Source organism: Amycolatopsis suaedae (genome assembly GCF_004214935.1).
Classification (GTDB): Bacteria; Actinomycetota; Actinomycetes; order Mycobacteriales; family Pseudonocardiaceae; genus Amycolatopsis; species Amycolatopsis suaedae.
In genome coordinates this window covers 1-56,556 of sequence record NZ_SFCC01000003.1, presented here as the reverse complement: position 1 = coordinate 56,556, position 56,556 = coordinate 1, and the positions used below count along the sequence as shown (strand labels likewise).

General features: G+C 71.3%; 55 protein-coding genes and 1 pseudogene (1 of these 56 only partly in view). 18 read left to right on the top strand and 38 right to left on the bottom strand.

Features of this window, described 5'->3' with window-relative positions:
* Nucleotides 1-104, bottom strand: partial view of a 2-hydroxyacid dehydrogenase gene (locus EWH70_RS06310; protein ID WP_165436174.1) — the start only. It extends 805 nt beyond the left edge of the window; 104 of the gene's 909 nt are visible here — the first part of the coding sequence; the start codon lies at nt 102-104; the stop codon falls past the left edge of the window.
* 64 nt (nt 105-168) lie between these two features.
* On the opposite strand from EWH70_RS06310, the gene EWH70_RS06305 reads away from it, so the two are divergent.
* The gene (locus tag EWH70_RS06305) at nt 169-1,323 is read left to right on the top strand and encodes a PQQ-dependent sugar dehydrogenase (protein WP_130474328.1); all 1,155 of its coding nucleotides are present in this window, start codon (nt 169-171) and stop codon (nt 1,321-1,323) included.
* Nucleotides 1,324-1,913: 590 nt separating this feature from the next.
* On the opposite strand, the gene EWH70_RS06300 is transcribed toward EWH70_RS06305, so the two are convergent.
* From EWH70_RS06300 to gatC, 5 genes are read right to left on the bottom strand one after another with little or no spacing between them, the layout of a single operon-like run.
* Nucleotides 1,914-2,384 carry a hypothetical protein gene (locus EWH70_RS06300; protein WP_130474327.1) on the bottom strand — a complete coding sequence of 157 codons (471 nt, stop codon included), beginning with the start codon at nt 2,382-2,384 and terminating at the stop codon, nt 1,914-1,916.
* A 17-nt stretch (nt 2,385-2,401) separates the two neighbouring features.
* Entirely contained in the window at nt 2,402-3,907 is a 1,506-nt protein-coding gene (gene gatB, locus EWH70_RS06295; protein WP_130474326.1) for an Asp-tRNA(Asn)/Glu-tRNA(Gln) amidotransferase subunit GatB, read from the bottom strand.
* On the bottom strand, nt 3,904-4,101 hold the full coding sequence (locus EWH70_RS06290; protein WP_240686832.1) for a hypothetical protein: 198 nt from the start codon (nt 4,099-4,101) through the stop codon (nt 3,904-3,906). Before EWH70_RS06290 ends, gatB begins: the two co-directional genes overlap by 4 nt.
* Nucleotides 4,098-5,615 (bottom strand): Asp-tRNA(Asn)/Glu-tRNA(Gln) amidotransferase subunit GatA, encoded by a 1,518-nt coding sequence (gene gatA / locus EWH70_RS06285; protein WP_130474325.1) that lies wholly within the window; start codon nt 5,613-5,615, stop codon nt 4,098-4,100. Before gatA ends, EWH70_RS06290 begins: the two co-directional genes overlap by 4 nt.
* Nucleotide 5,616: 1 nt before the next feature.
* The gene (gene gatC, locus EWH70_RS06280; protein WP_130474324.1) at nt 5,617-5,913 is read right to left on the bottom strand and encodes an Asp-tRNA(Asn)/Glu-tRNA(Gln) amidotransferase subunit GatC; all 297 of its coding nucleotides are present in this window, start codon (nt 5,911-5,913) and stop codon (nt 5,617-5,619) included.
* Between the two features lie 174 nt (nt 5,914-6,087).
* Between gatC and EWH70_RS06275 the strand changes: the two genes are divergently transcribed.
* On the top strand, nt 6,088-6,741 hold the full coding sequence (locus EWH70_RS06275) for an ACT domain-containing protein (RefSeq protein ID WP_130474323.1): 654 nt from the start codon (nt 6,088-6,090) through the stop codon (nt 6,739-6,741).
* 92 nt (nt 6,742-6,833) lie between these two features.
* On the opposite strand, the gene EWH70_RS06270 is transcribed toward EWH70_RS06275, so the two are convergent.
* The 6 genes from EWH70_RS06270 to EWH70_RS06245 are packed head-to-tail and all read right to left on the bottom strand — an operon-like array spanning nt 6,834 to nt 12,696.
* Nucleotides 6,834-7,757, bottom strand: a complete 924-nt coding sequence (locus tag EWH70_RS06270) for a TIGR03621 family F420-dependent LLM class oxidoreductase (protein ID WP_130474322.1) — start codon at nt 7,755-7,757, stop codon at nt 6,834-6,836.
* A gap of 55 nt (nt 7,758-7,812) precedes the next feature.
* The gene (locus tag EWH70_RS06265) at nt 7,813-8,382 is read right to left on the bottom strand and encodes a cadmium resistance transporter (RefSeq protein WP_130474321.1); all 570 of its coding nucleotides are present in this window, start codon (nt 8,380-8,382) and stop codon (nt 7,813-7,815) included.
* Nucleotides 8,383-8,386: 4 nt separating this feature from the next.
* On the bottom strand, nt 8,387-8,881 hold the full coding sequence (locus EWH70_RS06260; protein WP_130474320.1) for a GNAT family N-acetyltransferase: 495 nt from the start codon (nt 8,879-8,881) through the stop codon (nt 8,387-8,389).
* Nucleotides 8,874-11,003 (bottom strand): NAD-dependent DNA ligase LigA, encoded by a 2,130-nt coding sequence (gene ligA, locus EWH70_RS06255; protein ID WP_130474319.1) that lies wholly within the window; start codon nt 11,001-11,003, stop codon nt 8,874-8,876. The genes EWH70_RS06260 and ligA overlap by 8 nt, the downstream gene beginning before the upstream one ends.
* 11 nt (nt 11,004-11,014) lie before the next feature.
* Nucleotides 11,015-11,710 (bottom strand): hypothetical protein, encoded by a 696-nt coding sequence (locus EWH70_RS06250; protein ID WP_130474318.1) that lies wholly within the window; start codon nt 11,708-11,710, stop codon nt 11,015-11,017.
* Between the two features lie 2 nt (nt 11,711-11,712).
* Nucleotides 11,713-12,696: a uroporphyrinogen decarboxylase/cobalamine-independent methonine synthase family protein gene (locus EWH70_RS06245; protein WP_420809041.1), complete on the bottom strand. Its 984-nt coding sequence runs from the start codon at nt 12,694-12,696 to the stop codon at nt 11,713-11,715.
* A gap of 165 nt (nt 12,697-12,861) precedes the next feature.
* Here EWH70_RS06245 and EWH70_RS06240 point away from each other — a divergent pair, with 165 nt between their 5' ends.
* On the top strand, nt 12,862-13,695 hold the full coding sequence (locus EWH70_RS06240; protein ID WP_130474316.1) for a nitrilase-related carbon-nitrogen hydrolase: 834 nt from the start codon (nt 12,862-12,864) through the stop codon (nt 13,693-13,695).
* Nucleotides 13,696-14,641: 946 nt separating this feature from the next.
* Nucleotides 14,642-15,295, top strand: a complete 654-nt coding sequence (locus EWH70_RS06235) for a DUF2510 domain-containing protein (protein WP_130474315.1) — start codon at nt 14,642-14,644, stop codon at nt 15,293-15,295.
* Here EWH70_RS06235 and EWH70_RS06230 read toward each other — a convergent pair.
* From EWH70_RS06230 to EWH70_RS06195, 8 genes are all read right to left on the bottom strand, one after another.
* On the bottom strand, nt 15,264-16,757 hold the full coding sequence (locus EWH70_RS06230; protein WP_130474314.1) for an acyl-CoA synthetase: 1,494 nt from the start codon (nt 16,755-16,757) through the stop codon (nt 15,264-15,266). The genes EWH70_RS06235 and EWH70_RS06230 overlap by 32 nt on opposite strands.
* 11 nt (nt 16,758-16,768) lie before the next feature.
* On the bottom strand, nt 16,769-17,863 hold the full coding sequence (gene mnmA / locus EWH70_RS06225) for a tRNA 2-thiouridine(34) synthase MnmA (RefSeq protein WP_130474313.1): 1,095 nt from the start codon (nt 17,861-17,863) through the stop codon (nt 16,769-16,771).
* A complete protein-coding gene (locus tag EWH70_RS06220) occupies nt 17,863-19,047 on the bottom strand; it encodes a cysteine desulfurase family protein (protein ID WP_130474312.1) in 1,185 nt (394 codons plus the stop codon). The genes mnmA and EWH70_RS06220 overlap by 1 nt, the downstream gene beginning before the upstream one ends.
* Nucleotides 19,048-19,053: 6 nt before the next feature.
* Nucleotides 19,054-20,415: an MFS transporter gene (locus EWH70_RS06215; protein ID WP_130474311.1), complete on the bottom strand. Its 1,362-nt coding sequence runs from the start codon at nt 20,413-20,415 to the stop codon at nt 19,054-19,056.
* A 4-nt stretch (nt 20,416-20,419) separates the two neighbouring features.
* Nucleotides 20,420-21,295, bottom strand: coding sequence for a lysophospholipid acyltransferase family protein (locus EWH70_RS06210; protein WP_130474310.1), 876 nt, complete (start codon nt 21,293-21,295; stop codon nt 20,420-20,422).
* A complete protein-coding gene (locus EWH70_RS06205) occupies nt 21,292-22,074 on the bottom strand; it encodes a GNAT family N-acetyltransferase (protein WP_130474309.1) in 783 nt (260 codons plus the stop codon). Before EWH70_RS06205 ends, EWH70_RS06210 begins: the two co-directional genes overlap by 4 nt.
* A 230-nt stretch (nt 22,075-22,304) precedes the next feature.
* A complete protein-coding gene (locus EWH70_RS06200; protein WP_130474308.1) occupies nt 22,305-23,264 on the bottom strand; it encodes an electron transfer flavoprotein subunit alpha/FixB family protein in 960 nt (319 codons plus the stop codon).
* 27 nt (nt 23,265-23,291) lie between these two features.
* Nucleotides 23,292-24,080, bottom strand: coding sequence for an electron transfer flavoprotein subunit beta/FixA family protein (locus EWH70_RS06195; RefSeq protein WP_130474307.1), 789 nt, complete (start codon nt 24,078-24,080; stop codon nt 23,292-23,294).
* Between the two features lie 186 nt (nt 24,081-24,266).
* Here EWH70_RS06195 and EWH70_RS06190 point away from each other — a divergent pair, with 186 nt between their 5' ends.
* Nucleotides 24,267-25,112, top strand: coding sequence for a DegV family protein (locus EWH70_RS06190; protein WP_130474306.1), 846 nt, complete (start codon nt 24,267-24,269; stop codon nt 25,110-25,112).
* A gap of 393 nt (nt 25,113-25,505) precedes the next feature.
* Nucleotides 25,506-25,670, top strand: coding sequence for a hypothetical protein (locus tag EWH70_RS35405; protein ID WP_165436173.1), 165 nt, complete (start codon nt 25,506-25,508; stop codon nt 25,668-25,670).
* Here EWH70_RS35405 and EWH70_RS06185 read toward each other — a convergent pair.
* The 5 genes from EWH70_RS06185 to EWH70_RS06165 all read right to left on the bottom strand — a co-directional run bounded on the left by EWH70_RS06185 (nt 25,664) and on the right by EWH70_RS06165 (nt 30,842).
* Complete coding sequence (locus EWH70_RS06185) at nt 25,664-26,062, bottom strand: hypothetical protein (protein WP_338078563.1); 399 nt, start codon at nt 26,060-26,062, stop codon at nt 25,664-25,666. The genes EWH70_RS35405 and EWH70_RS06185 overlap by 7 nt on opposite strands.
* 62 nt (nt 26,063-26,124) lie before the next feature.
* On the bottom strand, nt 26,125-28,299 hold the full coding sequence (locus EWH70_RS06180) for a glycosyl hydrolase family 18 protein (protein WP_420809040.1): 2,175 nt from the start codon (nt 28,297-28,299) through the stop codon (nt 26,125-26,127).
* Nucleotides 28,300-28,484: 185 nt separating this feature from the next.
* Complete coding sequence (locus EWH70_RS06175; protein WP_130474303.1) at nt 28,485-28,964, bottom strand: hypothetical protein; 480 nt, start codon at nt 28,962-28,964, stop codon at nt 28,485-28,487.
* A gap of 30 nt (nt 28,965-28,994) precedes the next feature.
* Nucleotides 28,995-30,542, bottom strand: a complete 1,548-nt coding sequence (locus EWH70_RS06170; RefSeq protein WP_130474302.1) for a putative T7SS-secreted protein — start codon at nt 30,540-30,542, stop codon at nt 28,995-28,997.
* A 3-nt stretch (nt 30,543-30,545) separates the two neighbouring features.
* The gene (locus tag EWH70_RS06165) at nt 30,546-30,842 is read right to left on the bottom strand and encodes a hypothetical protein (RefSeq protein WP_130474301.1); all 297 of its coding nucleotides are present in this window, start codon (nt 30,840-30,842) and stop codon (nt 30,546-30,548) included.
* A gap of 123 nt (nt 30,843-30,965) precedes the next feature.
* Between EWH70_RS06165 and EWH70_RS06160 the strand changes: the two genes are divergently transcribed.
* Nucleotides 30,966-31,739: a class I SAM-dependent methyltransferase gene (locus tag EWH70_RS06160; protein WP_130474300.1), complete on the top strand. Its 774-nt coding sequence runs from the start codon at nt 30,966-30,968 to the stop codon at nt 31,737-31,739.
* Entirely contained in the window at nt 31,736-33,232 is a 1,497-nt protein-coding gene (locus EWH70_RS06155; protein WP_130474299.1) for a 1,4-alpha-glucan branching protein domain-containing protein, read from the top strand. The genes EWH70_RS06160 and EWH70_RS06155 overlap by 4 nt, the downstream gene beginning before the upstream one ends.
* 8 nt (nt 33,233-33,240) lie before the next feature.
* Here EWH70_RS06155 and EWH70_RS35400 read toward each other — a convergent pair whose 3' ends face one another.
* Together EWH70_RS35400 and EWH70_RS06145 are read right to left on the bottom strand one after the other, a co-directional pair.
* The gene (locus tag EWH70_RS35400; protein ID WP_165436172.1) at nt 33,241-33,480 is read right to left on the bottom strand and encodes a histidine kinase; all 240 of its coding nucleotides are present in this window, start codon (nt 33,478-33,480) and stop codon (nt 33,241-33,243) included.
* Nucleotides 33,481-33,538: 58 nt separating this feature from the next.
* Nucleotides 33,539-34,183 (bottom strand): response regulator, encoded by a 645-nt coding sequence (locus tag EWH70_RS06145; RefSeq protein ID WP_130474297.1) that lies wholly within the window; start codon nt 34,181-34,183, stop codon nt 33,539-33,541.
* Between the two features lie 161 nt (nt 34,184-34,344).
* On the opposite strand from EWH70_RS06145, the gene EWH70_RS06140 reads away from it, so the two are divergent.
* The 3 genes from EWH70_RS06140 to EWH70_RS06130 are packed head-to-tail and all read left to right on the top strand — an operon-like array spanning nt 34,345 to nt 35,847.
* On the top strand, nt 34,345-34,530 hold the full coding sequence (locus tag EWH70_RS06140; protein ID WP_130474296.1) for a hypothetical protein: 186 nt from the start codon (nt 34,345-34,347) through the stop codon (nt 34,528-34,530).
* A gap of 31 nt (nt 34,531-34,561) precedes the next feature.
* On the top strand, nt 34,562-35,632 hold the full coding sequence (locus EWH70_RS06135; protein WP_130474295.1) for a serine protease: 1,071 nt from the start codon (nt 34,562-34,564) through the stop codon (nt 35,630-35,632).
* Complete coding sequence (locus EWH70_RS06130; RefSeq protein ID WP_130474294.1) at nt 35,629-35,847, top strand: hypothetical protein; 219 nt, start codon at nt 35,629-35,631, stop codon at nt 35,845-35,847. The genes EWH70_RS06135 and EWH70_RS06130 overlap by 4 nt, the downstream gene beginning before the upstream one ends.
* Here the strand turns inward: EWH70_RS06130 and EWH70_RS06125 are convergent.
* A complete protein-coding gene (locus EWH70_RS06125) occupies nt 35,841-36,854 on the bottom strand; it encodes an aldose 1-epimerase family protein (RefSeq protein WP_130474293.1) in 1,014 nt (337 codons plus the stop codon). The two genes, EWH70_RS06130 and EWH70_RS06125, sit on opposite strands and share 7 nt — an antisense overlap.
* A gap of 118 nt (nt 36,855-36,972) precedes the next feature.
* On the opposite strand from EWH70_RS06125, the gene EWH70_RS06120 reads away from it, so the two are divergent.
* A complete protein-coding gene (locus EWH70_RS06120; RefSeq protein ID WP_130474292.1) occupies nt 36,973-38,226 on the top strand; it encodes a glycosyltransferase family 4 protein in 1,254 nt (417 codons plus the stop codon).
* Nucleotides 38,227-38,699: 473 nt separating this feature from the next.
* Here the strand turns inward: EWH70_RS06120 and EWH70_RS06115 are convergent, their stop codons facing one another.
* From EWH70_RS06115 to aceA, 3 genes are all read right to left on the bottom strand, one after another.
* The gene (locus EWH70_RS06115) at nt 38,700-39,692 is read right to left on the bottom strand and encodes a M28 family metallopeptidase (protein ID WP_130474291.1); all 993 of its coding nucleotides are present in this window, start codon (nt 39,690-39,692) and stop codon (nt 38,700-38,702) included.
* A gap of 177 nt (nt 39,693-39,869) precedes the next feature.
* A complete protein-coding gene (gene aceB / locus EWH70_RS06110) occupies nt 39,870-41,471 on the bottom strand; it encodes a malate synthase A (RefSeq protein WP_130474290.1) in 1,602 nt (533 codons plus the stop codon).
* Nucleotides 41,472-41,569: 98 nt separating this feature from the next.
* The gene (gene aceA, locus EWH70_RS06105; RefSeq protein WP_130474289.1) at nt 41,570-42,853 is read right to left on the bottom strand and encodes an isocitrate lyase; all 1,284 of its coding nucleotides are present in this window, start codon (nt 42,851-42,853) and stop codon (nt 41,570-41,572) included.
* Between the two features lie 204 nt (nt 42,854-43,057).
* On the opposite strand from aceA, the gene EWH70_RS06100 reads away from it, so the two are divergent.
* On the top strand, nt 43,058-44,482 hold the full coding sequence (locus tag EWH70_RS06100; RefSeq protein ID WP_130474288.1) for a short-chain fatty acyl-CoA regulator family protein: 1,425 nt from the start codon (nt 43,058-43,060) through the stop codon (nt 44,480-44,482).
* 100 nt (nt 44,483-44,582) lie between these two features.
* On the opposite strand, the gene EWH70_RS06095 is transcribed toward EWH70_RS06100, so the two are convergent.
* Nucleotides 44,583-45,332, bottom strand: a complete 750-nt coding sequence (locus tag EWH70_RS06095) for an acyltransferase (RefSeq protein ID WP_130474287.1) — start codon at nt 45,330-45,332, stop codon at nt 44,583-44,585.
* A gap of 36 nt (nt 45,333-45,368) precedes the next feature.
* Between EWH70_RS06095 and EWH70_RS06090 the strand changes: the two genes are divergently transcribed.
* Together EWH70_RS06090 and EWH70_RS06085 are read left to right on the top strand one after the other, a co-directional pair.
* Nucleotides 45,369-46,331, top strand: a complete 963-nt coding sequence (locus EWH70_RS06090) for a nucleoside hydrolase (protein ID WP_130474286.1) — start codon at nt 45,369-45,371, stop codon at nt 46,329-46,331.
* Nucleotides 46,332-46,333: 2 nt separating this feature from the next.
* Nucleotides 46,334-47,458, top strand: a complete 1,125-nt coding sequence (locus tag EWH70_RS06085; RefSeq protein WP_240686831.1) for a C40 family peptidase — start codon at nt 46,334-46,336, stop codon at nt 47,456-47,458.
* Here EWH70_RS06085 and EWH70_RS06080 read toward each other — a convergent pair.
* The gene (locus tag EWH70_RS06080) at nt 47,428-48,051 is read right to left on the bottom strand and encodes a TetR/AcrR family transcriptional regulator (RefSeq protein ID WP_130474285.1); all 624 of its coding nucleotides are present in this window, start codon (nt 48,049-48,051) and stop codon (nt 47,428-47,430) included. The two genes, EWH70_RS06085 and EWH70_RS06080, sit on opposite strands and share 31 nt — an antisense overlap.
* 73 nt (nt 48,052-48,124) lie before the next feature.
* Here EWH70_RS06080 and EWH70_RS06075 point away from each other — a divergent pair, with 73 nt between their 5' ends.
* Nucleotides 48,125-49,084, top strand: coding sequence for an NADP-dependent oxidoreductase (locus EWH70_RS06075; protein WP_130474284.1), 960 nt, complete (start codon nt 48,125-48,127; stop codon nt 49,082-49,084).
* A gap of 21 nt (nt 49,085-49,105) precedes the next feature.
* Here the strand turns inward: EWH70_RS06075 and EWH70_RS06070 are convergent, their stop codons facing one another.
* A complete protein-coding gene (locus EWH70_RS06070) occupies nt 49,106-50,140 on the bottom strand; it encodes an LLM class flavin-dependent oxidoreductase (RefSeq protein ID WP_130474283.1) in 1,035 nt (344 codons plus the stop codon).
* 29 nt (nt 50,141-50,169) lie between these two features.
* Here EWH70_RS06070 and EWH70_RS06065 point away from each other — a divergent pair, with 29 nt between their 5' ends.
* Nucleotides 50,170-50,553 (top strand): nitroreductase/quinone reductase family protein, encoded by a 384-nt coding sequence (locus tag EWH70_RS06065; protein WP_130474282.1) that lies wholly within the window; start codon nt 50,170-50,172, stop codon nt 50,551-50,553.
* 10 nt (nt 50,554-50,563) lie between these two features.
* Here EWH70_RS06065 and EWH70_RS06060 read toward each other — a convergent pair whose 3' ends face one another.
* The gene (locus EWH70_RS06060) at nt 50,564-51,481 is read right to left on the bottom strand and encodes an NADP-dependent oxidoreductase (protein ID WP_130474281.1); all 918 of its coding nucleotides are present in this window, start codon (nt 51,479-51,481) and stop codon (nt 50,564-50,566) included.
* 92 nt (nt 51,482-51,573) lie between these two features.
* Between EWH70_RS06060 and EWH70_RS06055 the strand changes: the two genes are divergently transcribed.
* A complete protein-coding gene (locus tag EWH70_RS06055) occupies nt 51,574-52,473 on the top strand; it encodes an AraC family transcriptional regulator (protein WP_130474280.1) in 900 nt (299 codons plus the stop codon).
* Between the two features lie 9 nt (nt 52,474-52,482).
* On the opposite strand, the gene EWH70_RS06050 is transcribed toward EWH70_RS06055, so the two are convergent.
* From EWH70_RS06050 to dnaE, 3 genes and pseudogenes are all read right to left on the bottom strand, one after another.
* Nucleotides 52,483-52,815, bottom strand: coding sequence for a DUF3817 domain-containing protein (locus tag EWH70_RS06050; RefSeq protein WP_130474279.1), 333 nt, complete (start codon nt 52,813-52,815; stop codon nt 52,483-52,485).
* A 76-nt stretch (nt 52,816-52,891) separates the two neighbouring features.
* Nucleotides 52,892-53,620, bottom strand: a complete 729-nt coding sequence (locus tag EWH70_RS06045) for a class I SAM-dependent methyltransferase (protein WP_130474278.1) — start codon at nt 53,618-53,620, stop codon at nt 52,892-52,894.
* A gap of 4 nt (nt 53,621-53,624) precedes the next feature.
* Nucleotides 53,625-56,556 (bottom strand): annotated as a pseudogene (gene dnaE / locus EWH70_RS06040) (DNA polymerase III subunit alpha); the annotation flags it as partial.

The following is a 56,556-nucleotide window of genomic DNA, read 5'->3' as shown; positions in this document are numbered from 1 at the left end:
GGAGGCAGCGGCGCGCCGGCCTCGTACCGCACGGGACGGATCCCGGGCAGCTCGCCGAGGAACTCCATCCCGTCGTCGTCGGGCACCAGCACGGTCACAGTCATGATCACCACGTTAATGGTTGGCCGCTCACCAGAGGTTCACGACGGGGCGCCTAGTCTCGTCATCGTGCGCACGCGGTCCCGGACGTCCGCCCTGCTGGCCGCCCTGGCCGCGGGGAGCCTGCTGCTGTCAGCGTGCGCGGAATTCCCCGACTCCGCCAGTGGCCAGGACTTCCAGCCCGCACCGGAGGTCACGCCCGAGGCCGGGCCCAACCCCAACCAGGAGTCCGGCGGACCGCCCGCGTCCCCGCCGCCGTCGAGCAGGTCCACCCCGGTACCGCCGCCGCAGGGCTGCACGGACTTCAACCCCGCCGTGATCGGCACCTGCATGGACCTGGTGACCGCCGTGGCCGGGCTGCCCGGCGCCGACGGCAACCCGACCGCGCTCGCCGGTGAGCGGGGCGGCAAGGTCTGGCACGTCGCGCCGAAGGCGGAGAAACGCGAGTTCGCCACGCTCGGCGTGGAGAGCCTGCTCGGGCTGGCGCTGTCGCCGACCTACGCCGAGGACCAGCTCGTCTTCGCCTACGTGACGACCGCCACGGACAGCCGCGTCGTGCGCTTCGCGCAGGGCCAGGAGGCCAAGCCGGTGCTGACCGGCCTGCCGAAGGGCCCGGGCACGATCGCCGCCGACCGCAAGGGCGCACTGCTGGTCGCCACCGGCGACGGCGGCAACCCCGGCGCGGCCGCCGACCCGAACTCGATGGCGGGCAAGGTGTTGCGCATCGACGCGGCTGGCAAGCCCGCGGCCGGGAACCCGACCGCCGGATCCGCCGTGCTCTCCAGCGGGCTGCGCTCGCCGGGCGGGCTGTGCGCCAACGCCGACGGCTCCCGGATCTGGGTGACCGACCGTGCCCCGGACAAGGACCTGCTCTACCGCGTCACCCCGGGCCGGCCGCTGGCCGTGCCGGCCTGGACGTGGGCCGACCGGCCCGGTGTCGCGGGCTGCGTCGACTGGGGCAACGTCGTCAGCGTGGCGGCGTCGGTCGCCGCGAACCTGCAGAGCCTTCCGGTGACGCCGGAGGGTGCGGTGAGCGGAAAGCCGAGCGCGACGCTGGACGCCAAGGGCGGCGGCTTCGGCCGCCTCGCGGGCATCGACATGATCACGCCGCAGCTCGCCGTCGGCGGCACGGTGAACAAGGACGGCGGGCAGCCGGTGTCCAGCGACGACCGGGCCGTGCTGATCGTCCCGCAGGGCGCCAGCGGCGGCCCCGGCAAGGACTGACCCGGGCGGCGCGAGTCGTACGTTCCCGTCAAAGCTCGTGAAGGCCACCTTCACTACGTGAGACGTCAGGGGCCCGGCAAAGTCGGGTGGTGTGCGGGACGGTGGAGTTCGCGTGCGGCAGCGTGGAACTCGCGTGCACGAAGGTGGGACTCGCGGGTCCGCGGGGCGGGAGACATGTCTCACGGTATGAACTCCACGCTCGTGCGCGCGAGTTGTCCGTTCCGCACCTGCGAGTTGTCCGTTCCCGCCGCCTGGTCCCACTGTCCGGCATGGCTGTTCCAGATCGCGAGACACCGGCCCGCACAAGGCACGTGAAGGCCCCCTTCACCACGTCAGACGTGATGAAGGGGGCCTTCACCACCATGACCAGCCCTGCAGACAGGACACACCTGTCACACCGGCACCGGCAGGCACACCCTCCCCAGCCGCCACCACGAACGAGACAACACCAGGCCGAGCCCGCCGCAACCAACGGCACCTTACTTGCACCTTGCGCAACCAAGGCGCCCTCAGCAACCGCCTCGGGGCACGGCCAACCCGACTTTGCCGGCGCCCTGACGTGAGACGTGATGAAGGGGCCTTCACGTGCTTCAGCCGTTGCCGGGACGCCGCCGGGAATCCAGCACCGCGCCCACCAGCGAGACGACTGCCGCGGCCAGGCACAGGTAGCGGCCGGCGGCGGCGTCGATGCCGACCCCGGCGTCGGCCAGCAGGCCACGTTGCTCGGCACCGAACTGCGTGTCGATCAGCAGCCAGCCGAGCACGGCCATCGCCAGCGACAGGATCGCCAGCACCAGCCACACCTGCGGCAACCCGCTGACCCGGGCCGCGCGGCGGTGGCCGTAGAGCACCACCGCGACGCCGGTGGCCAGCAACAGGAACGGCGGCGACCAGCCGAAGAACCCGGCCAGCCAGACGCTGCGCACGACGTCGGATTCCGGCATCTCCCGCAGCACGGCCTCGACCTCGGGATCGGCGGCCGACAGCACCGTCCACGGCAGGAACAGCGACACCACGGCGAGCAACCCGGCGGCGAGTGCGAGCCACTGCCGCCAGGTCACCTCACCGAGCTTCGCCTTCAGGAGCCGACCCGCTCCAGGACCAGCTCACGGACGCGCTTGGCGTCGGCCTGGCCCTTGGTCGCCTTCATCACCGCGCCGACGATCGCCCCGGCGGCCTGCACCTTGCCGCCCCGGATCTTCTCCGCGACGTCCGGCTGCGCGGCCAGTGCCTCGTCGACGGCCGCGTACAGCGCGGAGTCGTCGGAGACGACCTTCAGCCCGCGCTTCTCGACGACCTCGTCCGGCTCGCCCTCACCCGCCAGCACGCCGTCGACGACCTCACGGGCCAGCTTGTTGGTCAGCGAACCCTCGGCGACCAGCGCGATCACCCTGGCCACCTGCGCCGGGGTGATGGGCAGCTCCGCCAGCTCGACGCCCTGCTTGTTCGCCTGCTGCGTCAGGTACGACACCCACCAGCCACGAGCCTCGGCCGACGGCGCGCCCGCATCGACGGTGGCGGCGATGACCTCGACCGCACCCGCGTTGACCAGGTCACGCAGCTCGGCGTCGGACAGCTGCCACTCGGCCTGGATGCGCTTGCGGCGCTCCCACGGCATTTCCGGCATCGTGCCGCGCAGCTCGTCGACCCACTCCCGCGACGGCGCGATCGGCACCAGGTCGGGCTCGGGGAAGTACCGGTAGTCCTCGGCGGTCTCCTTGGTCCGGCCGGGCGACGTGGTGCCGTCGGCCTCCTGGAAGTGCCGGGTCTCCTGGGTGATCGACCGGCCGTCGGCGAGCAGGGCCGCCTGGCGGGTCATCTCGTACCGGACGGCCCGCTCGACGCTGCGCAGCGAGTTGACGTTCTTCGTCTCGGTCCGCGTGCCGAACTCCGTGGTGCCCTTGGGCATCAGCGAGACGTTCGCGTCGCAGCGCAGCGAGCCCTGGTCCATCCGCACGTCGGAGACGTCCAGCGCACGCAGCAGATCCCGCAGCGCGGTCACGTAGGCCCTGGCGACCTCAGGCGCCCGCGCACCGGTGCCGGTGATCGGCTTGGTCACGATCTCGATCAGCGGAACACCGGCGCGGTTGTAGTCCAGCAGCGAGTGCTCCGCGCCGTGGATACGCCCGGTCGCGCCGCCGACGTGCAGCGACTTGCCGGTGTCCTCCTCCATGTGCGCCCGCTCGATCTCGACGCGCACGACCTCGCCGTCGTCCAGCGTCAGGTCGAGGAAGCCGTTGAACGCGATCGGCTCGTCGTACTGCGAGGTCTGGAAGTTCTTCGGCATGTCCGGGTAGAAGTAGTTCTTCCGCGCGAAGCGGCACCAGGACGCGATCTCGCAGTTCAGCGCCAGCCCGATCCGGATGGCCGACTCCACCGCCTTGCCGTTGACGACCGGCAGCGCGCCGGGCAGGCCGAGGCAGGTCGGGCACACGTGGGTGTTCGGCTCGCCGCCGAAGCGGTTCTCGCAGCCGCAGAACATCTTGGTGTTCGTGGACAGCTCCACGTGGACCTCGAGGCCCAGCACCGGGTCGTAGCGCTCGACGACCTCGGCGTAGTCCATCAGGTCAGCGGTACGGGTCACTTCTCGTCCTTCCGGAACCGGCGGACCGCCAGCAGCACGCCGGTCAGCGCGGCGGCCGCGCTGGCGATGGCGTTGGCGAGCAGCAGCTTGTCGTTCTTGCCCTTCGCGGCGCGCACGGCACTGGCGGCGCTGACCGCGCCACCCACCGCGCTCGCGACGCCGATCAGACCGCGGACCTGCTTCACCTTGCTCACTTCGTCACCTCCAGCTCGGGAACCTTGTGTACCAGGGAACCACCCGCGGCCGCATCGCGCGCGGCTTCGTAGGCGGCGCCGACCCGGTACAGCCGGTCGTCGGCCAGCGCGGGAGCCATGATCTGCAGGCCGACCGGCAGGCCGTCCTCATCAGACAGTCCACTCGGGACACTCATGGCGGCGTTGCCGGCCAGGTTGGACGGGATGGTGCACAGGTCGGCCAGGTACATGGCCATCGGGTCGTCCACCCGCTCGCCGATCTTGAACGCCGTGGTCGGCGTCGTCGGCGACACCAGGACGTCGACCCGCTCGAACGCGGCCTCGAAGTCCCTGGTGATGAGCGTGCGGACCTTCTGCGCCGAGCCGTAGTAGGCGTCGTAGTAACCCGACGACAGGGCGTAGGTGCCGAGCATGATCCGCCGCTTGACCTCGGCGCCGAAACCGGCCTCGCGGGTCAGCGACATGACCTCCTCTGCGCTGTGGCCGCCGTCGTCGCCCACCCGCAGGCCGTACCGCATGGCGTCGAACCGAGCCAGGTTCGACGAGCACTCGCTCGGCGCGATCAGGTAGTACGCCGGCAGGGCGTAGGTGAAGTGCGGGCAGGACACCTCGACGACCTCGGCGCCGAGGGCACGCAACTGCTCCACCGCGGCCTCGAACGAGCGCAGCACGCCCGGCTGGTAACCGTCGCCGCCGAACTCCTTGACCACACCGACCTTCACGCCGGTCAGGTCGCCGGTCAGGCCCTGCCGCGCGGCGGCGACCACCGGCGGGACGGGCGCGTCGATCGACGTGGAGTCCATCGGGTCATGCCCGGCGATGACCTCGTGCAGCAGCGCGGCGTCGAGCACGGTGCGGGTGCACGGACCGGCCTGGTCCAGCGAGGACGAGAACGCCACCAGGCCGTAGCGCGACACGCCGCCGTAGGTCGGCTTCACGCCGACCGTGCCGGTCACGGCGCCCGGCTGGCGGATTGAGCCGCCGGTGTCGGTGCCGATGGCCAGCGGCGCCTCGAACGCGGCAACCGAGGCCGACGAGCCACCGCCGGAGCCGCCCGGGATGCGGGCGTGGTCCCACGGGTTGTGGCTGGGCCCGAACGCGGAGTTCTCGGTGGACGAACCCATGGCGAACTCGTCCATGTTGGTCTTGCCGAGGATCGGCACGCCCGCCTCGCGCAGACGGCGGGTCACTGTCGCGTCGTACGGCGGCCGCCAGCCCTCCAGCGTGCGGGAACCGCAGGTGGTGGGCATGTCCACGGTGGTCATGACGTCCTTGAGCGCCAGCGGGACGCCGGCCAGGGGCGACACGGGCGCGTCGCCGGCGGCCAGCCGGGCGTCGACCGCGCGCGCCGCCTCCACCGCGCCGTCGGCGTTGACGTGCAGGAACGCGTGCACGAAGTCGTCGACCTGGGCGATGCGGTCCAGGTGGGCGCGGGTGACCTCCTCGGCGGACACCTCGCGGCTGTGGATCTTCTCGGCCAGCTCGGCCGCGGTCAGCTTGATGAGCTCGGTCACGTCACTCCTCCCCCAGGATGCGCGGCACGCGGAAGCGCCCTTCCTCAGCGGCTGGCGCGCCGGAGAGCGCCTGCTGCTGGGACAGCGACGGCCGGACCTCGTCCGCCCGGAACACGTTGGTCAGCGGCACGGCGTGCGAGGTCGGCGGGATGTCCTGACCGGCGACCTCGCCCACCTTGGCCACCGCGTCCAGGATCTGGTCGAGCTGGCCGGCGAAGACGTCCAGCTCCTCGTCTGTGACGGCGAGCCTGGCCAGCTTGGCAAGGTGTGCGACCTCGTCGCGGGATATGTTGGGCACGCGGTTTTCTCCGGCACTGTTGCTGGTCGGGGTGCTTGTCGAGGTCACAAGTCTATGGCCGGGGTCTCGGCACGCGGACGGCGGATCCACTTCGCGACGGTCGTCTGTCACAATCGCTGCCCGGCACCCGCGTGGACGGCGAGGCTCCGCGCCAAACCGAGAGGGGACAGGGCGGTGTCCTTCCTGATCCGGGTTCAACTCCCGGACAGCCCCGGCACGCTCGGTGCCGTCGCCACGGCGCTGGGCACCGTCGGCGCCGACATCCTCAGCGTCGACGTCGTGGAGCGGGGCGGTGGGGTCGCCGTCGACGACCTCGTGGTCGAGCTGCCGTCCGGCAGCCTCCCGGACGCGCTGATCACCGCCGCGGAGAGCGTCGAGGGCGTCGTGGTCGACGCCGTGCGGCCGTACGCGGGTGTGCTCGACACGCACCGCGAGCTGGAGCTGGTCGAGGAGATCGCCGCGGCCCCGAAGCAGGGGCTGGAGATGCTGGCCGAGGGTGTGCCGAAGATCATCCGGTCCGGCTGGTCGATCGTCGTCCAGCACGACGGCGACTCGGTCCGGCGGCTGGCCTCGTCCGGGGCCGCGCCGGAGGTGCCGATCGAGCACCTGCCGTGGCTGCCGATCGAGCGGGCGACGGTGCTGGACGGCGAGGACGACTGGGTGCCGGAGACGTGGCAGGAGCTGGGCACCGAGCTGGCCGCGACGCCGCTGGGCAAGCCGGACCGCGCGCTGCTGGCCGGCCGCCCCGGCGGCCCGATGTTCCGCGCCGCCGAGGTGGCCCGCCTGGCCCACCTGGCCGGCATCGTCGCGGTGGTGCTGGACTCGTAACCAGCCGTCGCCAATGCGGCTCTCGTTGCGTTGAAGTACCCCAATGTGGCATTGGGGTACTTCAAGTTCCCCAATGCCACATTGGGGGCGGGTCAGGTGCCGGAGAGTTCGGCGACCACGGGGGCGAACGCGTCGAGGTCGCGGTCGGACACGACGTGGTAGCTCAGGCCGAAGCGCTCGCGGCGCTCCCGCAGCTGGTCGGCGATGCGCTCGTGGGTGCCGAGGAACTTCGACGGCATGTCCAGCACCAGGTCCGCGTCCCAGCCGCGGGAGCGGGCCACCCGCTCGGCCAGCTCCCGGTGTGACGGGCCGACGTCGACGGTGATCATCTGGCTGAGTTCGACGTCCCTGCCGGACTCCCGCACCCACCCGGTCTTGCGGGCCATCGCCTCCGCCGACCGCTCGGACAGCGCCTCGGAAATGCCACCCTGCGGGGTGGCGATCGGGAGGATGCCGACGGTGTCGGCCAGCCGCCCGGCCATCCGCAGCATGCGTGGCCCACCGGCGCCGACCAGCAGCGGCGGCCTGCGCGCCGGGACGGGGAACGTCGCAAGACCCCGCACGGCGTAGTGCTCCCCCACCTGGTCGACCGTGCGGCCGGACAGCAGGCCGTCGAGCAGCGTCAGCGCCTCCTCCAGCCGCCCGACCCGCTCGCCCGCCGGGTCGAACGACAGCCCAGCCGCCTCGTACTCGGCCCGCAGCCAGCCGGCGCCGATGCCCAGCTCGAACCGGCCGCCGGACAGGTGATCCAGTGTCGCGGCCTCCTTGGCCAGCAGTACCGGGTGGCGGTAGTCGTTGGCCAGCACCAGCGTGCCCAGCCTGATCGAGTCCGTGGCGGCCGCGGCCGCGGTCAGCGCCACCAGCGGGGAGAGCTGGTCGCCGAACGGCTCAGTGACGAAGTGGTCGCGCAGCAGGAACGTGTCGTAGCCGAGGCGCTCGGCGCGCCGGGCGGTGTCCAGCAGGCCGGCGGCATCGCGCACCGACTCGCCGACGACTCCGAAGCGGAACTTGTGCATGGCACCAGCCTCGGCGGGCGCGCCCGCCGTGGCTGGCGGCTTTCGGACCCGGTGCTCAGAATCCCCCGGCCAGGATCAGGACGCCGATGGCGATCAGTACGACCGGCAACGCGACGTGCCCCCAGCGGGTCAGCGCACTGGCGATCGGCCGCCGGGTGGCCAGGAACCGGCCGAGTGCGCACCAGACTCCCACGAGCACCAGGAAGACCCCGGTGTACACGAGCATCCCGCCGGTTCCGGCGTTGGCGAACACCGGCACGTAGACCCCGATGTTGTCGCCACCGTTGGCGAACGTCACGGCCGCGACGGTGAGCAGCGCCGGGCCGTCGGCGGCAGCGGGCTCGTCGTCGGCGCCGCGGTCGCGCCACGCCCGCCACGCGGCGAGAATTCCGAGCAGGAGCGGCAGCGCTCCCAGGTACGGGAGCACCTCGTCCGGCAGCAACCTGGCGCCGAGCGCCCCGGCGACCGAGATGGCCAGGATCCCGGCGAACCCCAGGTACTGACCCGCCACGATCGCGCATCGACGGCCCGCGCTCCGGCCGAAGTACAGGGCCAGCAGCACGATGTCGTCGACGTTGGTCACGGCGAACATGCCGACCGCCTGGCCGGCCAGTGCCAGGTCCACCCGGTCAGAGGTCCAGTTCGAACGCCAGCAGCTGGATGCCGGGCTTGGGCTGCCAGTCGCGCTCGGGCAGCCTGCGGAAGCCGAGCCGCTGGTAGAGCCGGTGCGCCGTGGTCATCTCCACCCGGCTGGACATCACCACCCGCTCGTAGCCCTCCTGCCTGGCGTGCGCGAGCACCGCCCTCGCCAGCGTCTCCCCGACGCCGCGGCCGCGGGCCTCCGGCGCGACGGACAGCATCCGGAACTCCAGTTCACCCTCCCGCGCGATCTCGGTGAACCGGCCGCCCCGCCACATGACGGTGACCGACCCGAGCACCCGGCCGTCGCCGTCGACGGCGACCAGCAGGTCGGCCTCGGCGGCCCGCGGGGCGGCGTCGGCCAGGTGCGCGGCGTAGGTCGGGTCGTCGTCGAGCAGCCCGTCGGCCTGGTAGGCGGCCTCGGTGATGCGGCCGACCTCGGCGATCTCCTCCGGCAGCGCCTTGCGCACCGTCACGTCACTCATCGTCTGTCTCCAACGCGACCTCGGCGGCCGCCTCCGGCCCCCGCTCCAGCAGCACCGCGAAACCGTCCTCGTCGAGCACCGGAACCTTGAGCTGGACGGCCTTGTCGTACTTCGACCCCGGCGAGTCGCCGACCACGACGAACGCGGTCTTCTTCGACACCGAGCCCGCCGCCTTGCCGCCGCGGGCCATGATGTACTCCTTGGCCTCGTCCCTGGAGTACCGCTGCAGCGATCCGGTGACCACAATGGACAGGCCTTCGAGGTTGCGCGGGACGGATTCGTCGCGTTCCTCGGCCATCCGCACACCGGCACGCCGCCACTTGTCGACGACCTCGCGGTGCCAGTCGACGGCGAACCACTCCCGCACCGCCCTGGCGATCGTCGGCCCAACGCCGTCGGCCCCGGCGAGCGTCTCCTCCTCGGCCTGGTCGATCCGCTCCATCGACTCGAACTCGCGGGCCAGCGCCTGCGCCGCGGTCGGGCCGACGTGCCGGATCGACAGCCCGACAATCACCTTCCACAGTGGACGGTCCTTGGCGACCTGGAGGTTGGCCGCGAGCTTGCGACCGTTGGCCGACAGCTCCCCCGCCTTGGTGCGGAACAGCTCGACCCCGGCCAGCTTCTCCTCGTCCAGGTCGAAGATGTCACCCTCGTCGGTGACCACACCGGACTCCAGCAACGCGGCGGCCGCCTCGTAGCCGAGTCCCTCGATGTCGAAAGCGCCCCGGCCTGCCAGGTGGAACAGCCGCTCCCGCAGCTGCGCCGGGCAGGACCTGGAGTTCGGGCACCGGATGTCGACGTCGCCCTCCTTCTGGTACGCCAGCTCCGTGCCGCACTCCGGACAGTGCGTCGGCATGACGAACTCGCGCTCGTCGCCGGTCCGCACGTCGACGACGGGCCCCAGCACCTCCGGGATCACGTCGCCCGCCTTGCGGATGACCACCCGGTCGCCGATGAGGACGCCCTTGCGCTTGACCTCCTCGCGGTTGTGCAGCGTCGCCATCGCCACCGTCGATCCGGCCACCTTCACCGGTTCCATCACGGCGAACGGGGTCACCCGGCCGGTGCGGCCGACGTTGACCTGGATGTCCAGCAACGTGGTGGTGGCCTCCTCCGGCGGGTACTTGAACGCGATGGCCCAGCGCGGCGCCCGCGACGTGGAACCGAGCCTGCGCTGCAGCACCACGTCGTCGACCTTGATCACGACGCCGTCGATCTCGTGCTCGGCGTCGTGCCGGTGCTCGCCCCAGTAGTCGACCATCTCGGTCAGCTCCGCGACCGAGCGCACGACCTTGCTGTGTGGCGACACCGGCAGTCCCCACGCGGCCAGCGCCTCGTAGGACTCCGACTGCCTGGCCGGTTCGAAGCCCACCCGCTTGCCAAGGCCGTGGCAGATCAGCCGCAGCCTGCGGCTCTTGGTGATCTTCGGGTCCTTCTGCCGCAGCGAGCCTGCCGCGGTGTTGCGCGGGTTGGCGTAGGGCGGTTTGCCCGCCTCGACCATCTTGGCGTTGAGCTCGGTGAAGTCCTCGACCCGGAAGTACACCTCGCCACGTACCTCGACCAGCTCGGGCACGGGGTAGTCGTCGGTGCCGGTCAGCCGGTCGGGCACCTGGTCGAGCGTGCGGACGTTCAGCGTGACGTCCTCGCCGGTGCGCCCGTCGCCGCGGGTCAGCGCGCGGGTGAGCCTGCCGCCCTCGTAGAGCAGGTTGACGGCGAGGCCGTCGATCTTCAGCTCACACAGGTACTCGGTGGCGCCGACCTCCTTCTCCACCCGGTCCAGCCACGCGGCCAGCTCGTCCGGGTCGAACGCGTTGTCCAGGCTGTACATGCGTTCGAGGTGGTCGTGCGCGGTGAACTCGGTGGAGAACGTGCCGCCGACGTTCTGCGTCGGCGAGTCCGGTGTGGCCAGCCCGGGGTGGTGCTGTTCCAGCTCCTCCAGCTTGCGCAGCAACGCGTCGAACTCGCCGTCGGAGATCGTCGGCGAGTCCAGCACGTAGTAGCGGAACTGGTGGCCGCGGATCTCCTCGGCCAGCGCCGCGTGCCGCTCCCGGACGGCGGGTGGCACGTCGGCGACGTCCTGCGCCGCGGCTGGATCAACCGGAAGTTCTTCGCTGCTGGTCACAGCAGGCGATGTTAGTCGTCCTCGGACGGCTGACGCTCAGCCAACGAGCGGACCAGGTCACGCAGTTGGAGCAACCCGACCGTCTCGGCGGGCTCGGCCTCGGCGGTCTCCACCCGGCGCAGCCGCTCCGCCGCCAGCCGCTCACCGAGCGTCGCGTCCAGTGGCAGGAAGGTCATCGCGGTGCGGCCCCGCTCGTCCAGCTCGGACAGCAGCGGATGGTAGACGGCGACGTCGACGACGCCCTCCGGTTCGTCGACCTGCGCCACCACCCGCACGTCGGCCAGCGCGATGCGGTGTGCGCCCAGGTTGACCGTCACGTCGGTGGGATCGGGGACCGGGGGTACCGAGTCGTGGTACTCCCAGATGGCGTCCTCCGGCGGAGCCGCGGCCTTCCAGGCGTCGGTGTACGGCCGCAGGGCAGGGTCCTCCTGCGCGGTCAGCACGAGCGCGTAGATGGCCCGCTGCCCGCGGTCGAGGGAGAACTGCAGGTCCGGGTGCACCAGCGCGACGGCCTTGCACAGCTCATGCTCGACGCGCTGCGGCTCGCGGTCCCCGAGCGCGGCGCTGACCTCGGGCAGCAGCTCCGCCCAGCGCCGCCAGAACGCCTCGGCCGCGGCGACCGGGTCCTCGGGGACCGGCTGCTCGGGCCACTCGGTCCGCGGGTCCGGTGGGGTGTCTGCGCGCTTGCGCCTGCGGAAGATGCCCATGCCTACCAGTCTTCCGGAAGCTCGGCGAACGCCCTGCCCAGGTCGCGGGTCAGCGCGAGCGCGCGGCGTACCCAGTCCGCCGAGGCACCCGCCAGGCCGCAGGCCGGGGTGGGAACGGCCCGCTGCGCGAGCGTCGACCGGTTGAAGCCGAGCCGGCCGGTCAGCCGCAGCGCCGGACCGGCGAGGTCCCGCAGCGTCACGCGGGCGTCCGTCGCGGGGACGAGGCCGAGCAGCAGCGCGACGCCGGAGTCCCACGCCTCGCCCAGCTCGTCCAGCAGCGCCGCCGGGGCGCCGTCGAGCCGGGTGGCGTCGATGGACAGTGCCCCGGCCCCCGCCTCGCGCAGCAGTGCGACGGGCGGGCGGGTGGCGCAGCAGTGCACGACGACCGGGTTGCCGGTGATCTCCCGGGCGCCGGTGATGATCCGGGACAGCAGCTCGCGGGCCTCCGGCTCGTGCACCGGCGCCACCGTGCCGTAACCCGACGGTGTGGACAGTGATCCGGCCAGCACGGCCGGCAGGGTCGGCTCGTCGAGCTGGACGACCACCGGCGCGCCGGTGCGGGCGGTCAGCTCCGCGACGTGCCCGCGCAGCCCCTCCAGCAGCGACTCGCCGAAGTCGCGGGTCGCGCCGGAGTCGGTGAGGATCCGGTGCCCGCGGGGGAGTTCGATGCCGGCGGCCAGTGTCCACGGTCCGGCGATCTGGGTCTTGACCACCGCCGGTGCGGAGCCGGCGCGGTCGGCGGCTTCCTGCAGGGCGTCGAGGTCCCAGCGCAGCAGGTCGACGCCACGCCGGTGGTCGTGGCCGGGACGGGCCGCCACCCGGTAGCCGCTGGGTACCACCTCGACGGCGAGGTCGACCAGCAGCGCGGCGGTGCGGCCCAGCAGGTCGGCGCCGACGCCGCGGGCGGGCAGCTCCGGCAGGTGCGGGAACTCGGGCAGCTCACCGAGGACGACGGCCGCCGCCTCGGCGGCGTCGGTACCCGGCATCGATCCGACGCCGGTGGCCGCGGTGGCCGGCCAGGGGAAGTCTGTCACGCCGCGCCATTGTGCTCGGTGCCGTCCGCGGGTGAACGATCGCCCCGCTCGTCTCGCCCGGAGCGGCACCGCTGTCGTACCTTCGTGGCAATCGACGACACAGAGGAGGTGAGCGTTATGCGGGTAGCACTGGCTCAGACCGACTGCCGGCTCGGCGACGTGGAAGGAAACCTCGTCGACGCCGAACGCATCATCAAGGAGTCCGCGGCGCAGAACGCGGACCTCGTCGTGTTCCCCGAGCTGAGCCTCACCGGCTACGCGCTGGGGCAGCTCGCCGACGACATCTCCCTGTGGCCGGACGACCCGCGGCTGGCGGAGTTGTCCCTGCACGGCCCGGACGTCGTCATCGGACTGCTGGAGGACGGCCGGATCCGGCGGCACAACACCGCGCTGTACATGTCGGACGGGCAGGTGCTGCACAACCACCGCAAGCTCTACCTGCCGAACTACCTGATCTGGGAGGAACGCAAGCACGCCAGCCCCGGCCAGACCATGCGTGCGTTCGACACCCGGCACGCCAGGATCGCGACGCTGATCTGCAACGACGCGTGGCAGCCGATGCTGCCGTGGCTGGCCGCGCAGGACGGCGCGGAGGTTCTGGTGGTGCCGACCAACAGCGCCGCCAAGCTCACCGCGGGCTCGTTCGACCCGGCCGAGTACTGGCACGACCTGCTCGTGTTCACCGCCCGCATGCAGCAATGCTGGGTGATCTTCGTCAACCGGGTGGGTGACGAGGCGGGAGTGCGGTTCTGGGGCGGCTCGCGGGTGATCGACCCGTGGGGCTCGGTGGTGGCCACGGCGGCGACCTGGGAGGAGTCGCTGACCTTCGTCGACGTCGACGTCACCGCGGTCCGCCGCAGGCGCCGGGAGATCCCCCTGCTGGCCGACGCCAGGCTGGGCCTGCTGCGCCGGGAACTGGAGCGCCTGATCAACGAGAGCGGCGACGACTGACCGGCTGCGGAACGGCTCGAAGCACGTGAAGGCCACCTTCACCACGTGAGACGTCGGGCCCCGGGAAAGTCGGGTGGTCCGGAGCGCGTCATTCGCGTTCCGGAAGGCGAGACTCGCGTTCCGGCCCCGGCAGGGCCGCGCGAGCGGCCCGTTCGGCCACCCGAGGACAGGGGCTCGTCCCGCGATCTGGACTGGCGCGCCGGACAGTGGGACCAGGCAGGCGGGAACGTGCAACTCGCGGGTCCGCAACGGTCGACTCGCGGGTCGGGAACGGACAACTCGCGCGACCGGCCCGTTCACGCGGCCGACCGGCACCAGGTGAGAACCCGGTCCACATCGTGAGTTCTGCGCTCACGCACGCGAGTTCTGCATTCCGGCACACGAGTTCTACGTTCCAGTACACGAGTTCCACGCTCAAGACCAGCCACCTCGCCTGCCCGCGACCCGACTTTGCCGGGACCCTGACACGAGACGCCCGTGACGGCCCCCCTTCACGGCACAGCCGGTGCGGGTGGCATGTCTCGTTCGTGGTGGCCGGTGAGGCTGCCGAGCCCGCTGTGCTCACTGTGCTCACCGAGGTTGCGACACCCGGGCCGCGAAGCGCATGAAGGCCACCTTCATCACATCAGACGACACACACTCGGCCTTCACACCAACCCACCTGACCCACCCGCCCCAGCCACCACAACGGCACCACCGATCACCACGAACGAGACCCCACACCCGCAACCAACGGCACCATCCTGGCGAATCTCGCAACCAAGGTGCCCCTCGCAACAGCGCCGTAACCACGGTCACCGGACTTGCCGGGACCCTGACGTCTGACGTGGTGAAGGTGGCCTTCATGTGCTCTGGGGCCCGCTGACCGCGACACGGCAGCCGGACATCTGACGCATATCGCCTGGTCACCCCCATGATCGGCCGCTCGCGATTAGGGTGATGCGGCATGACGAGCCCGAGGCGCCCCGGTTGGTACGCCGACCGAACCCAGCCGCAGCGGCAGCGGTGGTGGGACGGCAGGGCGTGGTCCGAGCGCACCCGCCCGGTCGGCGGCGGAACCCTGTTCACCGAGCCCGTCCTGCTCGTCGGCAGGCAGCCGCGGCAGGTCGGCACGGCCCGCGAGTACGGCGTGTACGACCAGCACCGGGAAGCGGTCGGCTCGGTGGTGTGGGCCGAGCAGGGCACGCTGAAGAAGGTGTTGCGGCGGCTCAGCCACCACGGCGAGCACGTGACGCAGCGGTTCGAGGTCCGCGACGCCAACCACAGCATCGTGCTGCGCGTGACCAGGCAGCTGAAGGAGCGGCTGCTGGTGAGCAGGGCCGATCACACGCCGATCGGCGAGATCGTGCCGGGGCGGGGTCTGCTCGTCGTCGACGGCAGCGAGGTCGGCGCGGTTCACGCCGACGGCAACGATCTGTCCATCCGCGACAGTGACGGCGACGAGGTCGCCAGGGTAACGGCGTCAGCCGAGCACCCCGAGGACAGCTACGAGGTCCGCGTGCACCGACACCTGCCCGACCCGCTGGCCAGCATGGTGGTCGCCTGCGCGCTCACCATCGACGCGGCGCTCAGCCGAGGCGGTCACGCAACTCCCGCTTGAGGATCTTGCCGGACGCGTTGCGTGGCAGGTCGTCGGCGAAGTGCACGGCCTTGGGCACCTTGAACGACGAGAGCCGCTCGCGGGCATGTGCCAGCAGCTCGTCGGCCTCCACCTCGCCGGAACGCACGACGACGGCCGTGATGGCCTCGATCCACCTGTCGTCGGGCAGGCCGACGACAGCGACCTCCCCGACCGCGGGATGCGTGTAGAGGGCGTCCTCGACCTCGCGGGAAGCGACCATCACGCCGCCGGTGTTGATGACGTCCTTGATCCGGTCGACCACGTACAGGTACCCGGCCTCGTCGACCCGCACGAGGTCGCCGGAGTGGAACCAGCCGCCGCGGAAGGCCTCCTCGGTCTCCTCGGGCTTGTCCCAGTACCCGGTGCACAGCTGCGGCGAGCGGTAGACGACCTCCCCCGGCTCTCCGGGCGGGACGTCCTCGCCGTTCGCGTCGACCACCCGCAGCTCGACGAACAGCACCGCGCGGCCGGCCGAGTCCGGCCGGTCGGCGTGCTCCTCCGGCCGCAGGACGGTGGCCAGCGGGGCGATCTCGGACTGCCCGAAACAGTTGTAGAAGCCCAGGTCCGGCATGGCCTCGCGGAGCCGGCCGAGGACCGGGCCGGGCATGATCGACGCGCCGTAGTACGCCTTGCGCAGGCCGGTCAGGTCCAGCTCGGCGAACTCCGGGTGGTTGGCCAGCGCCACCCACAGGGTCGGCGCGGCGAAGAACGCGCGGTGCCCGTTCTCGGCGAGGCGGCGCAGGATCTCGGTCGGGTCGGGGGTCTCCAGCAGGTCGTTGGTGGCGCCGACGGCCAGCCACGGCAGCAGGAACACGTGCATCTGCGCACTGTGGTAGAGCGGCATCACATGCAGCGGATCGTCGTCCTCGGTGAGGTCGAGCGCGACGATGCAGGACAGGTACTCGTGCACCAGCGCCCGGTGGGTCATCATCGCGCCCTTGGGCAGCGAGGTGGTCCCGGACGTGTAGAGCAGCTGGGCCAGGTCGGTGTCGGCGACCTCGGCGTCCAGCGCGGGCACCTCGCCGGACCCGGCGACGTCGAGCAGCGAACCCGGCGCGTCCCGCAGCGCCAGCGTCTCCCGTCCGTCCACCTTGGACGCCAGGTCCGGGTCGGCGAGGACGACCCGGCTGCCGGACTGGCTGAGCAGGTACTCCAGCTCACCACCGGTGAGGTTGTAGTTGACCGGCACGTGCACCAGCCCGGCACGGGCGCAGGCGAGGAACCCGATCAGGTAGGCGTCGGAGTTGCGGCCGTAGGCGGCCACCCGGTCGCCCTTACGCAGGCCGAGCCCGAGCAGGTGCGCCGCCGCCCTGGTGACGGCGTCGTCCAGGTCGGCGTAGCTCCACTGGCGGCCGGCGAACCGGAGGGCGACCCGCTGCGGGACCCGGCGGGCGCTGCGGCGCAGGATGTCGGCGACGGTGCTGGAACGCATGCCCGGCACCCTACGCCGGACTACGCCGTAGCGGCGATCTTCGCGCTGCCCAGCACCAGGTCGCCGGCGTCGGCGTCCTCCCGGTAGAGCACCAGAACCTGCCCGGGAGCGACGCCACGCAGCGGCTCCCGCAGCCGCGCGGTCACCCTGCCGTCGGCGGTGGCCTCGGCGACCGCGGGCACGACCCCGCCGTGCGCCCGCACCTGCACGACGCACTCGGTCGGCCCGTCCAGCGGCTGCTCGCTGGGCCAGACCGCCCGGTCGGCCTCGATGGTCCGCACGCCGAGTCCCTCGGCCGATCCGACGGTCACCGTGCCGGACACCGGCTCCAGCGACAGCACGTACCGCGGCTTGCCGTCCGGTGCGGGCGCGTCGATGCCCAGGCCCTTGCGCTGGCCGACGGTGAACCCGTGCACGCCGGTGTGCCGCCCGAGCACCGCGCCGGTCTCGGCGTCGACCAGGTCACCCGGCCGGGACTCGATGCGGTCCTCCAGGAACTTGCGGGTGTCGCCGTCGGGGATGAAGCAGATGTCGTGACTGTCCGGCTTACGCGCCACGGCCAGCCCGCGTTCACGCGCTTCCTCGCGCACGTCGGACTTGTGCGAGCCGCCGAGCGGGAACATCGCGTGCCGCAACTGCTCGGGCTCCAGCGAGGCGAGCACGTAGGACTGGTCCTTGCCGAGGTCGGCACTGCGCCGCAGCACCGGCACACCGTCCACAACGGACAGCCGGGCGTAGTGGCCGGTGGCGACGGCGTCGAAGCCGAGCGCCATCGCCTTCTCCAGCAGCGCCTCGAACTTGATCTTCTCGTTGCACGTCACGCACGGGTTGGGCGTACGGCCCGCGGCGTACTCGCCGACGAACGTCTCCACCACCTGTTCGGTGAACCGCTCGGCGAAGTCCCAGACGTAGAACGGGATACCGAGCAGGTCGGCGGCACGCCTGGCGTCGTGCGAGTCCTCGATCGTGCAGCAGCCGCGGGCGCCGGTCCGCAGCGTGCCGGGCTTGGCCGACAGCGCCAGGTGCACCCCGACGACGTCGTGCCCCGCGTCGACCGCACGCGCGGCGGCCACGGCGGAGTCGACACCGCCACTCATCGCCGCTAGTACTCGCACTAGACCCTTACCTTCCGCATTCCCGCCTGTCCCGCCTTGCGGGCCCGGTCCACCACGCCGCCGATCTCCGCCTCCAGCGCCGCCACGTCGGCGGCGGTCGACGTGTGTCCCAGTGTGAACCGCAGCGACCCGCGGGCCGCGGCCGGGCTGGCCCCCATGGCCAGCAGCACGTGGCTGGCCTGCGCGACACCCGCCGTGCAGGCCGAGCCGGTGGAGCACTCGATCCCCTTGGCGTCCAGCAGCATCAGCAGGCTGTCGCCCGCGCAGCCGGGGAACGTCAGGTGGGCGTGGCCGGGCAGCAGGTGCTCGCGGGAGCCGTTGAGCACGGCGTCCGGCACCTGCCGCAGCACCCCGGCGACCAGCTCGTCCCGCAGTGCCGCGAGCTTCGGCGCCCGCACCGGCCGGGCCTTGACGGCCGCGTCGACCGCGGTGGCGAAGCCGACGATGGCCGGAACGTCCAGCGTGCCCGAGCGCACCTCCCGCTCCTGCCCACCGCCGTGCAGCACCGGCTGGCACTCCACGTCCCGGCCCAGCAGCAGCGCGCCCACGCCGTAGGGACCGCCGACCTTGTGCCCAGTCAGGGTCAGCGCCGCGGCGCCGCTGGCGGCGAAGTCCACCTCGATCGCGCCGACGGCCTGTACCGCGTCGGTGTGCAACGGGATGCCGTGCTCCGCGCACACGGCGGCCAGGTCCGCGACCGGATTGACGGTGCCGACCTCGTTGTTGGCCTGCATGATGGTGACCAACGCCACAGATCCGGGGTCGCCCGCGAGGGCGGTACGCAGCGCGTCGGTGGTCACCCGGCCGGTGGCGTCCACCTCGATCCAGGTGATCTCCGCGCCGGCGTTGCCCGCCAGCCACTGCACCGAGTCCAGCACCGCGTGGTGCTCAACCGTGCTGGCCAGGATGCGCCGCCTGGCGGGGTCGGCCGCCTTGCGCGCCCAGTAGATCCCCTTGACCGCGAGGTTGTCGCTTTCCGTTCCGCCGGAAGTGAAAACGACCTCCGACGGCCGGGCGCCCAGGGCCGCGGCGACCGTCTCCCGTGCCTCCTCGACGACCCGCCGCGCCCGCCTGCCGGAGGAATGCAGCGAGGAGGCGTTGCCCACGGTGGACAGCGCCTCGCTCATCGCCGCAACGGCTTCCGGCGCCATCGGGGTGGTCGCCGCGTGGTCGAGGTAGGTCATCGCCCATCAAGGGTAAACCCGCGCGGGCCACCGGCTGGTGACGACCACTCCGAGCACGCCGACCGCACCCAGCACGATCCCGAGCACCGCCATGGCCGGCGAGGGCTGCGCGGGCGAGGCCAGGGCGTTGAGCAGCACCCCGCCCAGCCCGATGGCCAGCGCCGCGCCGACCCAGTCGCCGAGCTGGCTGGCCGACATCGTGAACCCGCGCTCGTGCAGTGGCGAGAACCGCAGCAACAGCAGGGAGATCGACGGCATGGCGATCCCCATACCCGCACCGCCGACCACCGAGACGACGAACGCCAGCCAGGACGGCGCCCACGGCTGGCTGACCACCGTGAACAGCACCAGCGACACCGCCACCAGCGCGAACCCTGTGCGCAGCAACGCCTCCCGCGACCAGTCGGGGAACCGGCCCTGGACGAACGACGCCGCCGACCAGCCCAGCGCGGTCACCGTCAGCGGCAGGCCGGCCATGGCGACGCTGTAGCCGTGGACGGTGCTCATCGTGAGCGGGAGGAACGCCTCCATCCCGGCGTACGCACCGGCGATCAGGCCGCGTGCCGCGGTCACCGTCGGCAGACCCGGCCGCAGCAGCAGGGTCCCGGCCGGCATGAGCCCGCGCAACGCCAGCACCAGCACCACCAGCGCCGCGCCGCCGTACACCAGCGACGCCGCCGACGGGTGCTGCGCGGCCCAGGTGAGCGCCGCGACGCCGACGGTCGCCGCCACCGCGGCCAGCACCCCGGCCCGCCTGCCGCTCTCCCCCGGCACGTGCGGGTCCAGCCTGCGGACCACGATCACCAGCAGGACCAGCCCGACGATCACCAGCGGCACCAGCCCGAGGAACACCCACCGCCAGCCGACCTGTTCGGTCACCATGCCGGCGATCCACGGCCCGATCACGCCGGGCAGTACCCACGCGGCGGCATTGGCCGCGTACATCACCGGCCGTTCCCGGTCGGTGAACACCAGGCCGATCAGCAGGGAGAACGACACCATCAGCGCGCCGGAGCCCAGGCCCTGCAGGACCCGTCCGGCCAGCAGCATGGCCATGTTCTGCGCCAGGCCCGCCACCAGCAGTCCCACCAGGAAGATGACCGGGCCGATCAGCAGCGCGGGTCCCGGCCCCCTGCGATCGGCGAGCCTTCCGGACAGCACTGTGGCGATGACGCTGGCGATGAGGAACGCGGTGAACGGCCAGGCGTAGAGCGCCTCGCCGCGTAGTTCGGCGACCATCGTCGGCATGGCGGTCGCCACGCCCATGGCCTCGAACGCGACCAGAGTGACCACCAGAAGCAGCCCCGCGGTGGCAGTTCGGTGTTCCGGAGTCCAGAGCACCCCACGCGGGGCGGCTTCGATCGTCATACGGTCACGGTGCAACCTCCAGTGCGGTGGAGGTCAACTTCCGGCGCCGCTGTGCCGGGATCGTCACGGTGCCCAGCGCCGCGCTGACGGCGGCCTCGGCGAGCGCGGCGAGTTCCCTGCGGTCGGCCGCCCGGCCGGGTGCGATCTCCGGGCAGACGAACATCTCCAGCACCAGCCCGCGCAGCCGGGCCACCCGGCGCAGGGACGCGATCAGCGACTCCGGGCCGATGAACGCGGGGTGGGTGGTCTCCCTGCCGTCGGCAAGCCGGTACCGCAGCGCGATCGGCCGTACCGGGACACCGCCGTCGATGGCGGCCTGGAACGTCGCCGTGGTGAACCGGCCGGACGCCCGCCCGCACCAGGTGGTGGCCTCCGGCGTGACGTTGACCACGGCGCCGCCGCGCAGCGCGTCGGCCAGCCCGCTCATGGTGGCCGGCAGGGTGCTCAGGCGCTCGCGGTCCAGGAACAGGCTGCCGCCCCGGGCGACCAGCCAGCCCAGCACCGGCCAGCTCCGGATCTCCACCTTGGCCAGTGCCCGCATGGGGCGCAGGGCGTTGATGCCGATGATGTCCAGCCAGGAGATGTGGTTGTTCACCACGAGGGCGCCACGCCCGGGCAGGGTCTCGGCGAACGACCTGCCTCCGTGGACGACCAGCCGGACGCCGAAGGCCCGCAGTACGGCGCGGAACACCCGGCGCAGCAACCGCATCCGGGCCTTACCGCCGAGCACGACCAGAACGGGCGCGCAGGCCACCGCGGCGAGGACCACGCCGATGGCCGCGGCGAACCGGCCGATCCGCCGTGGCAGGCCGACCGTCGGCTCGCCGGTGGTGAGGCAACTGTCACCACACGGCGAAGCCGGCATCCACGGGTGCCTCATCCCTTGATCCCGAGGAAGAAGTTCAGGTACCGCTGGTCGACGTTGTGCAGGTCGAGCAGGACGAAGAAGTCGGCGACGCCGAAGTCCGCGTCGAGTGCGGGCGGGCCGCAGATCTTGGCGCCGAGCCGCAGGTAACCCTTGAGCAGCGGTGGCAGGACGGTCCGGTCGGCACGGGCGATGTCGCCGCAGTCCCACGGGTTCAGCGGGTGGACCCGCTGGTCGTCGGGCGCGTAGTGCTTGGCGCGCAGGGTGTCCCAGACACCGGCGGCGTACGCTCCGCCGTCGGCCAGCGGGACCGACGCGCAGCCGGCGAGGTAACGGTGGCCGGACAGCAGCATGTAGCGGGCGATGCCCGCCCACACCAGGCTCACCACGGCACCGGTGCGGTGCTCGGGGTGCACGCAGGACCGGCCGGTCTCGACCAGCGAGGACCGCAGCCCGTCGATGGCTCCGAGGTCGAACTCGGTGTCGGAGTAGAGCCGGCCGGCGGCGGCCGCACGCTCCGGCGGCAGCATCCGGTAGGTCCCGACGATGTCGCCGGTGCGGTCGTCCCGGACCACCAGGTGGTCGCAGAACTCGTCGAACGCGTCGACGTCCGATCCCGGGCGGAGAGAGTTGAGGGTGGCCCCCATCTCCTGCGCGAAGACCTGGTGGCGCAACCGCTGCGCGGCATCCACCTCGGCGTTGTCGTGTGCGACGAGCAGGGAGTACCGCGCGGCGTCCGCCGGTAGCTCGACGCCGGGCTGATCAGTGCTGACGAGCAACTGTGACCGCGTCATGCCCTAGGTGTAACTCCGCGAATCGACCATCGCCGCTGCGGCGCGGTGACCTTGGAATGCACGTTGTGTGAACGTGCGGTTCTCAGCTTTGTCTCAGGTTGGCAGCTCTGCGCCCCAAGGTCAACGGCATGTCATCCGCCTGTACTACGCGCAAGCACGTGAAGGCCACCTTCACTACGTCTCACGTAGTGAAGGTGGCCTTCACGTGCTTTGGGCAGGGCGGGCGGGACTCAGCCCTTGCGCTGGTTCACCGCTTCGGTCAGCTGCGGGGCGACGTTGAACAGGTCGCCCACGACACCGAAGTCGGCGATCTCGAAGATCGGCGCCTCCGGGTCCTTGTTGACCGCGACGATGGTCTTCGACGTCTGCATGCCAGCCCGGTGCTGGATGGCACCGGAGATGCCGAGCGCGATGTAGAGCTGCGGCGACACGGTCTTGCCGGTCTGGCCCACCTGGAACTGCGCCGGGTAGTAGCCGGAGTCGACCGCGGCCCGCGAGGCACCGACGGCGGCACCCAGCGAGTCGGCCAGCTTCTCCACCACGTCGAACTTGTCCGCCGAGCCGACACCGCGGCCACCGGACACGACGACCGACGCCTCGGTCAGCTCGGGACGGTCGCCACCGACGATCGGCTCGACGCCGGTGATCTTCGCCGACTTCGCCGCGTCGATCGCGGGCAGCTCGACGGTCTCCTCGGCGGCGGCGCCGTCGGCGGCCTCAGCCTCGACCGAGCCGGGACGCACCGAGATGACCGGCGTTCCCTTGGCAGCCTTGGACTTCACCGAGTAGGCGCCACCGAAGACCGACTGCTCGACGGTGCCGTCGGAGTTCACCCCGACGACGTCGTAGAGCAGGCCGGAGCCCAGCCGCACGGCGAGCCTGCCGGACACCTCCTTGCCCTCGGCGGTCGCGGCGACCAGCACGGCCGCGGGGGAAACCCGCTGTGCCAGCGTCTCGAGCGCGTCCACCTTCGGGGTCACCAGGTAGCCGACGGCGTCGTCGGACTCCGCCACGTAGACCTTCGCCGCACCGTGCCCGGCCAGCGCGTCCTTCACCTTGCCTGCCGTGCCGGGGGCGCCGACGACGACGGCGGACGGCTCACCGAGCGCGCGCGCCGCGGTCAGCAGCTCCAGGGTGACCTTCTTGACCTCACCGTCGACCTGGTCGACGAGTACCAGAACCTCAGCCATTGTCTATGTCTCCTCGCTCGAACCGGGTCAGATCAGCTTCTGCGCGACCAGGTACTCGGCGACCTTCGTGCCGCCGTCGCCCTCGTCCTCGACACGCTGGCCCGCGGTCCGCGGCGGCTTCGGCGCGGCCTCCACGACGGCGGACCAGGCGTTGCCGAGACCGACCTCGCCCGCGTCGACGCCGAGGTCGGCGACGGTCAGCGTCTCCACCGGCTTCTTCTTGGCGGCCATGATCCCCTTGAACGAGGGGTAGCGCGGCTCGTTGATCTTCTCGGTCACGCTGATCAGCGCGGGCAGGTTCGCCTCGAGGTGCGTCAGGCCCTCGTCCGCGGTCTCCCGGTCCACCTTCACGGTGGAGCCCTCGACGGTGACCTGGCGGGCGTGGGTCAGCTGCGGCAGGCCGAGCAGCTCGGCGACGATCGCGGGAACCGCGCCACCACGGCCGTCGGACGCCTCGTTGCCGGCGATGACCAGGTCGACGCCCTCGACCTTGCGCACGGCGGCGGCGATGACCTTCGCGGTCGCCAGCAGGTCGGAACCGTGCAGCGCCGGGTCGGATACGTGGATCGCCTTGTCGGCGCCCATGGAGAGGGCCTTGCGGATGGCGTCGGTGGCACGGTCCGGGCCTACGGCCAGCACCGTCACCTCGCCCTCGCCGGCCTCCTTGATCTTGAGCGCCTCCTCGACGGCGCGCTCGTTGATCTCGTCGAGGACCGCGTCGGCGGACTCGCGGTCGAGCGTGTGGTCACTCTCGGACAGCTTGCGCTCCGAGTAGGTGTCGGGCACCTGCTTGACCAGGACAACGATGTTCGTCATGGGTCTTCTTCGACCTCCCGCTTGGGCTCTACTCGCCAGTAGTCAATCGCAGATCGGGCGTCCTGGCCCACCGAGGTGACGGCATTCACCTGGATGCGTCGTTTACCGGGACCATCGTCCCAATAGTTTGCCCACCGGCCGTCCGGCCTATGGGACAGGCGTGCGTTCGGGTTAACCTGCCTCACTGTGTCGAACCATGTCGCGGTGATTACGGACTCGACCGCCTGCATTCCCGACCAGCTCGCCTCGCAGTGGGGGATCCGGGTCGTGCAGGTCCAGCTGCAGGTCGGGGACCGCCTCGACGACGAGCACAGATTCAACCGCCCCGAGCTGATCGCCGCGATGCGGGCGGGCGAGGAGGTGAGCACCTCGCCGCCGGAGGTCGGCGCGTTCTTCTGGGCCTACCAGGACGCACTGTCGTCGGGCGCCAGCGCGGTGGTCAGCATCCACATCTCCGGCCGGATGTCGGCGACGGCGCGCGCCGCGCAGGAGGCCGCCCAGCAGACGCCGGTGCCGGTGCACGTCGTGGACAGCCAGACCACCGGCATGAGCCTCGGCTTCGCCGCGCTGTCCGCCGCGCGGGCAGCCGCGGCGGGCGCGCAGCTGCGCCGGGTTCTCGACGCCGCCACCTACCGCTCGCAGACCAGCACCGAACTGCTCTACGTCGACACCCTGGACTACCTGCGCCGGGGCGGCCGCATCGGCGGCGCCGCGGCGTGGGTCGGCACGGCGCTGTCGCTCAAGCCGCTGCTCACCGTGCGCGAGGGCGAGGTGCGGCCGGTGAGCCGGGTACCGGGACGGCGGCGAGCGCAGGCCAAGCTCGTCGACCTGGCCGTCGACAGGGCGGGCACACGGCCGGTGGACGTCGCGGTCGTGCGCTTCGGCGACGACGAGCAGGTCCTCGACCTGGCCGACCAGCTACGCAAGCGGGTGCGCGACGTGCGTGACCTGGTCGTCGCCGAGGCGAGCACCGTCATCGGCGCCCACGTCGGCCCCGGCGCCCTCGGCATCACGGTCTCCCCCGCCGGCTGAGCGCCCGCCGCCTTGCTGTGAAGGAGCCCTCACGGCATCTGATACCAGGGCCCCGGCAAAGTCCGGGGCGGGTGACCGTGCACGAAGGTGGAACTCGTGTACCGGAACGTAGAACTCGCGTGCACGAGCGTGGAGTTCATACCGTGAGACGCGCCTCTCACCCCGCGGCCCCGCGAGTCCCACCTTCGCGCACGCGAGTCCCACGCTCCCGCACGCGAACTCCACCTTCACGCACACCACCCGACTGCCGGGCCCGCGCGGGAACGTACAACTCGCGCGTCAGAACGTACGACTCGCGCGAACGGGCCGCTCGCGGGCGGCGGGCGGAACTGCGTACGAGGTCGATACGTTGGACAATCGAACCGGACATATCCGCCGTGCGCAGGAGGATTGATGGCAGGGCTGTTCAACAAGATCATGCGCTTCGCCAAGAGCCCGGAGGGACGCAGGGCGATCAACCAGGCCAAGCGGTACGCCAAGGACCCGCACACCCGCAAGCAGGCCAAGGACGCGTTCGACCGCCTGCGCGGCAAGAAGGGCCACGGTAAGAGCTACTGAGCCGTCCGCGCGGGCAGGAACACCACGACGGCGGCCAGCACGACGAGGCCGACCAGCCCGACGGCGTTGATCACCTGGTCCACCGGCTCGAACACGTGCAGGTGGAGCAGGTGATACGCCGCGTGCACCACGCCGAACACCAGCCACGCCAGTCCGGTCAGCCTGGCCACGGCGTTCGTGCGCATCACGAAGGCGCCGACCGCCAGCACACCCAGCGCGAGGAACATCCCGCCCACGTCGCGGACGAGGTGCTCGTTGAACGGGCCGTCGGCGGACACCCAGCCGGGCCGGAAGCCGGGAAAGTCGGAGTAGAACGACATCGGCAGCACAGCGGCCCAGAATCCCACCACCAGCCCGACGGCGGCGAACAGCAGCAGGGCCAGCCTGGTCACAGTTGGTTGCATACCCTCTGGACTCGGCAGCCCCGCCGGATGTGACGGGGCTGCCGAGACCGTCAGCCGAGGGCGTTGTGCGCCGCGGCCATCAGTGAGCCGTTGGCCGTGTCACCGGACATGTCCCACGCCATGACCCCGAGCAGGCCTCTGGACCGGAGCCAGGCGACCTTCTGCTGAATGGACCAGACGTCGTCGAACGACCACCACTGCCCACCGTTGCCCGTGTAACACGAGGTGGCGACGGCCTGCGTGTCGTGGGTGACGGTGCAGTTCGGGACGCTGGCCACCAGGTTCGAGTAGCCACGGGTCCCCGCCTCCTCGGGGAACTGGCCGGGTGCCGCGCCGTTGGCGGTCTGCCATTCACCGTTGTTCGGTCCCGCCTGCACGCTCTGCCAGCCCCTGCCGTAGAAGGCGAGCCCGATGGTCAGCTTCCGCGGGTTGACTCCGGCGTTCGTGTACGCGTTGACCGCGTTCTCCACGCTGAAGTGGAACGGGTACGGATCGTGCACGTCGGCGTAGAGGTTGCCCTGGTGCCCGGTCCGGTTCGGCTCCCACGAGTTGTCGCTGCCCGCGCCGTGGAAGTCGTAACCCTGCACGTTGGCGACGTCGAGGTAGTCGAACACCTTGCCGAGATCCCAGCCGGCCGTCACCTTCGCCGGGTCGGCCGGGGTGAACGCCTGCAGTTCGTACCGCTTGCCGGTGGTCGCGCCGTAGGCGTCCAGCTGCGTACGGAACTCGGCGAGCAGGGCCGTCAGGTTCTGCTTGTCGTTGGGGCTCCAGTGGTTGCCCGGGTGACCGTCGGGGCTGCCCGGCCACTCCCAGTCGATGTCGATCCCGTCGAAGATCCCGGCCGCCGTTCCGGGGCCGCCCGCCCCGCCGTAGGGCTTGACGTTGCCCTTCAGGTAGGTGTCGATGCACGACGCGACGAACTTCTGCCGCGACGCCGGCGTCGCCGCGACGTCGGAGAAGTACTTCGAGTACGTCCAGCCGCCGAGTGAGATCAGGATCTTCAGGTTCGGGTAGCGGGCCTTGAGTTTCTTCAGCTGGTTGAAGTTGCCCCGCAACGGCTCCCAGCCCGTGTCGGCGACGCCGTCGACGGACTGCGCGGCCGACATCGGACGCGAGTAGTCGGCCTCGGCGTCGCCGGCGCCGTCACCCTGGTTCGGATCCTGCGGGTTCGGTGAGGTGCCCTTGGTGACGCCGGACAGGCAGGTCAGGTTGACCGGGTCGATGTTGCCGAACGCGTACAGCAGGTGCGTCAGCCTGCTCGCCTGGCCGCTGGTCACCAGGTTCTTCACGAAGTACTGGCGGCCGTAGATGCCCCACTGGACGAAGTAGCCGACCTTCGCGTGGCCCTGCACGATGTCGCCGGTGCGCGCGGTCAGCGCGGCACTGGGGGCGGACACGTTGTCGTAACCGTCCCTCGCCCGCACGGTGAACGAGTACGAAGTGGACGGTGAAAGGCCGGTGACCGTCGCGGTCGTCCCGGTCACCGTCGTCGCCAGCGTCGTGCCGCGGTAGACGTCGTAGGAGACGACACCGGTGTTGTCCGTCGACGCGTTCCACGCGAGGCTGACGCTGCCCGCGGTGGCTCCCGTCGAACGGAGCCCGCCGGGAACGCTCGGCGCCTGCGTGTCGTCGCCGGGATTGTTGGTGGTCACCGCGAGCGCGGCACTCGGCGCGGACGCCGTCCCGTTGGCGTCCCTGGCCCGCACGGTGAAGCTGTAGGCGGTGTTCGGGGTCAGCCCCGAGATCGACGCGGTGGTACCGGTGACCGACGCCGCGAGGGTCGTGCCGCGGTAGACGTCGTACCCGGCGACGGGCAGCGAACCCGGGCTCGCGGCGTCCCAGGCGAGGGCGACGGTGGTGGTCGTCTTGGCGACGAGCCGCAGGTTCGCTGGCACGGTCGGCGGAGTGTCGGGCGAGCCGTCGCAGTTCCCGCCGTCGATACGGCAGGTCGTCGGCGTGGTGCCGGTGCTGAGCTGGACGGTCGGGCTGTAGGGGTAGGTCGACCGGCCCGGCCCCAGGCTGGCGATGTAGAAGGCCGGGGTGAGGGTGACCTGGTTGCCGCTCTGCGACACCGTGCCGTGCGCCCCGCTGGTCGCGGTCACCCCGGCGGGCACGGTGAAGGTGATACTCCAGTTGGCGACGGTCTCGGTGCTGGGGTTGGTGACGGTGTATTCGCCCGTGTTGCCGGACAAGGTGAACGCGGCACGTAGCCGGCCCGCCGCCATGGCCGGGCTGCCGACGGCGACGAGCAGTCCGCCGGCGAGCAGTGTCACGGTGAGTGCGCTGAGTAATCGTCTTCTGGTGCGTCTCATGACGGTTCTCCATTGAAGCGGTGAGACTGACCCCGATTGTGGTCTAGACCACAGACGAATGTAGCGCGGCCCACCGGAAAGGTCTAGACCGCTGCGCGCTACGGGGTCTGTACGGACGCAACGAACCGCTGGAAGTCGTCGATCACGTCCGGCAGCTGTGCCGGCGTCGCGGTGAGCACCATTTCGACGACCGCGTAACGAGCGGGGTCGGACTCGTCGGCAAGACCCAGGTATACCTGGCACTGCACCAGATCCAGCGCCGCACCGCCGGCCGTGGTGCTCAGCCGCAGCACCTGGTTCAGCCCGGGAACCGCGTCGGTACCGACGTGCTGCCGGTCCGCGATCTCGACCGCACCCGTGTGCCTGAGCCGGTCGACCGAGTCGTCGGCCACCGTGGCCAGCTCCGGCCGGTCGGGGCGGAGGTTTCCGTCGACGGTGATGTTGGCGACGAAACCGTCGGCCCGGTCCGGCTGCAGCGCCACGAACGCGGCACCGGGTGCGCCGACCTCCTCCGGCGGCGCCGGGCGCCAGCCGGCAGGCAGCTGAAACCGCAGCGGAATCGGCAGGGTCTTGGTCACCACGGCCTCCTGAGCGTTCCGAGCGCGATGCTACCCACCGAAGGCACCGGCCAGGTCCTTACCGAAGTCGGCCATCTTGGCGGCACCGTCGGAGATCGCCGCGCCCGCGCCCTGTGCCGTCTCCATCACCTTGGCCGGGTCGATGGTGATCTCGCCGCCGACCTTGCCACCGACGCCCAGCCCGGCACCCACCTCGCCACCAATGGTGAACGTGCCGTTCTCGTCGAACCCGAAGTCGACGTTCGCCTCGGCACCGACCCCGGCCCAGGCCTCTCCGGTGAGCCCCGCGCCGATGCCGCCGACGTCGGCGTGCACCTCGCCCTCGGCCTTGGCGCCCGCGAACGCCTCGACGCCGGCGTGCAGGCCGCGCTCGTCGAGGGAGACATTGCCTTCGGCTTCCGCTCCGGCGAACGCCTCACCGGACGCTCCCAGCTCTCCCGGCCCGAGACTGACCTCACCCTTCGTCTCGGCGGTCACGCCGACACTGGCACCCGCGTCGGCGCGGACCCCGTCCGTGCCGATCTCGGCCGACACCGTCGCCTCGGCGCCACCCTTGACCCCGGCGGAGCCGCTGGCCGCGAACTCGCCGTGCCGCATCTCACCCGCGACCGAGGCCTGCCCGCCGACGAACGCCTTGCCTTCGGCCTTGACTCCCTCGGTGGTGAGGGTGACCTTGCCCTCGGCTTCACCACCCAGTTTGGCCTCGGCGGCACCCGCCACCGCCAGGTCGCCGACCTGGCCGGAGAACCCGGCCGCGGCCTGTGCGGTGGTGAACTCGGCCGTGCGTGAGATCGAGCCCAGTTCGATCTCGAGGCCGGCGTCGCCTGGCTCGTCGCCCTTGGCGAGCCGGTCCAGGGCGTCGTAGAGACTGCCCGGCCCCGCCTCGGCCACCTCGCCTCCCCAGCGGTCCTTGTCGAACCACCGTGACGTGTCGGAGTGCTCGCCGATCTTCCCGGTGATGGACGGGGACTCACCGGCGAAGATGCCGGACACCTCGAGGCCGGACACCTCGCCGCGGAGCCCGAAGTTCGCCGACCCGGCGGCCACCAGCCACGGCGGTGCGCCGGGCGCGGAACCGCCGTGGCTCGCGAGCACCTCGGCGACCGCGGACCCGATCTCCTCGAGTTGTTCCCTGCCACGATTGAGGACCTGCCGTGCTTCCTGCCGCAGCGCCTCGCCCGGGTCGGTGACCTCCGGCTCGCCGTCGGCCTTCCCGGCGCGTGCGGCCTCGGCCGCACGGGTGGCCTGTTCGCCCTGCTCCCACAGCTCGATGGCTTCCTCGGCGATCAGCTGGGCGGCCCGCACCGCGTCGGCCTGCCGTTCCAGGGCGTACGCCCCGGCTGTCATCGCGTCGGCGGCACGCCGCCAGTGTGCCGGCTCGGGGTTGAACCTGTCCCAGAACGCGTTGCTGGCCGAGCCGAACCAGCCGTCGATCTTGACACCGGAGAGCCCCGCCGCGACGTCCTCGAGCACGGCGCCGTGTCCGCGCAGGCTGGCCGCGGCCGTCGTCAGCGCGGTCGCCTCGCCGGGGATCAGGGCCTTCGGGTCGCTGGTCTGCCCGAGTTCGGCGGCACACATGCGCTACGCCCCCAGGAGAAGGACCGAGTGCCGGACGTCGCCGTCCGTCGTCTCGTAGACCGATGCGGCACCGGTGAGCGTCTCCCCCGCCGAGGTCGCCCGCTGAGCCAGCACCTTCGCCGCCTCGCCCCAGGTCGCACAGAACTCCGCGACGGCGGCCGACACACCCGGATGCCCGGCCGCCTCCTCGCCGAGGGCCACCCCGGACAGCGCGGCCGGGTCCACCGCCCCGACGGTGGCACCGATCAGACGCGCGGCCGCCAGCAGCGCCTCCGGATCGACCTCGTAACCAGTCGTCATGCGCCGGCACGGTAGCCAGGCCGAAGCGGGCCGAGTGTCGTCCCAACGACCGACAGCGCCGTACCGGTGGGTAAGTTCAGGGGCGACACGCGTTACGAGCACGACGAGAGAACGGGCCGCCGAGTGCATGTTTCCGCAGGTAGAGCCGCTGCCCTGCACCTGACGGGGGAGCGCACGGTCCCCGGCGTACCGGAGGAAAATTATTGGTTCCGCCGGCACGAGGCCGCCTATCTCGCGTTGCTGCCCTACTGCGCGGGCGCGACCGTGCTGGAGGCGGGCTGCGGCGAGGGTTACGGCGCCGACCTGATCGCCGGCACGGCCGCGCGGGTGATCGCGCTGGACTACGACGCGCCGAGCGTCACCCACGTCTCCGCCGCCTATCCCCGGGTACGCCCGATCCAGGGCAACCTGGCCACGCTGCCGCTCGGTTCGTCCACAGTGGACGTCGTGGCGAACTTCCAGGTCATCGAGCACCTCTGGGACCAGGCCGGGTTCCTCGCCGAGTGTCACCGGGTGCTGCGGCCCGGCGGCAGGCTGCTGGTCACCACGCCCAACCGGCTCACCTTCACCCCCGACAGCGACACCCCGCTCAACCCGTACCACACCAGGGAACTCGCACCGTCCGAACTGGACGAACTACTCCGCGAGGCGGGCTTCGCCGTCGAACGGCTGGACGGCCTCGGCCACGGCCCCCGGCTGCGGGAGCTGGACGCCCGCCACAGCGGCTCGATCATCGACGCCCAGCTCGCCGTGGTGCTCGGTGAGCTGCCCGGCCAGGCGAGCTGGCCCGCCACGCTGCTGGCCGACGTCGGCTCCATCGCCACCGCCGACTTCCGGATCGGCCCCGAGGACGTCGAGCGCAGCCTCGACCTGATCGCCGTGGCGGTGCGCCGGTGAGCCATGAGGGCACGTTCTGCCTTGTCCTGCACAGCCACCTGCCCTGGCTGGCCCACCACGGTTCCTGGCCGGTCGGCGAGGAATGGCTCTACCAGGCGTGGGCGCATTCCTACCTGCCGGTGCTCGACCTGGCCCGCCGGTTCGCCGACGAGGGCCGCCGCGACGTGTTCACCCTCGGCGTCACCCCGGTGCTGGCCGCGCAACTGGACGACCCGTACTGCCTGCGTGCCTTCCACCACTGGCTCGGCGACTGGCAGCTGCGGGCACGGCACGCGTCGACGCTGTGGCGGGGCGAGCCGCTGCTGCGTGACCTGGCCGCCGCCGAGCACCGGTCCGCCGACGCGGCGATCGCCGAGTTCGAGAGCCGCTGGCGGCACGGCTTCTCGCCGGTGCTGCGCCCCCTGCTGGACGCGGGCACGCTGGAACTTCTCGGCGGCCCGGCGACCCACCCGTTCCAGCCGCTGCTCGACCCGCGGGTGCGGGCGTTCGCGCTGCGCACCGGGCTGGACGACACCGCGCTCCGGCTCGGGCACCGGCCGGACGGCATCTGGGCACCGGAATGCGGCTACCAGCCCGGCATGGAGGCGGGTTACGCCGCCGCGGGCGTGCGGCGGTTCCTCGTCGACGGTCCCGCGCTGCGGGGTGACACCGCCGCCGCGCGCACCGTCGGCGAGTCCGACGTCGTCTGCTTCGGCCGCGACCTGGAGGTCACCTACCGGGTGTGGTCGCCGAAGGCCGGTTACCCCGGCCACGGCGCGTACCGCGACTTCCACACCTGGGATCACCGGGTCGGCCTGAAGCCGTCGCGGGTGACCGGCAAGCACATCGAACCGGCGGGCAAGGCACCCTACGACCCGGCGCTCGCGGCGGACACGCTGCGCTCGCACGTCAAGGACTTCGTCGACACCGTGGTCACCCGGCTGCGGTCGCTGCGCGAGCGCGACGGCAGGCCGGGGCTGGTCGTCGCGGCCTACGACACCGAGCTGTTCGGCCACTGGTGGCACGAGGGACCGGCGTGGCTGGAGGCCGTGCTGCGGGCGCTGCCGGACGCGGGCGTGCGGGTCACCACCCTGCGCGGGGCGCTGGAGGCCGGGCACCTCGGCGCGCCGGTAGACCTGCCGGCGTCGTCCTGGGGGTCGGGCAAGGACTGGCGGGTGTGGGACGGCGAGCAGGTCGCCGACCTCGTCGCCAGCGGCGCCGCCCTGCAGCGGCGGCTGCTGGCCGCGGTCGGCGAACCCGGCATCGCCCGCGACCCGGTGCGCGACCAGCTCGTCACCGAGGCACTGCTGGCGCTGTCCAGTGACTGGGCGTTCATGGTGACCAAGGACTCCGCCGCGGACTACGCCCGCTCGCGGGCCGAGGTGCACACGGCTCGCTTCGACGAGCTGGCGGCGTTGCTCGGCCCGGCCGACCGCGACCGGGCCGTCGGCGTGGCCGCCCGGCTGCGGGCCGACGACGGCCCGTTCGGCCACCTGGACGCCCGCGCCCTCTGACCCGCCCGTCAGTCCTGCCGCTCGTGCAGGTCGAGGATGGTCTGCCGCAGGCTGGTCACGACCTCCTGCAGGTCGGCCAGGCTGCTGCCGACGCGGGCCCGCACGGCGGGCGAGCTCGTCGAGCGCAGAATGCCCTGCAGCACCAGGCCGACGGCGAACAGCGGCTGGATCACGTGGTCGTGCAGCTCGTCGGCGACCCGGTCGCGCTCGGCGACCGCGATCTCGTCCGACACCGCCTGACCTGTCACCGAACCAGAATCGCACCCGGCGGGCCGGGAAGACAGCTCCGTTCGGGCACTCGATGCATTAATCCGGATGATTTTCCTCGTGCATTTTCGCGAGCAGCACGGCCGCCTGCGTGCGCCGGTGCGTTCCGAGTTTCGCCAGCAGCCGGGACACGTAGTTCTTGACCGTTTTCTCGGCGAGATGCATTTCCTCGGAGATCTGCCGGTTCGTCATTCCTTCACTGATCAGCCGGAGCATTCTCCGTTCGCGGTCGGTGAGCCCTTCCAATGGTCGGTTCATCCGATCACCCGCCGCCAGCCGGTCGCGCAGCACCCTGGCCGCCCTGCCGTCGAGCAGCGACCGGCCCGCCGCCACCTGCCGCACCGCCGACACCAGCGCCAGCCCCTGGATGTCCTTGATGACGTAACCGTCGGCACCAGCCAGGATGGCGTCGACCATCGCCTGCTCGTCGGTGAACGACGTCAGCATCAGGCAGCGCAGTTCCGGCAGCCGGGCACGCAGGTTGCGGCACAGCTCGATTCCGTTGCCGTCCGGCAACCGGACGTCGAGCACGGCCACGTCCGGACGTAACGCCGGAATTCTCGCCATTGCCTGCCGGACCGTTGCCGCCTCGCCTGCCACCTCCAGTTCCGGATCGTTGCCCAGGAGACTGGCGACCCCGCGCCGGACGATTTCGTGATCGTCGACCAGGAATACCGTGATCATTTCTCACCGCCACTACCGTCGACTTCCACTCTGCGAGCCGTTCGACCATTTCGGCAGGGACCGTTCGGCCCCACCTGCCGGGGACCAACGGCCCTTCAGCCCCGGCCCGCGTGCGGCGCAGGCTGGAAGCCGGACCCGCGCCGGGGAGGAGGCCGTCGGGCATGACCGGATCACCGCGCAGCTCACCCCGGTGGCACCCGCCGCGCGTGACCCGGCACCCGGCGGCCCGCCCGGACGACCTGATGTCGGCCGCGCTCCGGCTGGCCGACTGCCCACGCATGCCCCGCGACCGCCCCCTACGCCGCCCGGGTCCGCTCGCCCTGCTCGTGCTCGGCCACCACGGCTGACCAAGGCACATCCAACGAAAGGTGCGATCGCATGATCGAGAACAACATGTTCCCCGAGGAGTACGCGCCCCTGGCGGCCGTCCAGGCTGAGACGGAAGCCGACCTGCTCGCCCGGCAGAACGTTGTCGGCGTGGCGCTGGGCACGAAGTACACCGGCGGTACCGACACCGGCGAGCGCGCGATCACCGTGCTGGTCGACGCCAAACTGCCGCGGGACACCGTCCGCGCCGCGGACCTGGTTCCCGCCGAACTGTCCGGCTTCCAGACCGACGTACAGGAGGTCGGCGTCCTGCAGGCAGGCACCGCGGGCCTGCCGACGGCCCCACCGAAGGAGAACGGCGCGCTGCTGGCCACCGACGACACCGGCGAGGTCACCCTGTCCAGGCCGGACGAGGCCGCCCGTCAGCAGGCCGGGCCGTACCTGCTGGCCAAGCGCTTCCGGCCGGCGTTCGGCGGCGTCAGCGTCGGCCACTTCAAGATCACCGCCGGTACGTTCGGCACGGCCGTCTACGACACCGCCGCGTTCCCCGGCAAGCCGGCGCGGTACTACATCCTCAGCAACAACCACGTGCTGGCCAACTCCAACGCGGCCTCGATCGGCGACCCGATCCTGCAGCCCGGGCCGTTCGACGGCGGCACGTTCCCCGCCGACACCATCGCGCGGCTGTCCCGGTTCGTTCCGATCAAGTTCATCCAGGCAGGCCAGCCGATCCCGCTGAACTTCGTCGACGCGGCGATCGCCGAGGGCCAGTTCCACGACCTCGACCGCCGCATCTACTGGGTCGGCGACCTCCGCGGTGTCAACGCGGCACCCGCGGTGGGCACGGTCGTGCAGAAGACCGGGCGCACCACCAACTGGACCACCGGCCGGATCACCAACATCAACGCGACCGTGGACGTCAACTACGGCGGCGGCAAGGTGGCCCGGTTCGCACAGCAGCTGCTCACCACCGACATGTCGGCAGGCGGCGACTCGGGCAGCCTGGTGGCCGACCTCGACGGCAGGGCCGTCGGCCTGCTGTTCGCCGGTTCACCGGTGGTGACCGTGGTCAACCGGATCGCGCTCGTGCAGGCACTGCTCGGCATCAGGGTGCACCCGTGACACAGTCCGACGTGGACGCCGCCCTGGCCGCCGCCACCCGCTGGCTGGACGAGGTCCCCGGCGTGGTCGGTGTCGGCCAGGGCGAACTCGCCGGCACGCCGACCGTCGACGTGCTGGCGACCGACCCCGAGACCGCGGCCGAGCGCCTGCCCGGCCAGCTGCTCGGCATCCCGGTGCGGGTGCTGTCCAGCGGAGGTCCGTTCGAGGCTCAGTGAACCCGCATACCCCAGGTGCCCTGCCAGCGCCCGCCGCGGTCGAGGGTGACCAGGCCGTCGCCGGTGTTGAACGCGTTGGGCGCGCAGCTCACCGGCTCCACGGTCAGTCCTGATCGCGGTGCGTGGCCCTGCGGGAAGTCGTCGGTGTAGACCTGCAGGTAGTCGTAGCCGGAATCCATCCACAGCCGCACGTTCTGCCCGCCGGGCCTGGTGAAGCCGACGACCGCCAGCCCGTCGGGCCCGCGCCGCAGGTCGCGGAACGCCGTGTCCATCACGGTGGCACCGACGGTGCGGCGCTGCCGGAAGTCGTACGGCGTGCCCTCGACCGGAGCCGTGCCGGTGGGGATGAGCCGGTCGTTGACCACGTAGTACGTGCTCGCGCCCAGCTCCAGGTCCATCCCGTCGAGCTTGCCGGACGCGGCGCGGATGTAGGTGTGGTTGGCGGTGCCGAACGGCGCGGGCCCGGATCCGATGTTGTGCGCGGTCAGCGTGTTCGTGACGCCGTGGGCGTCGAGCCGGTACTCGGCGCGGAACCGCAGGTGGAACGGGTAGCCGTAGTGCGGGTGCTGCTGGGTCTCCAGCACCACCCGGTCGCGGGTGTGCCGGACCGGCGTCCACTCGGTGAAGCTGAGCAGGCCGTGCAGCGCGGTGTCGCGGCCCGGTTCGTTGATCGGGACGGAGTACTCCTTGCCGCCGAAGGTGTAGCGGCCGTGGTCGATGCGGTTGGGCCAGGGCAGGATCGTCTTGCCCATGTAGCCCTCGCCGATCGAGTCGGCGGAGTGGGTGAGCAGCAGTTCCTCGCCGTCGCTGCGCCAGGACAGCAGCGTGGCCGACACCCCGGCGACCACCGCGCGCTGACGTCCGCGGGCCAGCTCGTACAGGCGGCCAACCGCGGTTTGCCTGCCCCGGTCGGTGGCCTCGCCGGCCGCGGCCGGCGAGGCCGCAGCCACTGTCGCCGCGCCGGCCAGCGCGGCTCCCACGGCAACCCTGCGACTCACTGGAGACATGGGCTGTCCTCTCTTGTCGACTCTTGTCGATTCCTGTGGGATACATTGGCCGATCCGCCGGACTGGTGCAATCGGCCGGGCGTGCGTCCGGCTCTTGACTCACGAGTAACCTCCAGACATGCGTGTGCTGATGCTGTCCTGGGAGTACCCGCCCGTCGTCGTCGGCGGCCTCGCGCGGCACGTACACGCTCTGGCCAGGCATCTCGCGGCCGACGGGCACGAGGTGGTCGTGCTGTGCAGGCACACGGCGGGCACCGACGCGGCGACGCATCCCCGTACCGACCGGGTCGTCGAGAACGTCCGGATCATCCGGGTCGCCGAGGACCCCATGCACGTGACGTTCGAGCGTGACCTGGTGGCCTGGACGCTGGCGATGGGCCACGCCATGATCCGCGCCGGATCGGACCTGCTGCGCGACTGGCGGCCGGACGTCGTCCACGCCCACGACTGGCTGGTCACCCACCCCGCGATCGCGCTGGCCGAGATGGCGCGGGTGCCGCTGGTCGGCACCATCCACGCCACCGAGGCGGGCAGGCACTCGGGCTGGCTGTCGCATCCGCTCAACCAGCAGGTGCACTCGGTGGAGTGGTGGCTGGCCAACCGGGCCGACGCGCTGATCACCTGCTCGCAGGCCATGCGGGCGGAGGTCGGGCACCTGTTCGAGGTCGATCCCGCCGAGATCACCGTGATCCACAACGGCATCGAGGAACGGGGCTGGCAGGTGCCGGTCGAGCAGGTCGAGCACGCGCGGCTGACCTACAGCCCGGAAGGCGCACCACTGCTGCTGTACTTCGGCAGGCTGGAGTGGGAGAAGGGCGTCCAGGACCTGCTCAGCGCGCTGCCGCGGGTCCGCAGGGCACATCCGGGGACCCGGCTGGTGGTCGCGGGCAAGGGGCGGCACCTGGAGGAACTGGTCGAGCAGGCCCGCAAGCTGCGGGTCCGGCGGGCCGTGGACTTCGTCGGGCACCTGTCCGACGCCGACCTGCGGGCCGTGCTGGCCGCCGCCGACGCCGTCGTGCTGCCCAGCCGGTACGAGCCGTTCGGCATCGTCGCGCTGGAGGCGGCCGCCGCGAAGGCGCCGCTGGTGGCGTCGACCGCGGGCGGGCTCGGCGAGGTGGTGATCGACGGCCAGACCGGCCTGGCGTTCACCCCCGGTGACGTGGGCGCGCTGGCGGCGGCCGTCGAGACGGTGCTGGCCGACCAGCGTGCCGCCCGCACCCGGGCCGACGCGGCGCAGGCCCGGCTCGCCGCCGACTTCGACTGGGCGCGGATCGCCAGGGAGACCGCCGCCGTCTACCGCAGGGCCCGCCCCGGCGAGCCGGTCGAGCTGGGCCGCCCCAAGATCGCCACCGGCAACGCCTTCTCGCCCTGACCGGAGCACTAACGCTCCCTTGCTGCCTTACGGGTGGGGCTGGTGTGGTGGCGTGGATGCCGTGTCTGGGGCAGGCCGAGATGGCTGGTCTCGAGCGCAGAACTCACGATGTGGACGCCGGTTCTCACGTGGTGCCGGGCCCGCACGAACGGGCCCCTCGCGAGTCCTCCGTTCCCGACCCGCGAGTCGACCGTTCCGGACCCGCGAGTTGCACGTTCCCGCTCGCCTGGTCCCACTGTCCGGCACGCCAGTTCCAGATCGCGAGACCAGTCTGTCATCGGCTGGCCGAACGGGCCGTTCGCGCGACCGCGCCGGGCCGGAGCACGAGTTTCGCGTTCCTGAACACGTCATTCGCGTTCCGGAACGCGAATGACGCGCTCCGGACCACCCGACTTTGCCGGGGCCCTGACCGGAGCACGTGAAGGCCACCTTCAGCACGTGAGACGTGGTGAAGGTGGCCTTCACGTCCGGGGTTACAGCGGGCAGCGCCAGCAGATGTTGGTGGTCGACGGTGCCGAGGCACCGATCAGCGAGTAGACGGCGTGTGCGATCACGTCGGTGTGCCGGTCCAGCGCGGTGGCGTTGATGTTGCTCGTGGTGTCACACGAGCGGTGGTAGCACCGGTCGAACGCGACGCCCGCCTGGCCGCCCCACTTCTGCGCCTGCGCGGAGGTCATCCTGCCCTCGGCGCCGCTGAACGTGCCGCCGACCGGGATCCCCGCCCTGGCGAACGCCGCGTGGTCGGAGCGGCCACCGACACTGGTCAGCTCGGTCTGCACACCCTTGGCCTGGAAACCCTGCTGCAGCAGGGTCTGCAGCGCCGCCGAGCCGGACGGCTGCCCGGAGGCGGAGTACACGAAGTACGCCGGGTTCGGCGAGCCGATCATGTCGAAGTTCAGGTACGACTTGATGGCCGAGCGCTGCGTGCCGGTGAGGCTGTTCACGTAGTAGGTCGACCCGATCAGGCCCAGCTCCTCGGCACCCCACCAGGCGAACCGCAGCCCCTTCGCCGGCTTGACGCCCTGCTTGGCGACGGTCAGCGCGACCTCCAGCAGACCGGCCGAACCGGACCCGTTGTCGTTGATGCCAGGGCCCGCGCTCACGCTGTCCAGGTGACCGCCCGCCATGATCACGTTGTTCTGGTCGGTGCCGGGGAAGTCGGCGATCAGGTTGTACCCGGTGGCGCCGGAGGTGGTGAAGGTCTGCACCCTGGTCTGGTACCCGGCGGCGTCCAGTTTGGACTTCAGGTGGTTCACCGACGCCAGGTAGCCGGGACGGCCGTGCGCGCGGTTGCCGCCGTTGCTGGTGGCGATCCGCTGCAGGTCGTTCAGGTGGGCCTGGACGTTGGCGACCGGGATGTCCGGCGCGGCAAGGGTCTTGACGGGCGCCGCGGCGGCGGGAACGGTGGACATCGCCACCGGTACGGCCAACGCGGCCAGCAAGGCTAGGGCGGGACGCAGTTTCATCGGACGTGGCTCCTCGGGGACGGGCGAGAAAGCTGGTCCCGCGAGCCTCGCTGTCCACACCCCGGGAAAACAATCCGGGGACCACTAGGTACCACTACGTAAAACCGGATGCCGTGAAGGGGGCCCTCACGGCATCAGACGCCGTGAGGGCCCCCTTCACGGATGCGGGACCCGGACTCAGCCGGCCAGGTGACGCGCGTAGGCGGCGGTGGTGAAGAAGTTGGGCAGCTTCTCCCCCAGCGCCGTCTCGGCGAAGATCGCCTTCGCGTCGTCGAGACGGTTGCCCGCGCCGAGGTCGGCGCGCACCGAGTCCAGTTCCTCCTCCAGCATCGACGTGACCAGTTCCCTGGTCACCGCCGTGCCGTCGGTCAGCTTGGTGCCGTTGCGGATCCACTGCCACACCTGGCACCTGGCGATCTCCGCGGTCGCCGCGTCCTCCATCAGGCCGAAGATGGCCGCCGCTCCCGTGCCACGCAGCCATGCGTCGAGGTAACGCAGCGCGACGTTGACGTTCGCGCGCACGCCCTGTTCGGTGACCTCGCCGCCTGCGCTGGCGACGTCGAGCAGGTCGTCCGCCGTCACGACGACGTCCTCGCGCAGCTTGCCCAGCTGGTTGGGCCAGCCGCCGAGCACCTCGTCGAACACCTCGCGGCAGACCGGGACCAGGCCGGGGTGGGCGACCCAGGAGCCGTCGAAGCCGTCACCGGCCTCACGTTCCTTGTCCTGGCGCACCTTCTCCACCGCGGCGGCGTTGACCTCCGGGTCGCGGCTGGGGATGAACGCCGCCATGCCGCCGATCGCGTGCGCGCCCCGCAGGTGGCAGGTGCGCACCAGCAGTTCGGTGTAGGCCCGCATGAACGGCACGGTCATCGTCACCTGCGCGCGATCGGGCAGAACGAAGTCCGCGCCGCGCTCGCCGAAGTTCTTGATGACGCTGAAGATGTAGTCCCACCGGCCGGCGTTCAGCCCGGCGGCGTGCTCGCGCAGCTCGTACAGGATCTCGTCCATCTCGAACGCCGCGGTGATGGTCTCGATCAGCACGGTGGCGCGGATGGTCCCCCGCGGGATGCCCAGTTCCCGCTGCGCCAGCGTGAACACGTCGTTCCACAGCCGCGCCTCGAGGTGACTCTCCAGCTTGGGCAGGTAAAAGTACGGGCCGCTGCCGCGCGCCAGCAGCTGGCGGGCGTTGTGGAAGAAGTACAGGCCGAAGTCGACCAGCGCGCCGGCGACCGGGCGGCCGTCGATGCGGATGTGCTTCTCCACCAGGTGCCAGCCACGCGGGCGGACGACGATCGTGGCCGGGTCGTCGCCGATCCGGTAGTGCTTGCCGTCGCGGGTGCTGAAGTCGATGTCACGGCGGATCGCGTCGTACAGGTTGATCTGCCCGGACACGACGTTGTCCCAGGTGGGCGCGGTGGCGTCCTCGAAGTCGGCCAGCCACACCTTCGCGCCGGAGTTGAGCGCGTTGACCGTCATCTTGCGGTCCGGCGGGCCGGTGATCTCGACCCGGCGGTCCTCCAGGCCCGGCGCCGCGCCGGCGACCTGCCAGGACTCGTCGGAGCGGATCCGCGCGGTCTCCGGCAGGAAGCCCAGCGTCTCCTCCCCGGTGGCGAGCTTCTCCCTGCGCAGCCGCCGCGCGTCGAGCAGTTCCCGCCTGCGGCCGGCGAAGGCGTTGTCCAGCAGGGCCACGAACCGCAGCGCGGCCGGGGTGAGGATCTCGTCGTACCGGTCGCCGGTCTCGCCGGAAACCTCGATGCGGTAGTTCAGCAGGTCGGTCATCTCGCCCTCCAGGGGTGGAGAAAGGGGGCCGCCCCGCACGTCCGACCGTGCGGGCGGTCGTCGCCGGGACGCGGGGGCGGCACCCCTGGGTCAGCAGGTCAGAACTGCGCTTCCTCGGTCGAGCCCTTCAGCGCCGTGGTGGAGCTGTCCGGGTTGAGGGCGGTGGCCACCTGGTCGAACCAGCCGGTGCCGACCTCGCGCTGGTGCTTGGTCGCGGTGTAGCCGCGGTCCTCGGCGGCGAACTCGCGCTCCTGCAGGTCGACGTAGGCGGTCATGCCGTCGGCCGCGTAGCCCTTGGCCAGGTCGAACATCGAGTAGTTCAGGGCATGGAAGCCGGCCAGCGTGATGAACTGGAACTTGTAGCCCATGTGGCCGAGCTCGCGCTGGAACTTGGCGATGGTCGAGTCGTCCAGGTGCTTGCGCCAGTTGAACGACGGCGAGCAGTTGTAGGCCAGCATCTGGTCCGGGTACTTCGCCTTGATGGCCTCGGCGAATTCGCGCGCGACGTCCAGGTCCGGCTCGGAGGTCTCCATCCAGAGCAGGTCGGCGTAGCGGGCGTAGGCCAGGCCGCGGTCGATGCACGGCTCGATGCCGTTGCGGACCTTGTAGAAGCCCTCGGCGGTGCGCTCACCGGTGATGTACTTCTGGTCGCGCTCGTCGACGTCGCTGGTGATCAGCGTCGCGGCCTGCGCGTCGGTGCGGGCGATGATCAGCGACGGCACGTCGAGCACGTCCGCGGCGAGGCGGGCGGCGTTCAGCGTGCGCTCGTGCTGCTTGGTCGGGATGAGCACCTTGCCGCCGAGGTGGCCGCACTTCTTCTCGGACGCCAGCTGGTCCTCCCAGTGCACGCCCGCGGCACCGGCCGCGATCATGCCCTTCATCAGCTCGAACGCGTTGAGCGGGCCACCGAAGCCCGCCTCGGCGTCGGCGACGATCGGGGCGAACCAGTCGATGTCGGTGTTGCCCTCGGCCCAGTTGATCTGGTCGGCGCGGCCCAGCGCGTTGTTGATCCTGCGCACCACCGCGGGAACCGAGTTGGCCGGGTAGAGGCTCTGGTCCGGGTAGGTCTGGCCGGCGAGGTTGGCGTCGGCGGCGACCTGCCAGCCGGACAGGTAGATGGCCTTCAGGCCGGCCCGCACCTGCTGGACGGCCTGGTTTCCGGTCAGCGCGCCGAGCGCGTGGACGTAGTCCTCGGTGTGCAGCAGATCCCACAGCCGCTCCGCGCCGCGGCGGGCCAGGGTGTTCTCCTCGACGACGCTGCCGCGCAGCTTGATCACATCGGCCGCGGTGTAGGTCCGGTCCACACCCTGCCAACGGGGCTCGCTCGCCCACTTCTCGGCGAGCTGCTTCGCTGCCTGCTCCCGGTTGACCGTGTCTGCCATTGGATCTCCCACGTTGCGAACTTTGCGATTACTCGCCTGCTTGCAGCGACCATGACATGGCCTGCGGAAACGTCGCCAGAGCTCCAATTTGCCAATTTGTGCGAAGTTTCCCTAGCCTGTTCGCGAAGGCTGCGAAGCCGCGGTTCGCAGATCTCCCGGTCAGGGGGATCTTGACCGTTTACTGGATCGGTTACGGAGCACGCAGTGGACAAGACGTTCGCCGGCGCGAAACTGCGCCATCTGAGGGAAACGCGGTCGATGAGCCAGGCAGACCTGGCCCGGCTGCTGGAGATCTCCCCCAGCTACCTCAACCAGATCGAGCGCAACGCCAGGCCGCTGACCGTGCCGGTACTGCTGCGGATCACGCAGGCGTTCGGGGTCGACGCGGAGTTCTTCGCGAACACCGACACGGCCCGCCTGGTCGCCGACGTGCGCGAGGCCCTGCTGGACGAGGCGCTCGGCGTCCAGGTCTCCCCGAGCGAGATCAACGAGCTGGCCAGCAACCAGCCGTCCATCGCGCAGGCGCTGGTCCAGCTCCACCGCCGCTACCGCACGGCGGTGGAGAGCACTGCCGCGCTGGTCACCGAGGACGGCAGGGGCGTGCACGGCAGCGCCGCCGCGCCGCTGCCGCACGAGGAGGTTCGCGACTTCTTCTACGAACGGGAGAACTACGTCGCCGAGCTGGACGAACGGGCCGAACGCATGGCCGTCTCACTGGGCCTGCGACGCGGCGAGGTCCGCAACGGCCTGCGCGAGCGGCTCACCGACACCTACGACGTGCGGGTGACCAGCGAGGGCATCGACGAGAACGCTGGCGAGCAGCACCGCTACGAGCCCAGGGCGCGGGTGCTGCGGCTGGCGCCGAGCCTGCGCATCGGGCAGCAGGCGTTCCGGATGGCTTCCCAGATCGCGTTGCTGGAGTACGACGACCTGATCACCGAACTGGCCGACTCGTGGGCGTTCTCCGGCCCGGCGGCCCGTTCGCTGGCCCGGATCGGGCTGGCGAACTACTTCGCGGGCGCGCTGATCCTGCCCTACCGGACGTTCTACGAGCGGGCCGAGGAGTTCCGCTACGACATCGAGCTGCTCTGCGACCACTTCGGGGTGGGCTTCGAGACCGTCTGCCACCGGCTGTCCACGCTGCAGCGGCCCCGGCTGCGGGGCGTGCCGTTCTCGTTCGTCCGGGTGGACCGCGCGGGCAACATGTCCAAGCGGCAGTCCGCGGCCGGCTTCCACTTCTCCCGCGTCGGCGGCGCCTGTCCGCTGTGGACGGTGTATGAGGCGTTCACCGCGCCGGGCAAGATCCACACCCAGATCGCCACGCTGCCCGACGGCAAGAGCTACTTCTGGATCGCGCGCACGGTGTCGCGCAACATCGGCGGCTTCGGCAGCCCGGGCAAGACGTTCGTCATCGGGCTGGGCTGCGAGCTGCGGCACGCGCGGCGGCTGGTCTACTCGACCGGCCTCGACCTCGACGACCGGGCGGCGTCGACGCCGATCGGCATGGGCTGCAAGGTGTGCGAGCGGCCGGCCTGCCCGCAGCGGGCGTTCCCCACGATCGGCAAGCAGCTCACCGTGGACGAGAACACCAGCACCTTCGTGCCCTACCCGGCGGTGCCGAAGGCCTGAGGTCAAGCTCGTGAAGGCCACCTTCATTACGTGTGACGTGGTGAAGGGGGCCTTCACGTGCTTTGGCGCCCGGCCGCGCGCGCGAGGGGCAGCCGGCCCGTCAGTCGAGGGCCTGGCGCAGGGCCTCGTCGGCCTTGCGGGCCATGTCACGCACCGCGGCGCGGCGCTCGGCGTCGGCCTCGTAGTCGGCACGGCGGTCCTTGACCACCCGCGCCGGGGAGCCGACGGCGATCGCGTAGTCGGGGACGTCCCCCCGCACGACGGCGTGCGCACCCAGCACACAGCCCCGGCCGACCCGGGTGCCCTTCAGCACCGACACCTTGGTCCCGATCCAGGTGTCCGGCCCGATCCGCACCGGCGCCTTGACGATGCCCTGGTCCTTGATCGGCAGGGTGATGTCGGCCGTGACGTGGTCGAAGTCGCAGATGTAGACCCAGTCGGCGACGAGCGTGGCCGCGCCGAGTTCGATGTCGAGGTAGGCGTTGAGCACGTTCTGCCTGCCGAACACGGCCTTGTCACCGATGCGCAGCGAGCCCTCGTGGCAGCGGATGGCGTTGCCGTCGCCGATGTGGACCCACCGGCCGATCTCCATCCGGCCGTAGCCGGGGCGGCAGTGGATCTCCACGTCCTTGCCGAGGAAGACCATCCCGCGCAGGATGATGTGCGGGTTCGCGATCCGGAACTTCAGCAGCCGCCAGTAGCGGACGAGGTACCAGGGGGTGAACGCCCGGTTGCGCAGCACCCAGCGCAGCGAGTCCCGCGTCAGGAACCGCGCCTGCTGGGGGTCCCTGCGGGCTCGCCGCCACGCGCCCAGCCGGGAGAGCACCGGGGAACCCCACATGGAAGTCATGCGCCAGACGATAACCTGCAGGGGGAAGGGAGTGCTGTGGGGACCAAACTGATCATCGACACCGACCCTGGCGTCGACGACGCCTTCGCGATCGCGCTGGCGGCACGCAGTGCCGACGTCGAGCTGCTGGGGCTCACGACGGTCTACGGCAACGTGCCGCTCGAGGCCACCACGCGTAACGCCCAGCGGCTGCTGGCGCTGTTCGGGCGCAAGGACGTCCCGGTGGCGGCAGGTGCCGAACGGCCGCTGGTCTACCCGTTCCCGAAGCCCCGCGACTACGCCGTGCACGGCGAGGACGGCCTCGGTGGATCCGAGGGGCTGCCCGACCCGCTGCGCGACATCGAGCCCGTCGACGCCGTGACCATGATGGTCCAGTTGCTGGAGGCGTCCGACGAGCCGGTGACCATCGCGCCGATCGGGCCGCTCACCAACATCGCGCTGCTGCTGGCGGCCCACCCCGGGATCCGGGAGAAGATCGCCCGGCTGGTGATCATGGGCGGTGCCGTGGCGGGCGGCAACATCAGCTCGGCGGCGGAGTTCAACATCTGGGCCGACCCGGAGGCCGCCCGCAGGGTGCTGGTCGAGGAGTCGGTGCCGACGGTCCTGGTACCGATGGACCTGACCCACCGCTGCGCCGTCGACGCCCCGTGGCTGGACTCGCTGGCCGCGTCCGGGCCGGTCGGTGCCGGACTGAACGCCCTGACCACCGACTACCGCGCCTACTACCGCACGATCCTCGGCAGCGAGGGCATGGTCATGCACGACGCGGTGGCCGTCGCCGAGGCCATCAGCCCGGGCATCCTGCAGACCCAGAGCTGGCCCATCGACGTCGACTGCGGGTTCGGCCCGGCACGCGGCGCCACGATCGTCGACCGGCGCACGCCGGAGGCACCCGACGGCGGCGGCAGGCCGCCCATTCCGCCGACGGTGGACGTCGCCGTCGACACCGACCTCGACGGGCTGCGCACGTTCGTCCACGACCGGATCGCGGGGGTGTGAGGGTGTCCGAGGAACCGGCTCCCCAGGTACCGGCCCGGCGGCGGTGGCTCTACACCGGCCTGGCACTGGCCGCCGTCGGCGCGCTGGTCGCCGTGCTCACCCAGCTCGCGCCACCCGACCCCGCGCCGACCGTCTCGGCGGCCCCCGCCCCCGCCGCGGAGCAACCGCCCGCCCCGTCCACGCAGCCCGAGGCCGCGGTACCCGACGACGAGGCGCAGCTGAACGAGTGGGTCACCAAGGTCTCCGGCTGGCTGGACATCCCGCCGCGGGCGATGCTCGGCTACGCCAGGGCGACGGTCACGCTCACCGCCGAGGAGCCCAAGTGCAACGTTTCCTGGGTGACGCTGGCCGGCATCGGCAAGAACGCGAGTGACCACGGCAGGGCGGGCGGCGGACTCGGCGACGCGGGCACGGCGGCGAAGCCGATCGGCACGGTCGAGGTGCGGGACTTCTACGGCAAGCCGGTGTCGAAGGCGGGCTCGTCCGGCCCGATGCAGCTGCCGCCGGAGGTGTGGAACGGCTGGAAGCGCAGCCACACCGGCACCGCCGAACCGGACATCCAGAACATCGACGACGCCGCGCTGACCGCGGGCCGCGCGCTCTGCGCCGACGGCAGGGACCTCTCCGACGGGCCGACCTGGTGGGAGGCGGTGCGCTCGGTCCAGGACGCCCCGCTGTTCCTGCACCGGGTGCTGGCGACGGCCAACGTCTACGGCACGGTCATCAAGGACAACGCCCCGCCGAACCCGGCCGTGCTCAAGGCCGTCACGTTCGCCATCGACAAGATCGGCCTGCCCTACGTGTGGGGCGGCAACGGCACCGAGAAGGGCGACGCCGGGTTCGACTGCTCGGGCCTGACCACCGCCGCGTACGCCAGCGCGGGCATCACGCTGAAGCGCACGGCGCACTGGCAGTACGGCAGCGTTCCGCTGGTACCGAAGGAGACCGAGCCCAAGCTCGGCGACCTGATCTTCTACGGCAACCCGTCGACGAAGATCCACCACGTCGGGCTCTACGTGGGCAACCGGCAGATGGTCGACGCGCCGACGTTCGGCCAGGCGGTACAGGTGCACCCCTACCGCAAGCCGAACGACAGCTACGCCGGAGCGGGCCGTCCCGCCGCCTGACCGTCGTCGCGGCCTGGGCACGGAGCGGCAGGCCGGAGTCCGTCCATCAGCAGGTCCAGCAGGCGAGCCGCCATCGCGGCGTGCTCGGGCGTGCCGGCCACGGTGAAGATGCCGATGAGCGAGGCGGCGATGTCCTCGGCGGGGACGTCGGCGCGGAGTTCCCCGCTCGCCCGGCCGGCTTCGAGGATGTCCTCGATGGCCCCGAGCAGCTCGGTCCGGGTGTGGGCATGGGCGATCTCGCCCGACTCGACCATCGCGAGCAGCGTGTCGAGCATCCCGTTCTTCGTCGCGATCCACTCCCCGAACAGGTCCATCCAGCGTCGCAGCGCCGCGGGCGGGCCGAACTGGGCGAGTAGCTCACGGGCACCGGCGGTCAGTCGCGAGACCTGGTCCTGGTAGACCGCCTCGACCAGCGACTCGCGGGTGGGGAAGTGCCGGTAGAGGGTGGCGATGCCGACCCCGGCCTCGTTGGCGATCGCGCGCATCGACGGCTCGGCCTCGGCAGAAGCGAACAAACGGGTCGCCACGGCCAGCAGTTGCCTGCGGTTGCGGGTCGCATCCGCTCGCGGTTTACGGCTCTCCGCGGCAGCCAAAACGGATCACGCTCCACTTGCGTTAGACTGGGATCACTAACCGAAGCGTAGTCCGTTTCAGGAGACAACGAGCATGACAGAACCGAGCGTCACAGCGTCGGCGGCGACGGGCCGGGCGGTCCAGTTCGAGTCGTTCGGCGGACCGGAGGCCCTCAGCGTCCGCGAGGTACCCGTGCCGCAGGCCGGCCCGGGGCAGATTCGCGTGCGGGTCACCGCGGCGGGCCTGAACCCGATGGACTGGTTCATGACCTCCGACGCGGAGACCGCCGCACGATTCGGCTTGAGCCTCCCGTGTGGATTCGGCACCGACTACGCCGGGATCGTGGACCAGATCGGCGACGGCGTGAGCGAGTTCGGGGTCGGCGACCGGGTGTTCGGCGGCGCACTGTCCCGCGCGGTCGCCGACTACGTCGTCGTGGACGAGGCGGGAACCATCGCGGTGGGCGGACAGGCGCACCGCACCCCCGACGGCGTCGACGACGGCACCGCCGCCACCCTCTCGATCGCGGGCTGCACGGCGGCCGCGGCTCTGGCCGTGGTCGGCCCGGGCCCCGGCGACACGGTGCTCATCGGCGGTGCGGGCGGCGGGGTAGGTGTGTTCGCCGTCCAGCTCGCGCGCCTCGCGGGTGCGCGCGTGATCGGGACGGGGTCGGCGACCTCGGCCGACGCCCTGCGAGCCCTGGGAGCCGAGCCGGTCACCTACGGCGACGGCCTGGCCGACCGGGTCCGTGCGCTGGCTCCCGCCGGCATCACCGCGGCCATGGACCTGCACGGGACGGACACCGTGCGGGCGGCACGCGAACTCGGCGTGCCGGACGAGCGCATCACCACCATCGCCGCCCAGATCGACGGCATCACGCCGGCGAACGGCGCCAACGCGGCCGCCGGGGCCATCGAGGAGATCGCCGGGCTGGTCGCGTCGGGCAGGCTCCGGGTGCCGATCGCGGCACGTTTTCCGGTCGAGCGGATCCAGGCCGCGGTCGAGCTTCAGGCGGGCCGGCACGTGCACGGGAAGGTCGTCATCGACCTCTAGTGTCCCGAGGACACTAGCGAGTCACCAGACCGACCGGATCTCGGCCATCTCCCTCGGCGGGTCGACCACCGGCTGGATGACGATCTCGTCGACACCCGCTTCGGCCAGGGCGGCGACGCGGGCACGGAGTTCGTCCGCGGTCCCGACCAGGGTCAGTGCGTCCATCAGCGCCGGGGTGATCAGATCCCGGTCCTCCGGGGCGATCCGTCCCAGGTAGTTCGGGTAGAGCCTGGTGTAGCGGTCCGGCGCGGTGGCCGTCGTGCCCCGCCGGTCGAGCAGGCGGCGCACGGCGTCACGTTCCTCGGCTCCGAGCCCGGCGGCGGCCGCCGGGGTGTCGGCGGCGAAGGCCAGCATCGACGACACGACGTGGCCCACCGCGTCCCGGGCCGCGTCGCCGTAGGGGTCGGCGCCGTCGGCGAGGACGTGCAGCGCGGTGATCAGGTACGAATCGCCGGTACGGGACGTGGCCGCGGCCTCCCCGCGAGCCGCGTGCAGTGCTTGCCACGCCGCGGGATCCAGCAGTCCGAACGAGACGAGTCCGGCGTCGCGGCGGCCGGCGACGGCGGCGGCCTTCGGCCCCAGCGCGGCCACCACGAACTCGATCGGGTCGGCGGTGTTCACCTGCCGCCCGGCATGCAGGAACCGGACGTCACTGACCCGGTCGCCCTCCCGGTACTCGACCGGACGTCCGGCACACAGCCCCTGGAGCGCGGCGGTGAACGTCTCCAGCTCGGCCGTCGTGGCCGGCGACATGCCCAGGGTGCGCCGGGCGGTGTTCCCGGTGCCGACGCCGCAGGCGATCCGGCCCGGTGCCAGGGCGTTGAGGCTGGCGAACCCGCTCGCCGCGGCGGGCGCCGACCGCAACGCGGGCGAGGTCACCGCGATCCCGAGCTTGATCCGGCTGGTCGCCCGCGCACACGAACTCAGCGCCACGAACGGATCCCCGTGGACCATCGGCGTGTCGTACACCCAGAAGCTGCTGAACCCCAGCTCCTCGGCCCGCACGGCCAACTCGGGTGTCTCAGGATGGGCCGCTACCACGATGCCGGTACGCATGGCACCACCGTCGCACATACGGTCGGGGTATGAGCGATCGTAAATTCCGGGCGGTCACCTGGGTCCAGCGCAGGATCAACCCGCTGCTGCGACTGCTGCCCGTGCAGACCCTGCTGGAGACGACCGGCCGCCGCTCAGGGCAGCCCCGGCGGACGCCGATCGGCGGGCGTCGCCGGGGCGACACGTTCTGGCTGGTGTCCGAGCACGGCGAACGGTCGCAGTACGTACGCAACATCCAGGCCGATCCCCGGGTGCGTGTCCGCCTGCGCGGGCGGTGGCACCCGGGCACGGCGCACCTGGTTCCCGGCGACGACCCGGTGGCCCGGCTCCGCGGACTCCCCCGGCTGAACAGCACGGCCGTCCGCGTGCTCGGTACGGATCTGCTGACGATCCGCGTCGACCTCGACGGCTGAACGCCCGCCCTCACACCGCAGGCAGCACGATGACCTTGCCGCGGATGTCGCCCTTCTCGCTCCTTCGGTGGAGGTCGGCGAGTTCGCCGAGCAGGCGGCGTTCGGTGACCTCGACGGTGATCACGCCGTCGTTCACCAGCCCCACCAACGCATCGAGCTGGGCGGCGTCGTTGCGTGCCACGACGTGTGCCGTGGTCACGCCGGTGCCGTCCGGTGCCTCGAATTCGTTGGTGGCCGAGACGATGCGGCCCCCCGGCCGGACGAGCCGGGCCAGCGCGCGGGCCTGCGGCGGGTCGAGGCCGACGAGGTTCACGACGTCTACCTGGTTGCCGAGTGCGGTGCTCAGGGCCGTGGTGGTGTAGTCGACGACCTGGTCGGCGCCGTATCGCAGGACCGTCTGCCTGCTGCGCGGACTGGCGGTGGCGATCACGTGTGCCCCGGCGTGCTTGGCGAGCTGGACGGCGAACCCGCCGATGCCGCCACCCGCCCCGTTGACCAGAACCCGCTCACCGGCGACGAGCCGGGCACGCTCGATCGCCTGCCAGGCCGTCAACCCGGCGAGGGGGATGGCGGCCGCATCGGCGAGGGAAACGGCGGTGGGCGCTGCGACCACCGTCGTGGCGCCGGCGACGGCGAACTCCGCGGCCGCGCCGTCGGTCCAGCCGATGACCCGGTCGCCGACCGCTGGACCGGTCACCCCCGCACCGAGTTCCGCGACCGTGCCCGAGACATCCCAGCCCAGCGTGAGCGGCAGGGCTATCGGGACCAGGTCACGCAGCGCGCCGTTCCGCAACGCCACCTCGGTCGGATTGAACGACGTCGCGGCGACCTCGATCAGTACCTGACCGGGCCCGGGCACCGGACGTGGGATCTCCTCGATCCGGATGACGCTCGCGTCGCCGTGCTGATGAATCCGTGCGGCTTTCATGATCTCCACCGTAGGAATCCCGGCTGAGACAAGCCATGTGTCATAGCCGCTCATTCATTCGTGATCGTCTTCGGTGGCCTAGGGTCGCCGTCGTGGATGTGCTGAGCGACGTGCTGTCCGTGCTGCGGCACGGCCGACCGAGGTCGGCCCTCGTGACGTGGCACGCTCCGTGGGCGCAGCAGTTCGCGCCGGTACCCGGTGCCGTGGGGTTCCGGGTGATCGTGCGAGGCAACTGCGTGCTCGTCCCGGCCGGTGCCGCACCTCTCCGGCTCGGCGCGGGTGACGTCGTGCTCCTGCCGCACGGACGTGGGCACGTGCTGGCCGACAGCCCGGCGACGCCACCGGCCGCTCACCTGTGCGACCCCGCCACCGCCGATCCCCCCGGCAGCCGGGCCGTCGACGACGCCACCGAACCGTCGACCGTGACGCTGTGCGGCGCCTACGAACTCGCCCCGCCCGGCCACCATCCCTTGCTGAGGGACCTGCCCGACGTCATCCGCCTGAACGCCGGCGGTCACCCCGAACTGAAGGCCGCGGTGGACCTGCTCGGTACCGAACTGACGCTGCCGAAGCCGGGCGCGGACGCCGCCGTTCCCGCGCTCCTCGACCTGCTGTTGCTGTACGCCCTGCGCGCCTGGCTGGACGTGCCGGATACCGGCTGGGCGGCGGCGTTGCGTGACCCGGCTGTCGCTGCCGCGCTGCACGCCGTCCACCAGGACCCCGCACACCCGTGGACCGTCGCGTCACTGGCGATGCTCACCGGCTTGTCCAGAGCGCCGTTCGCGAGGCGGTTCAGCGAGCTGGTCGGCCAGCCACCGGTGCGGTACCTGACCTGGTGGAGGATGACGATCGCCGCCCGGATGCTGCGCGAGTCCGACGCGGCGCTCGACGTCATCGCCGGCGCGGTCGGCTATCAGTCGCAGTTCGCGTTCGCCGTCGCGTTCAAACGACAGCACGGCGTCGCACCCGGCAGGTACCGGAAGTCGCCCTGAATGGTCAACTCACGGGGCGGGAACGGTGGACTCGCGGCGGTCCGCTCCCAGGCGCCCGGTACGGGTGGCCCAGCGCTCGAACAGCACGGTGCCGAACGGCGGAATGCTGGCGACCAGCGCGAGCACGGTGGTGCGGGCATCCCAGCGCAGCGACGCGCGCACCAGCAGCGCGGCGATCACGTAGGCGACGAACACCACGCCGTGGATCGGGCCGAAGATCTTCACGCCGATCTCGTTGCCGATCACCACGTACTTGAAGAACATGCCGATCAGCAGACCGGCCCAGGAAACGGCCTCGGCCAAGGCGAGCAGGCGGAACCGTCCGATGGCGCTGGTGAGCACGAAGCGTCCCTTCGGGTGGGGGATATGTCCCGATTGTAGGGACGGCCAGGTTGCCGCCGTTGACGGGCTTCCCGGGTTACCGCGCGATCGTGATGATCTCCCGGCTGGTGGCCGTGAACGGCCCGCCGGACCAGTCGCCGTAGCGGTCCGCGACGGTGAACCCCGTCTCGGCGAGCAGTTCGTCCAGCCGCGCGGCGGTGAGGAACCGCAGCGTGCTGCGGCTGACCCTCGGCTCGGCCCAGGGACCGCTGAACACCCCGGTGAACGTGACGAACTCGCCTTCGACCCGCTCCACCTCGTTCCACGCCCGCAGCACCGTGCCGTCCGGCCCGGTGACCTCCGTGACGTGCTCGGGCGTCCACCGCTCCCACGCCCGCGCTGCCGGATTGCGGGTCTCGAACGCGAACCGGCCACCGTCGGCGAGTGCGCGGCGCACCCGGCGGAACAGGGTCCGGATCTCGTCGTCGGTGAGCAGCACCTGGAACGCGTGGCCGGTCATGATCGCCAGGTCGAACCCGCCCGTCCAGGAAATCGCCGACGCGTCGCCCGGCACCCATTCGATGTCGGTCCGGGTACGGGCCACGGCGAGCATGCCCTCGGCGGGGTCGACGCCGGTCAGCCTGCCGGTGTGGCCCTCCTGCCTGGCCCGGTGCAGCAGCAGGCCGGTGCCGCAGCCGACGTCCAGCACGGAACCGGCCGCCATGATCAGCCTCAGGTAGAACCCGGAGTCGCCACGCTCGTGCCACGGGTTGACCAGGTCGTAGAACGACGCCAGCTCGGCGTCGGAGTACTGACGATCGACCACCCGCTCACCCTGGTCGCCCGGCGTCGGCGGCGGCAACCGAATATCCGTCGGCCGCCACCCCCGGGATGCCCTTCAGCTCGCCGAGCAGTCCGGAACCGACCCGCACCGGGTAATCGTCCAGGGCGTACAGCCGCTCCCGCGTCCCGGCGACGAGCCGCAGCCGCACCGGCGTGTCACCGCGGTGTGCGAGCAGCGTCCGCCGCAGCTCGGTGACGACGTCCTGATCCAGCCCGTCCGCGGCCACCCGCAGGACGAACGGCTCCTCCGGGGCCGCCGACAACTCCAGCGACGTCACCGCCGCGCCGAACACCGACATCCGTTCCTCCCGCCAGTTGACCCTGCCGGTGACAACCACCGCCTCGTCCTCCACCAGCCACGCGCCGAACAACGCGTAGGACTTGGGGAAGAACAGCACCTCCAGCGAGGCGTCCATGTCCTCCACCGTGCAGATCGCCCACGGCTCGCCCTTCTTGTTGACCCGCCGGTCCACCGACGTGACCAGGCCGGCGACCACCACCTCGCCCTCGCGCGGCGGGTCGGCGAGCAGCCCGGCGATCGGCTTCGGCGCGTGGCGGCGCAGCTGTGCCTCGGCGCCGTCCAGCGGGTGCGCCGACACGTACAGGCCCAGCATCTGCCGTTCGTGTGCGAGCAGTTGCTTGCGGTCGAACTCCCCGGCGTCGACGCGCAGGTGCGCCAGCGGCGAGGACTCCTCCGCCGGACCGTCCACTCCGAACAGGTCGAACTGGCCCATGGCCTCCCGCCGCTTGAGCGGCACCACCGCGTCGACGGCCTCCTCGTGCACCCGCAGCAGGCCGAGCCTGCTGGCGCCGAGCGAGTCGAACGCGCCGGCCTTGATCAGCGACTCCAGCGCCCGCTTGTGGCAGACGGCCAGCTCCGAGCGGGTGAGGAAGTCCTGGAACGAGGTGTACTTGCCGGTCCGTTCCCTGGTCCGGATGACCGAGTCGACCACCCCGGCACCCACGTTGCGGACCGCGCCCATGCCGAACCGGATGTCGGCGCCGACGGCGGTGAACCGCGGACCGGACTCGTTGACGTCCGGTGGCAGCACCCTGATGCCCAGGCGGCGGCACTCGGACAGGTAGACGGCCGACTTGTCCTTGTTGTCACCGACGGAGGTGAGCAGCGCGGCCATGTACTCGGCCGGGTAGTTGGCCTTGAGGTAGGCCGTCCAGAAACCCACCAGTGCGTACCCGGCGGCGTGGCTCTTGTTGAACGCGTACCCGGCGAACGGCAGGATCGTGTCCCACAGTGCCCGCACCGCCTCCGGCGAGAAGCCGCGTTCGAGCATCCCAGCCTCGAAGCCCTCGAACTCCTTCTCCAGCACCTCTTTCTTCTTCTTGCCCATCGCGCGGCGCAGCACGTCGGCGCGGCCCATGGAGTACCCGGCGACCCGCTGGGCGATCTGCATGATCTGTTCCTGGTAGACGACCAGGCCGTAGGTCTCGGCGAGGATGTCGCGCAGCGGTTCGGCCAGCTCCCGGTGGATCGGCTCGATGGCCTGCCTGCCGTTCTTGCGGTCGGCGTAGTTGTTGTGTGTGTTCATCGCCATCGGGCCGGGCCGGTACAACGCGTTGACGGCGATGATGTCATCGAAGCCGGTGGGTCCCATGCGGCGCAGCAGTTCCCGCATGGCCACGCCGTCGAGCTGGAACACGCCGAGGCTCTCGCCCCTGCCGAGCAGCGCGTAGGTCTCCGGATCGGTCGTCGGCAGCGTGTCGAGGTCGATGTCCTCGCCGCGGTTGGCCTTGATGTTGTCGATGGCGTCGCCGATGACGGTGAGGTTGCGCAGGCCGAGGAAGTCCATCTTCAGCAGGCCGATGGCTTCGCAGGAGGGGTAGTCCCAGCCGGTGATGATCGAGCCGTCGTCACGCTGCCACAGTGGGATGGACTCCATCAGCGGCTGCGAGGACATGATCACCGCACACGCGTGCACACCCGCGTTGCGGACCAGGCCCTCCAGCCCGCGGGCCGTCTCGAAGATCGTCGCGACGTCGGCGTCGCTCTCGATGAGGGCACGGACCTCGGCGGCCTCGCCGTAACGTTCGTGGGACGGGTCGACGATCCCGGACAGCGGGATGTCCTTCGCCGCGACCGGCAGGGGCAGCGCCTTGGAGATCCTGTCCGCGATGGCGTAACCGGGCTGTCCGAAGTGGACGCGCGCGGAGTCCTTGATCGCGGCCTTGGTCTTGATGGTGCCGAAGGTGATGACCTGGGCGACCTTGTCTGCGCCGTACCTGTCGGTGGCGTAGCGGATCATCTCGCCGCGCCTGCGGTCGTCGAAGTCCATGTCGATGTCGGGCATGGACACCCGTTCCGGATTCAGGAACCGCTCGAACAGCAGGCCCAGCTCGATAGGGTCGAGGTTCGTGATGCCCAGCGCGTAGGCGACCAGTGAACCCGCGGCCGAGCCCCGGCCCGGCCCGACGCGGATACCGACCTCGCGGGCGTGGGCCATCAGGTCGGCGGTGATGAGGAAGTAGGCCGGGAAGCCCTTCTCGGTGATCACGCCGATCTCGAACTCGGCGCGTTCGACGTAGGCGTCCGGCACTCCGGCCGGCAGCCGCCTGCGCAGGCCGGCCATGACCTCGTGGTGCAGCCAGGACGCGGCGTCGTGGCCGTCGGGGACCTCGAAGACCGGCATCCGGTCCCGGTGCGCGTAGACCTCCTCGTAGGACGCCACCCGCTCGGCGATCAACAACGTCGAGTCCGCCGCACCCGGCACCTCGACATCCCAGTACTCCCGCATCTCCGCGGCAGACTTCAAATAATACCCGTCACCATCAAACTTTGAACCGATTCGGATCATTCAGCGTCTTACCCGACTGCACACACAACAAAGCCGAATGCGACGCAGCCTGATCCTTCGTCACATAATGCGAATCATTCGTCGCCAACGGCGGAAGCCCCAGCTTCCG

Bases quoted from the DNA above. Each gene is read 5' to 3' on its own strand.
- EWH70_RS06270 (WP_130474322.1), bottom strand. From the start codon at position 7,757: ATGCACAAGTTCCGCTTCGGAGTCGTCGGCGAGTCGGTGCGCGATGCC.
- EWH70_RS06260 (WP_130474320.1), bottom strand. From the start codon at position 8,881: ATGAGTGACGTGACGGTGCGCAAGGCGCTGCCGGAGGAGATCGCCGAG.
- EWH70_RS06250 (WP_130474318.1), bottom strand. From the start codon at position 11,710: ATGGGCATCTTCCGCAGGCGCAAGCGCGCAGACACCCCACCGGACCCG.
- EWH70_RS06245 (WP_420809041.1), bottom strand. From the start codon at position 12,696: ATGCCGGGTACCGACGCCGCCGAGGCGGCGGCCGTCGTCCTCGGTGAG.
- EWH70_RS06240 (WP_130474316.1), top strand. From the start codon at position 12,862: ATGCGGGTAGCACTGGCTCAGACCGACTGCCGGCTCGGCGACGTGGAA.
- EWH70_RS06235 (WP_130474315.1), top strand. From the start codon at position 14,642: ATGACGAGCCCGAGGCGCCCCGGTTGGTACGCCGACCGAACCCAGCCG.
- EWH70_RS06220 (WP_130474312.1), bottom strand. From the start codon at position 19,047: ATGACCTACCTCGACCACGCGGCGACCACCCCGATGGCGCCGGAAGCC.
- EWH70_RS06215 (WP_130474311.1), bottom strand. From the start codon at position 20,415: ATGACGATCGAAGCCGCCCCGCGTGGGGTGCTCTGGACTCCGGAACAC.
- EWH70_RS06210 (WP_130474310.1), bottom strand. From the start codon at position 21,295: ATGAGGCACCCGTGGATGCCGGCTTCGCCGTGTGGTGACAGTTGCCTC.
- EWH70_RS06205 (WP_130474309.1), bottom strand. From the start codon at position 22,074: ATGACGCGGTCACAGTTGCTCGTCAGCACTGATCAGCCCGGCGTCGAG.
- EWH70_RS06200 (WP_130474308.1), bottom strand. From the start codon at position 23,264: ATGGCTGAGGTTCTGGTACTCGTCGACCAGGTCGACGGTGAGGTCAAG.
- EWH70_RS06195 (WP_130474307.1), bottom strand. From the start codon at position 24,080: ATGACGAACATCGTTGTCCTGGTCAAGCAGGTGCCCGACACCTACTCG.
- EWH70_RS35405 (WP_165436173.1), top strand. From the start codon at position 25,506: ATGGCAGGGCTGTTCAACAAGATCATGCGCTTCGCCAAGAGCCCGGAG.
- EWH70_RS06180 (WP_420809040.1), bottom strand. From the start codon at position 28,299: ATGGCGGCGGGCCGGCTACGTGCCGCGTTCACCTTGTCCGGCAACACG.
- EWH70_RS06170 (WP_130474302.1), bottom strand. From the start codon at position 30,542: ATGTGTGCCGCCGAACTCGGGCAGACCAGCGACCCGAAGGCCCTGATC.
- EWH70_RS06165 (WP_130474301.1), bottom strand. From the start codon at position 30,842: ATGACGACTGGTTACGAGGTCGATCCGGAGGCGCTGCTGGCGGCCGCG.
- EWH70_RS06145 (WP_130474297.1), bottom strand. From the start codon at position 34,183: ATGATCACGGTATTCCTGGTCGACGATCACGAAATCGTCCGGCGCGGG.
- EWH70_RS06140 (WP_130474296.1), top strand. From the start codon at position 34,345: ATGACCGGATCACCGCGCAGCTCACCCCGGTGGCACCCGCCGCGCGTG.
- EWH70_RS06135 (WP_130474295.1), top strand. From the start codon at position 34,562: ATGATCGAGAACAACATGTTCCCCGAGGAGTACGCGCCCCTGGCGGCC.
- EWH70_RS06125 (WP_130474293.1), bottom strand. From the start codon at position 36,854: ATGTCTCCAGTGAGTCGCAGGGTTGCCGTGGGAGCCGCGCTGGCCGGC.
- EWH70_RS06120 (WP_130474292.1), top strand. From the start codon at position 36,973: ATGCGTGTGCTGATGCTGTCCTGGGAGTACCCGCCCGTCGTCGTCGGC.
- EWH70_RS06115 (WP_130474291.1), bottom strand. From the start codon at position 39,692: ATGAAACTGCGTCCCGCCCTAGCCTTGCTGGCCGCGTTGGCCGTACCG.
- aceB (WP_130474290.1), bottom strand. From the start codon at position 41,471: ATGACCGACCTGCTGAACTACCGCATCGAGGTTTCCGGCGAGACCGGC.
- aceA (WP_130474289.1), bottom strand. From the start codon at position 42,853: ATGGCAGACACGGTCAACCGGGAGCAGGCAGCGAAGCAGCTCGCCGAG.
- EWH70_RS06095 (WP_130474287.1), bottom strand. From the start codon at position 45,332: ATGACTTCCATGTGGGGTTCCCCGGTGCTCTCCCGGCTGGGCGCGTGG.
- EWH70_RS06075 (WP_130474284.1), top strand. From the start codon at position 48,125: ATGACAGAACCGAGCGTCACAGCGTCGGCGGCGACGGGCCGGGCGGTC.
- EWH70_RS06070 (WP_130474283.1), bottom strand. From the start codon at position 50,140: ATGCGTACCGGCATCGTGGTAGCGGCCCATCCTGAGACACCCGAGTTG.
- EWH70_RS06065 (WP_130474282.1), top strand. From the start codon at position 50,170: ATGAGCGATCGTAAATTCCGGGCGGTCACCTGGGTCCAGCGCAGGATC.
- EWH70_RS06060 (WP_130474281.1), bottom strand. From the start codon at position 51,481: ATGAAAGCCGCACGGATTCATCAGCACGGCGACGCGAGCGTCATCCGG.